Here is a 57,671-nt window from a genome sequence, read left to right as displayed (position 1 = left end):
AAATTTTCTATCCTATCACTTTTGTAGATTTTTAACTGATTTAAGTTATATTTCTTAGTATCAAATTTGACCTCAACATAGCGGTCATTTTCCCAAACCATCCATCTATTACTATCTGAATTTAAGAATACTACACCTACGATAAATAAAATTGCTAATACTCCTCCAATAATAAGAGTTTTAGAGTTTTTATTAGTTGTGTTAGATGTTAATTTAAAATCGCCATTATTGTGACTCCTATAATAGTCATGATAATTATCAAAGCCTAAATACTTACTTAGACCATTCGCTACAAATAGTTTTAAATTTATGCTATCTCCTTCGACTGCTTTGTTGTGTTTATTTCTTAACGATTTTTCTCCATAAACTGTATTAGTATTTTCCTGAATATAATCTGATAAGAATTTTGAAATATTAGTTTTTACAGTTATACCTTCTTTACTCTTGACTTTTTCAAAAGCATCTAATATTAATTGGCTATACATTTTATATGGTTTATTTTTTTGATTATTAGCGAATTATAATTTAGGAAATTAATTTCCAAGACATTTCCATGTCTTTTCCATGCTTTTTCCATAACAAAAAAAAGAATAGTACTTCTTTTGAAATGAAAATAGAATTGATCCCAATTTAAATATTTCGAAATATATCAATTCTCTTATTGTAATACAAAGTAAAGCGATTGTTTCCACGGGAAAAAGCAACACTTTTCTTCTGTATTAATGCTTTCCCGACATCATACGCCTTGGCGTAAAATTTAAAAATCCGAATTCATCGGACAGGAACCTTATTGTCAAATTTTAACACATTAAAATGGAAAAAACATTAAAATCAATCGCTTTATTATCAATGATAATTTTTTTAAATTCTTGTACACCAACAAGTTTAAAAGAAGAGTATAAAGAATTAAACCAAATGGAAAATTGTTGCGGAGAAGATGGAGACATACCACCTCCACCTCCGCCACCACCAACAGAAGATTAAATTCTATAAAAACAGAGATAAATATCTATCTCTGTTTTTTTTAACTGAATCTCAATTTGATTACGGAATACCTTACAACTAATCCATCATATTTAGGTAATTTTAGTTATTAAATAAATCATTCACCATGAGAATTTTTTTTCTAATAATTTCATTTATAAACTTTAGTATTGTAACCAGTTGCGATCAAATTATAAACAGTAATAATTATAGTCCTGGAAGCAAATTAGATAGTTTAAATGGTGTTTATGTCTATTTCAATGGATCAATGAGGAATGTATCTGGTCGTAATACAACTCCAGATGGTTATAATCTTGGTTTAAAATACCAATGTGTAGAATTTGTAAAACGATATTATTATAAACATTACAATCACAAGATGCCAAATACTTGGGGACACGCTAAAGACTTTTACAAACAAGGTGTTGCTGATGGAAAAATAAATATTGATCGTAATTTAATACAATTTTCAAACCCAAGTAAAACCAAACCAAAAGTTGGTGATTTAGTTGTCTTTAAAGGTTCTGCTTTTAATTCTTTTGGTCATGTTTCTATTATCTCATTAGTCAAGAGTAATAAAATAGAAGTCATACAACAAAACGTTGGTACTCGATCTAGAGAAAAATTTAGACTTAAACACAACAATAATAAATGGTATATTGATAATGACAGAATAGTTGGTTGGCTGAGAATGAAAGGCTAAATTTTACTTTACAACTAAAACATTTTATAGTTGTAAAAAAATTACCCAGTCATCCCTTCTAAAAAGACCTGAACAAACTCCTTCATTTTTAAAATAATGCGTTCGCCTATCTCTCTTGCTTTTAAAATGCTTGGTCTGTTATCCAAACATTTAAAAACCTCATCTCGTATAGGTTCTTGACCGCTATATACATAGCTATCTATTAATGCGTTAAATTGTAGTTGATCTAATCCTTCCTCTTCACATAGTTTTGATAATGCTATGACTTTTTCTTGTTGCCAGAACTTTTCAAACTCGTCTGGTATATCATCAGGATTTTCAATATGTGGTAAGTTTTCCTCAATAAACTTCTCTATAAGTTCTCGTTTGCTACGTAACTCTACTTCGCCACCAAGCAAATCGATAATTGCTTTTTTCTGTGCTTTTACTTCTGATGGTTTTGACTCTTTTAACTTAGCCAATAGTTGTAAAATATAGGCGACATTAATTTCATCACGATGTATTAATTCCAACTCAAAATCAATATCATCAAGAATAGACGTTTTATGTTTTTGTCTATCCATTTTCACTTTATCGTACAGATCGAGATATTTGGATTTGTAACTATCAAAAGTTTGCTCGTCAATACCCAAATCATCCCAATCAAAATCTACATATGACTCTAACACGTTTTTAGCACGTAACAAGCGTCTAAATGCTGTAACAAATTCTAGTTCTTGGTTTTCATCACGCAAATCGTCAACACTTTGATAGGTTGGTGTAATTTGGAATAGATTTTTTAAGGCTTCATCAAATTTTGAAGCGATAGACTCATAAGGTGGTAAAATAATCTCTTCTTTGGCTTCTTTATTAGAAAACAACGTGATGGCTTCATCTGTTGCTCCTTTTAAATTCCTAAAGCAAATGATGTTTCCTTGCGATTTTTGTTCACCTAAAATTCGGTTGGTTCTAGAAAAAGCTTGTATTAAACCATGATACTTTAGATTTTTATCGACATAAAGCGTATTGACTTTTTTTGCATCAAAACCAGTCAACATCATATTCACCACAATAACAATATCTAATCGGTCTTTGTCTTTAAAAGTGATTTTCTCTCGTTCCTTTAAACGCTTACTAATATCTTTAAAATAGTTCTCGAACTGTTTACTGTCTTTGGTAGAAAAACTAGTATTGTACATACTGTTATAATCAGCAATATATTCGTCTAACTTTTCTCTAGTATGTTTACCATACACTGCACTTGGTTCTGCAGCTGCATCATATTCATCTTCTGTATCTGGTAAATAATCCTGTGCTGTTTTACTGTCTTCATTCGCACCATAAGAAAATATAGTTGCAATACGCAAGTTATGTTCTCCTGCTTCTTTTTTGCGTTTAAATATGTCGTAGTATTTTATTAAAACATCAATACTACTTACTGCAAACAATGCAGAATAGGCTTTATTAAAGGTTTTAGAACTATGATAGTTAATGATGTAATCGGCTATCTTTTCTAAACGTTTTTCATCTTGAAATACTTCTGCCTTGTCAATATCTTCTACTTCAATATCGATAAACGTATTGCTTTTTTGCTTGTATTTACCAATGTATTCTATACCAAACTTTAATACGTTACCATCTTTAATAGCATCTGTTATCACGTATTTGTGTAAACATTTGCCAAATAAGTCTTTTGTAGTGCGTTTACCTAAATCATTTTTTGCAGCATTATCTGCAAAAATGGGTGTTCCTGTAAACCCAAATAACTGACTGTTTGTAAAATAGTTGGTAATAAGCTCGTGCGTTTTACCAAATTGACTTCGGTGACACTCATCAAAAATGATAACAATACGCTGGTTTTTTAACACAGATAATTGGTTTTCGTAAAGTGTTTTTGATATAGCGTTGTTTAACTTTTGTATAGTGGTTAAAACCAATTTAGAATCGTCTGTAAGTTGTTTTACTAGACTACTGGTATTATTTGTAACATCTACACTATCTTTTTTAAAGCTGTTAAACTCTTTCATGGTTTGGTAGTCTAGATCTTTACGGTCTACTACAAACAACACTTTATCTACCTGTGGTAAATCCATTAAAATCTGACTCGCTTTAAACGAGGTTAAGGTTTTACCACTACCTGTTGTGTGCCATACATAACCGTTATCATTACTTGTTTTGACTTGCTCTACCAATTGTTCTACCGCAAAGAATTGATACGGACGTAACACCATAAGTATTTTATGGGTTTCGTTACGTACTATGTACTTAGCAATCATTTTACCCAAATGATCGGGATTTAAAAACGAAGCAGCAAAATCTGTAAGCTCTGTAATGTTTTTGTTATTTACATCGCTCCAAAAGAAGGTTTGTTTTACCGATTGTAACTCGTTATTGGCTAAATATTTAGTATTTACACCATTACTAATTACAAATAATTGCACGTATTGAAACAACCCATTGTTACTCCAAAACGTGTGTTTTTGGTAGCGATTTATTTGATTAAACGCTTCTTTAATTTCTAAACCACGACGTTTTAACTCTATTTGTACCAGCGGTAGACCGTTTACTAAAAGCGTAACATCATAACGGTTTTTATAAACACCTTCTTGGGTGATTTGATGAGTGACTTGAAATAGATTTTTAGACCAATCTTCGCTATTAAAAAACTGAATATAAGTAGGCTCACCAGCATCGTTAGTAAACTGAAACCTGCCTCGTAAAGTTTTAGCTTTGTCAAACACATTACCTTTTGCTAGATGGTTTAAAACAGTCTCAAACTCTTTATCACTAATTACTAGATTATTAAATCGTTGTAACTGTTGTTTTAAGTTAGCTAACAACGCATTACTATCAGTTATTTTTACAGACTCGTAACCTAATCCAACCAATTGGGTTATTAAGTTTTGTTCTAATATAGCTTCAGATTGTGTGCTCATTTTTTATTTATTCGATATTAAATCAGAAAATATTGTTTTAAAACTAATAGTTTTTTCTGTCATCCAATCAAGAGCTTTTACCCAGTTAGTTTTATCTTGAAGTTCAAATGTTTTATACAAAACTATAATTTTATCACTGTTGCCTGGGTTTGGATCCCATAATATTGATTCTCCTATATAGTTTTCAATTAAACTTTTATTTTCAATAAAGTACGGTAGCCATTCTTCTACTTGACGGCTAGAAATGTATACTCTAACACCAAGCTCTCCTTTACTTACATTAAATATATTTGATAGAGTTATTCCAGATTTCCCTAACGCCACATTAAACCAATACCTAGGTTTTGGTGTTTGCACACTTTGTATACTATTATTTTCTAAGAGTTTATCTTTGAACATTCTCCAAAACTCCAATTGTGTTTTTTTAGTCTCGGATAATCCTTTACTTTTTTCTAAATCTTCTCGTTTTTTCTCTTGTGCATCAATCATAAATTCCTCAGTTTCTGGAAGAGGAATAATTTGTTCTATTTGTAAAAATATTTCTTCATTTTGTGAAAAAGGAGTAGCTCTAAAACATTGGACTTGAATATCATGATCAAGCAGCCACAATACAGTAGATGTTACTTCTTTACGATAATGGTTAGCGACAAAAATAATACGTTGATCTCCCGAATTTAAATAAAGTTCTTCTACCGTCAACTCTAAAAAACTATAAATAAGTTCTTCGGCTGACTCTTCAATATTACTTTTACTTAAATAATCTTGAAAAATATCTAATATTTGCTTGGTTGTTAGTGTAGAGCAATATGAAGCATATTTTAGTGCTTGCCAAGTAACATCTTTACCTGTATCGTCCAATTTATTTTCGATAATAACTAAATTTCCTTCTTTATCTAATGCAAGTAAATCTAACCGCTCATTAGTATCGTTAAATCCAGAAAACTCTTTTTGTATAATCAGGAAATCTTCACCTAAAACATCTGGGTTTTTAGCAATCCATTCTTGTAAATGATCACGTTCTCTAAATCCTAAATCTTTAAATAAGCGTTCATCTAATTTTTCAATATTGTTTTGTTCTCTATTTATTCTGTACATAGAATCTGATTGATTAAATTTTATTTCCCAAACCTTCTAAAAGCGGCAATGAATTGATAATATAAATAGCCAACTGCAATTCTAGAGAAAAAACTTACCGCATATGTATAACTCGTAACTTCTCCTTCTGGCGCTAATGAGGATACTTTATGAGCAGGGTTGGCAATAACAAAAATATATTTGAATGTATCTTTGAATATAGTCCATACTTCATCCCAACTATTTACAGTTAGATAATAAGAATCGAAGGACAAAACATTTAACCAATGAAACAAGCATAAAGAAGCAAAAATTGCCCAAAAAGCATTTCTTACTGATACTCCATGAAAATTAGAAATCTTATTTAGCCATAATATCGAAGTACTATTCCAAAATTCTGATTTCCTCGCATTACCAGATGTTATCTTGTTCAAAAAGTCATGAGCTACTGCCTTCATTTTTTGAGCTTCAAAAACATTACCTCTTTTTTCAAATGCTTGTTTAAGTTCAAGGAATAGCTCATACATATCTCTATTATATGCTTCTTTATCTGATTTTTTGTCTGGATAATGAATATTTTCAACAGATGATAGACTAATCTCGAGTAGTTCTTTAGTTGTTGGAAAAATAGTAGATGAAAATTTAGTGTTTATAAATGAGGCCCTGTAAAAAACAATAAAATACTGGTTTAGTTTAACAGAATTAAACCATGTGTTATCTAAATTTGAATTGTGAACCTCAAATTTTCCTTTTGATAAGCCTCTTGTTTGAATATTATAGAGGGTAAAATCTCCTTTCGGTGAAAAATTTCTCATGTATATATTATCGACCTTACAAGTATCAACAATTATTTCTCCTTCTGGTTTACCTTCAAATTGTATTGAATTAAGAAGCAGTTTAGTGATTTTAGTTTTTTGATGTGCTTTACCAACATTATATTTAAGGCTAATAGTTAAATAAAGTTTTAATTTTTCTTCTTTAGTTAATAGTTTTTTTTGCTTGTATTCCTCTGTTTGAGCAATTTTATCTGTAAATACGTTGTTATCGTCTATTTGAAGTTCGTTCCTTTTTTCTTTATCGAATTCGTTCCCATAAAAATTAACATCAATGACATCTACAATATTAAATCTTGTCTTAATTGATAAAATGTCATCAAAAGAATTGAAACGGGTAGTCGACACAAGTTTTTCCCACTGCAGATAGAAAATATTTTCTTCTGTATATGAAATGTGACACTTTTTGAGATTTTCTAAAGTAAAAGAACCAAAGCAATTATTAAATTGTATGCTTGCTAATGGAACATCTCTAGCGACAAAACTATCTAAAATACTACTACCAAAATATAGACTAACATTTTTAGATTCTAAAGCGAACGGACTGAAGTTATCAATAAAACAATAATGAAAAGAAATTAATATATCATGATCTACGCCTTCATCAACATTGATAGAAACTTCACTATTAAAAACTACATGTTTGAATGCAATTACAGATCGGTTCTTATGTATTTTTCGTAATCTTTTTGCTTCTTCAAATGTTTCTTTTTTTATTATAAGTTTAACAGGATTATTGTAAACTTTTTCCTTAACATCTTCTTCATTATAATTAAAAATATCAATCTCAATCATACTCTAATATTTTAAACAAACATTTGCTGCAACAAGCCTTTTTTAAATTGTTGTGTGGCTTCTATTTGTTGGGTATCGGTGTCTATTTTGGTATCTATAGCGTTTAAATAGCTGGCGATTTTTTGTTGCTCTTCGGTTGATGGGAAATTAATCTTCATCTTTTTGAACATTGGAAGCCTTAAAGACTTGACAGTTGAACCAACTGATTGAGACAACAAGTAATTAGGGTGTTGAGCTAAATGATAATAAATGAATTTTCCTAGACAATTTTCAAATTTCATAATTGCATATGTTCTCTGATGTAGGTCAAACTTTCCGATAAAATATTTTGGAATAAAATTCTGTCCTTCTCCGGGAACAATTACAGCCTCATCATCAAATAAATAAATACTACTTGTTCTAATATCTTCTGACCTGTCAAAGAATGTGTATTCGCCATCCAATGACGAATCAACTCTATTGGAACTTCCTGTGGTAATGTAACTTACATCTCCCAACCTCTTCTCTTCCCAATCCGGGTAATCACTACCATCATCTTGTTTAAAGCGTAGTTGTTGGCTAAACAGTTGTTGCATGACGCCTTTTTTGTACTGTTCTAACAACTCTTTTTTTTGTTTGAGTTGCTGTAGTTTGCTATCTACTGCGGTTAAAAATTGGGCTATTTTTTGTTGTTCTGGTAGGGATGGGATTAAAAATTTCATTTTCTCTAATTCCCTTTGTGACATAGTTGGTATCGCTCCACCAACTACAATGCTCTCTACTTGCTTTTTAATTGTTGTCGAAATGACAATAAAGCTCAAAAACACATTAGACACAGTTATATTTTTAAGAACAACAATTTGAGGATTTATTGTGGCAGGTTCATTTAAATTTTGAACAAAAGCAGTTTTGCCATATGTAGAACCAGTCTTAACAAATAATATATCACCATTGAATATCATAATTTCAGGCGATTCTTTATATTTTTCCCAAGAAATATAAGTTGCTTTTTCAATATTAATTCTGTTATCTATAAAATTGGATGGGCTTAATGTAATTGCTCCATTACCCTTTTCAACAATATCATTTACGGTATAACCTCTATAACCTATTCTTCCCTTGATATTTGAAACTTTGCCTATTGTAGACTCTTCCCATTCCCCTTCAAATTCCTTAAAACGCAATTGTGGCACCAGTCTTTTAGGTACTTTTGAAGTAACGTTTTCGTGACTCGCCATGACCTTGGTTATATTATTATGTATTGCCATTAAAACGGTGTGTTTATTCCTAATTCTTTACAAAAGCCTGATAAAACGTCATCGGTTGTTTCCATCTCTTTTTCTAGCTGTTGTAATTGCTGTGATACGGCTTGTAGGTCTACAGGTTCTTCTTCTTCAAAGGTGTCTACATAGCGTGGTATATTTAGGTTGTAATCGTTCTCTTTTACCTCGTCTAGACTGGCCATATAGCTATATTTGTCTTGTGTGGCTTGAGATCCTGAATCAAGTTCAGGATGACAATAAGTTCTATATGTTGAAACTATTTTATCTATATGTTCTGGTAGTAGTACATTCTGGGTTTTTACTTTTTCAAAATGGTTACTGGCATCTATAAACAGGATGTTGTTACTGCGTGCGCTGGTGTTGCGGTCTTTTTTAAGCACCAAAATACAAGTTGGTATACCAGTACCGTAAAAAATATTAGCTGGTAAACCTATTACGGCATCTAGCTGGTTGGTGTCTGCTATAAGGTACTTGCGTATGTGACCTTCGGCAGCACCACGAAACAAAACGCCGTGTGGTAATACGCACGCCATAGTCCCATTTGTATCTAACTGGTAAATCATGTGCTGTACAAAAGCAAAGTCGGCTTTACTTTTAGGTGCCATTTTTCCGTATGGTGAAAAACGCTCGTCGCTTATAATAGCATCTGGATTCCATTTTGCAGAAAACGGTGGATTTGCCACTATGGCTTCAAACTTAAGTTCGCTGTGTACTGGCGATGGGTTGACTAGCGTATCTTCGTTATAAATATCAAAACGTTTGTAATGCACGTCGTGCATAATCATGTTCATACGTGCCAAGTTGTACGTGGTTGGATTACTTTCTTGCCCGTAAAAGGCGCCAACCTCGTTCACTTCTTTTGCCACACGCAGTAATAAGGAACCAGATCCACAGGTTGGGTCGTACACGCTTTTAAGTCGGTCTTTGTCTGTAGTGACTAACTGCGCTAGTATTTTAGATACTTGTTGCGGTGTATAAAATTCGCCTGCCTTTTTACCTGCGCCACTTGCAAATTGCCCAATAAGATACTCGTAAGCATCACCTAGAATGTCGCTTTCGGCATTTTCTACATCAAAGTTAATGGCTTCTAAACGGTTAAGTATTTTTACGATAAGCTCGTTTTTGGCTTCTTCGGTCTTCCCTAGTTTGCTACTAGTAAGGTCTAAATCTTCAAAAAGGTTACCAAAATCGTCTTCGCTCTCGCTACCCATAGTGCTTTGCTCTATGCTAGTGAGTACTTTTTGTAAATCTTCTAGTATAAATTTATTGACACCACCAGAATTACCTCGTTGTGCCAACTCGCTAAACAGTTCGGTTGGTTTCAAGAAATAGCCTAAAGCGTCTAACGCATCGGTACGCAAGGCATCTATTAGTGCTTCTTCTTGCTCATGACCCATTACTTGGTCGTAAGTTAAGCCATCTGGTGCTAGTGCTTTGTTAGCATGCAACGTCATTTTACGGCTTAAGTATTTGTAAAAAATAAAGCCTAGTATGTAGTCTCTAAAATCGTCTGCATCCATATTACCACGTAGGTCGTTGGCGATGTTCCAGAGTGTTTGGTGTAGTTGTTGTTGGTTTTCGGACATTTATAAATGTGTCTTTTAATGTAATTTGAAATTATTTTTAATTAAGCAAAATCATTGCTTACCAAATGCCTATTATGGGCTTAAACAAATAAAGCGGCTCGTATTTGAGTCGCTATTAATTATGGGATATTAAAGGTAAGAAAATCTGTAAATAATAAAAACATAATTAGAATTATAAAAAAAATTTTCCAGCACCAAATATGAATATTAATATTCCAAATATAATTGGTATTGCCACCAACCACCAAACTAACATTGAGGTATTACTTCTAATTCTTTCAAGCTTATCTAATTGTAGTTGATGAGTATAAAGCAATTCTTTTAAAGTATCATGATCATCAAAATCACTATAAGTTTTAATAAACTTTGCACGTTTGGAAGTAAGTTTTATATGTTCGTTTATTTTCATATTTAAATTGATTAAATGCTTTCTGCAAAATAAGAAGTTGAATTGAATTTTACTTACGGAAAACCGTAGGATGTGTAATACAAATCAGATATTAACTTGTTGTTTTAATTTACAAAGTTTAAGTTTTAAATATATTGCTGTTAAAGGTAAAACTACCAACAAAAAAGGATAAAGCACACAAAAGAAAAAGAAATTTACTTCGTGTCACAATGAAATCAATGAGCTAAATTTAATCTTCCCAACCACATATTTTACGACCTTTATTTTTAGCTTTAGATAAACTAACCTCTGAAATAGTACTCTTACAATTTGAAAGTCCTCTACAAGATTTATTGTAATGATATTTCTTACTATAATTTCCGTTACATATATAAACCGACTTTTCATCAGAAGTATGCTCTAACTGTATAGGATATGCAACTAATGCTAATAATATGACTATTTTGGTTAGGATAAACTTCATTATTTTTTTCTTTTCTTCTTGTTACTTCTCCAATCCCAAGGTGCTATTGCATGTGGATCTAACCAAAGCCCCTTTTTGTTGCTCTTTGCTATTTCTTCTAATTTTTGTAAAGTTTTATCATTAGAATATTTTACATAGTGCCAAGCAAATCCTGCTTTTAATAATTCTTTACTTAAATTTTTATTGTCGTAATATACATAAGCAATAGATCTTCCGTAACGGTCTTTTTTAAACTCTTCTACTTTAACATACTTATCAAATATAGCATCTGAAGTAAATTGTTTTGCCTTCTTAGAGAATGGTTGTTTACGCTCAGGACAATCAATATTAGCAACTCTAACCCTAATTAAAGTAGAATCTTTTGTAAGTAGTTTAAAGGTATCTCCATCTGTAATAGCTACAACTTTGCCTGTAATTGTTGATTGACTATAGACTGAAAATAAAAATAATAAAGTAATTAAATTTAGAAACTCACCTTTACGCATATAACCATATTCATTTATAATTAAAAGTATAAACTAATTATTTGACTAATGAATCTATAGCCTTAATTCTCATTGCTTTTTGATGTTCTATTGTTTTATCATAATCATTTTCTTTATCTCCGTATTTAGACATTAAAACAAATAACTCTATTGCTAAAAAAAACACAAACCACAATCCCCATACTCCTAAAGAAACTGCTGATGAAGTAATAATTTCAAACATAACTTCAATTTCATCTAAAAACCCTTTTTTAGCTAATAAATCTTTACTTAAAGTAGTTCTTATATCAATTAATTGCTGAGATAACTCTAATCTATTATTTCTTAATTTTTCAATTTGATCGTCAATAGTTGGCAAAAATTCAGCCTTAGGGTTTGATATAGAAGAAGTTGTATAAGTACGCTCTACTAATGTTGTATCTTTAAATACAGTAACTGCTTCTCCATCAATAATTTCTATTTTCTTTATTTTAGTAGGTGTTTTCTTTACTGAATTTGTTGGCATTTTAATAGTTGGTCTAAGTGTTATTTCTTCTATAAGCTGTAACCTTTCTTCTTCTTTAGAATTTATAACACTATCCAATTGAATAATCTGCTTATTAATCTCATTTGTTCGCTGTGGAAGAATTAAACTAACCTCTTTATCAACAGTAAAAATTTTATGCTTTTCTAAATCATCTTTAAACAAAATTTGATCTATTATCACAGATCCTAAAACCGCCATTATTAATCCAATCATTACTCTAAATATTGCAGACCACTTATTTTTACTGCCTAAAATAATTTGTCGTTCTACTTGAATTATTACAACAACCATTACAATAGCTGAGATAAATGCACCAACATTATCTAATTTTAAATACTCTCTAGAAAAAAGAAAACCAATTAAAGCCCAAAGAACTATTATTATTAATAAAGCTGCCGTATATTTTTTTACAGACTTCTTACTAGCTTCACTACACGATTTAACTAAAGAATAATTATAACCACATAAAAAACAACCGAATCTTAACCACCAATTTTTAAACATTTCTTTCAAGTATTTCGTCTGACATAGCTGCTAATCCTCTTGAAAAACCACGTTTATAAGACAAACTTATTCTTTCAACCAAACCATTACCTTCCTTAAAATCACTTTCAATTTCAGTAAGTTCTTTTATAGCTTCATTAACTTTTTCTAATTGAGACTCTAATAATTTCACGGTATCAATCAATCCTGCGTTTCTTCTTGAATCTATATGAAATTGTAAGTCTTTTATATAATCTTCATAAGATCGAAAGGCTCTCTTTATTAAAATTTCTAAATCATATTTTAATAATTTAAGGTTATCTACACTATAAGAAATATCTGGATTTATTATAGCATCATCATAACCTTTATTTTCAAAGTCTGTTGCAGCATACAAATAAATTTTGTCTAAATCGATTACAGATTTTTTATCTACTTGTATTTGTTCATCAGTTTCTTCTTCTATAAATAACTCTTTAGAAGGTGTAGTTGGTATTTTATTATCCTTTCTATTAAATAAACTAAATAATCCCATAATTAAATATATTTGATTGGTACTTTAAATTTTTGATGTCCTTTTTTGTGACATGAGCCACAAAAAGTTATCAATAAATGATCCTCATATTCCCATGGTTTTTTAAATTGTCTTAACCTTTTTATAAAGTGATACTGTCTATGATGAACTTCTAATTCAGAATTTACACCACAAGATCTACATAAGTTATTATCTCTTTTAATAATATTTGTACGTTTATCTCTCCAGCGTTTATCAAAAAGCAATTTACCATAAGAACCATGCTGACCTTGCAATAACTCTAAATTCTTTTTTTTTTGAATTTTATATTTCAAAACTCATAATTTTATTAAAAAGTTAATTTAATCCCATCATATATATTTCTCAACTTATTCGCCTTACAAAATTTAAAATTGATAAACTTCAAAAACCAATAAAACATTATTAAATTTTACTTATGATAATTGTGTTTTGAAAGACATATAGATATTAGTATTTTCTCACTACTTAATTAACTAAAAGCGACAAACAAACTTAAAAACTTTAAAAATTTAAACTTTACGGATAACCGTAAGAATTAATTTTTTATAAAAAAGTTTATTTAATTATTTGGATATTATTTTATTAGAATAACCCTATTTAAATAATAATTATCTATTTGACATCATGAGTAGCTAATGAAGAAGAAGTTTTAAAAAAACTAGGATACAACAAGGAATCAATAACGGATCAACAATGGATCAACAATGGATCAACAAAAATCAACAACAAATCAACAACAAATCAACAGAAAAACAACACTAAAACAACACTAAAACAACCTAAAACCAACATAGCAAACAACTATTATCAACAAAGCAAACAACATATACCAACCTTAAATTCCAACATCAAAACAACGTTAGAAGATAAAAAACAACCCAAAAAACATTAAATTCACGTTTCAACCAACGCTGCCAACACAACCAACATTAATTAAGTATTTTTAATGCTAAACTTTTAATTTAAAAACACGCTCTAGTATATAATTCTCAGCTTCTTGGTTTGCTTGCTCTTTAATAGCTTTTAATTTTTCTTTCTTTAATTCCACTTTTGATTTTTTTTCAACTTTAGTTTCAACTGTTTCTTGTTTTAGTTTTTTATCTAAGTTCTCAATATCAAAATCTTTGATTTTAGAATTTGGAAAAGTATCTTTTATATTATTTAATGTGTTTTTATTTAACCAAGAATTGTTATTAAGCGGTGGAAAATTATGTGGCCTAAATTTAGCATCAAATTCTTCCTTATGTTTTATCAGAAAATGATACTGATTTATAAATGATGACTTTATATTACTTTCTGCTTCTGGAATATCTATGAAAATATTTTTAGAAAAATATTCGGCTAAAAAAATAGCACCATTCATTGACTCTACATATTTATCTAATATATAATTAAAGTTATCCTTGTTATGTTCTAGTTTTAAATTATTTAAATAAAAAATGTTTTGATTCAATAGAGATGATTTTCCTAATAAATTAAAAACCTCCCTTACAGTAGGTTTTATATCATATCCATCTTTATCAATTATAAAAGGTTTATTAACTAATTTCAATAATTGTTCATCTTCAGCTTTATCTATAAAGTTTAGAAAACGCTGCGGTAAATAAATAATTGAAACATAGATTAAACCAATATTCAATTTTGTTGTTATTTCACTTAAATTTTGACCCATTGATTTTTAAAAATAATTTGAATAATCTTCTGGTAATTCTACATCTATTTCTCTTAAATAAGCTTGAAGCGCAGCCATAGATTCATGCCCTGTAATTTGCATTAATCTGCTTTTAGTTTCGTAAGGCGAATACTGCTCTGCTAACGAACGGTATACTTTAGTGATAAACGTATGTCTAAAACTATATAAACCATATTCTGAACCTAATTTAAACTTATCTTTTACCACCGTTTTAAAACGTGTTGTGTAATATCCTCTTTTACTATCGTCTCCAAGATCCCAAACGCCGCCAATTTGTTGTTTATTAAACAAGTGATCATCTGCTCTATATTTTGACAAGTCTGGTAAAACATCATACAAAATAGATGGTATAATTCTAGTTTTATAATTTTTATTTTTAGCTCGATAGCTTATCGTTTTTTCTTTAAGATTTATGTCTCCTATCTTAAGCCTACAAACTTCTATTGGTCTTAAAAAGCTATAGCTTAAAAATTTTATAAATAGCAACAGAGTTTGATCTTCCTTTTCTAGATATTCAAAAATTTCGTTTTGTTGTTCTTCGGTATAAGTTTTATGTCTAACCGATTGCGTTTTTAGCTTTTTAATATTCTTTATATTGTTAATTGGTAGAATATCATTATCAACCAACGTTGTATAAAAACTGCTTATACTGGCTTTGTAATTATTTCTATTTCTAGCAGAAGAACTTAATAACACTTCATTTAAATAAATTACCACAACAGCTTTATCTACATCTTCAATATATTTTAGATGTTTTTGTTTTTGATCTAGCCATTTTTTAAAACGTCTTAAATTACTAGAATAACCTCTAAAACTTGTCGCCCTTAAAGATTTTTCTTTTAACGTTAAATCAAGCTCTATTGCGTCTTCAATAGTGGTTTTATTTGTTTTGTTTTGAATTTGTTGCGTTGCTTCGTTTTTCTCTAAAATATTCACTTTACCCTCGGTCTGATTATCTGAGGGTATAATATTTTGCTGTATTTCTTGTTGCTGATTTTCATTTACATTTTGGTGATTATTTGCCTTTAATGTTGGATGATCATTTTCAGCTTTAACTACCGTATTTACAGGTGTTACAACTGCTTTATCCAACGCGTTGTTTTGAACGGTTTTTGAATTTGAATTAGAAACAACCGAACCAACGTTATTTGTATCTAATTGCGTTGGCGTATTAAGTTTTGTATGCAGTTCTGTATTATCCTCATATGGACTATAGCCTTGCTTTAATAACTTAACTAAAACACGTCTATAAATAGACAATACTGCTAAGCGTTCTTCTTTTGTTTTAAATGTATTTGCGTTGCCATATATAGGCGTTTGGCGTTTTAATTTTCCTGTCTTAGGATCTTCATATGAAAAATAGACATACCAGCGCTTTGATAAGTCGTTGTTTCCCATATAAATTTTAGGCTCGGAATAAGTCTTCTTCATAGTTAAATCGTATGCATAATCGTATGCACTTTCGTATTCACTTTGTATTAACTCCTGAAAAGTAAGCATAAAAAAACGGTTTGTGAAGACACAAACCGTTAATTTTAGTAGCTTTAAGCTTAGTAGCGGGAACAGGACTCGAACCTGTGACCTTCGGGTTATGAGCCCGACGAGCTACCTACTGCTCTATCCCGCGATATGTATGTTGAAATGCTTTTCTTAGCTTTTAACTTGTCGGTTCATAATGCCGACCAAAACATTTCGGACTGCAAATATACAACCCTTTTTACATATAACAAGAATATTTTAAAAAAAAATTACTGATCGATACTAATAGCTTCAAAATTAATTAGTTCTGCTTCTTCAAACACTGGTGTTATTTGTATTGGATTACAACATACTTCGCAATCTTCTACATAAGTTTGATTACTAACACTAGTATCTAGTAGCATAGATATTGTTTCCCAACAGTAAGGACATGTAAAAAAGTGTTCTAACATAGTTCTATAATATAAAAAAAGTCAACCAATTGGTTGACTTTAATTTACAAACTTTATTTTAATTCTAATCTTTATCAACAACCGTTTGGTCTTCTAAAAATAAAGATACTTTTTTTGGATTATTATTCACTACAGTAATATAATCATTATTAAGATTGTTATCACTAACCATTACTAATGATAGATTATTTAATTGCGATAACTGAAATGGTAATACTCCTGTTAAATTGTTATTTGATAATACTAATTCTTCTAATTTAGATAGTTCTGCAATTGTTTCAGGTATATCTCCTTCTAATTGGTTATCTAATAAGCTTAATATTTTTAACTGTTTTAAGTTATTGATTGCATAAGGTATTGTGCCTTGTAAATAATTACTACCTAATTCTAAACTTTCTAATTGTGTTAAATTTGTAATAGCTTCAGGAATTTCACCTGTAAACTTGTTGCTGTAAAGAGCAACAACTTCTAAATTCTTTAAATCTCCTATCCAAGATGGAATATTTCCTTCTAATTGATTTAAGAATAACTCTAAATTTTCTAAAGATTTTAAATTTGATATAGTATTTGGTAATGTTCCGTTAATTTTATTGAAACCTAAATTAATTGATTTTAAGTGAATTAAATTTCCAATTTCTGAAGGTAATTGACCTTTTAAATTATTGAAAGAAAGATTTAACCCAACTACTTTAGAATCTTGAATAGTTACACCATGCCAAGTGTTTATTGGCGCTTCTAAATCCCAAGTTGTGTTCCAACTAGCTCCGTTTGTACTGTTATAAAGTGCTACTAAAGCTTCTTTTTCTGAATTTGAAACTTCTGCAAAAGATAACATTGCAGTTAAAAAGAAAACGATAGTTAATTTTAAGTGTTTCATGGTGAATTATAGATTTGGTTTCTAATTTCATATTAAAACTAACTTAAAAGAAGGTGAATGACAAATTCTTTCGATTAAATGCATAAAATTTTAACATTCATTTCGGAAAAAGACGCATTTCATCGGATATTTACTTGAAGCTAAACACTATATTCTACGTTTATCGACTAAAAACACTGTTAAACAGCATTTTGCTAAAATTCAACATTTAGTAATTCGCCACTAATTTGAAGTAATTGTAATTCGGCTAATTTTGCGGCATATTTAGCTTGATTTCTGCTTAATTCTGTATTTAATAAATTAAGTTGTGCTTGTCTAAATTCGATAGAATTAACTTGTCCTATTTTAAATTTTTCTTGTGTACGATCAAAGTTATTTTGGGCAGTGATGATGTTTTTTTCTTGGATATTATATATCTCCAATTTATTCATATAATCGTCCCAAGCATTATCAAAATCTCTTTGGATTGATAGTAAAATATTTTCTTTTTGAAGTTGCTGTGTTTCTAAATTTACTTTTGCATTTCTTACACGCGTTATAGTTGCTCCGCCATCAAATAAATTCCAGCTTAAATTAAGTCCGCCAAACAGTCCTGTATTTGTAGATACAGTCACAAAAGATGCTGCGTTGTTATTGTTTTTATTCCAACCATAACTACCTGTTAATCCTAACGTTGGCAAATATGCAGATTTACCTGATTTAATATCTAACTGACTAATAGCTATATTTTTTTCTGTTTGAAGTAAAGCTACATTACGCTGTTTTGCCTTTTCAAATAGGCTATCTTTTTTAAACTGAAGTAAAAAATCAACTTCTGTTTCTACGTTAAAATCTTCGGTAAACGTTTCGCCTAAAACCAGCTTTAAATCTCGTTTTGCTATTTTTAAATCTTGTTTTGTGTTTATGATATTAATACTATCTGTGTTTATATCTACTTCTGCATTAAGTACTTCTAGTTTAGTATTTTGTCCGTAATCAAATTGATATTCTGCTCTAACTAACCTATCTTTTGTTACTAAAAGTGTTTGATCTAAAGTTTCTAAATTTTCTGAGAGTTGAGCCACGTTGTAATACACAGAAAACAACTGTACAATTGTATTCTCAATAGTTTCTCTTGCCTGCAATTCACTTAATTGATACTGTTCTTTTAGCCGCTTGTAATTATAATGCCTTCCTAAACCATCAAAAATGGTATAATTTAAACTTACACCTGCATTATACCTGTTACTTTCTGCTCCGTTTAAAACGGTTGAATTCCCGTTAGAAAATTCTGCTTCTGTATTATCTAAATTATAAGTTGCTCCAGCAGTACCTGTTACTGTCGGTAAATATCCAGAGTTTAAAACACTTGTGTTATTTTCGGCAACTTGAACATTGTTATTTGCAATTTTTATATCGTAATTATTGTCTAAAGCTAATTTTACAGCTTCCTCTTTAGTCAACATTTGTTGTGCATTCAAATTATTGATGCAAAACATAATAGAAATGCTTATTAAAAATGCAAAATTACTCTTCTTCATCTGTTTCATGTTTTTCTATTATTGCACGTTCTACTTCTTCTTTGGTTACATTATTACCTGTTGCTAACCATTTCCCTTTTTGTTTAATTGTATTGCTAAACGATAAAAATAGAGGCAGTACTAGTAATGTTAATATTGTGGCATAACCAATACCATAAGAAATTGAAATTGCCATAGGCTTTAAAAATTGCGCTTGCCTACTTTTTTCTAAAAGTAAAGGTGCTAAACCAGCAATAGTCGTTAAAGAGGTTAAGAATATGGCTCTAAAACGTGATTTACCAGCTTCAGATAATGCGATTTCAAATGGCATTCCTTCTTTTAAATTACTATTAAATTTACCAATTAAGACCAAACCGTCATTAACCATAATTCCTATTAAAGCGATAATCCCTAAAAGCGATAAAATATTTACAGGAAAACCAGAGATCCAATGTCCCCAAGCTACTGCTGTTAAACTAAAAGGTATTAAAAGCAATAGTAATAATGGTTGAGAATAACTTCTAAAAGTGAAAGCTATTGTAATGTAAATTAGCAGTAATATAGGTATTCCTGCTGCTTTTAAAGATCTTCCTAGTTTACTAAACTCTCTATTTTGACCTTCAAAAGAAGCATTAATTGTTGGATATTTTGACTGTAAATTTGGTATAAAACTATCTTTTATATCATCCAAAATATCATTTGGACTTGTACTTGGGTCTTTTAAATCTGCATAGACTTGTATTTCGCGCTTTCCTTCTAAATGGTTAATTGCCACGTCACCACGAACAATATCATATTCTGCAATGTCTTTTAAGGTTACACGCTCGCCGGTTGGTGTTACAATACGCATAGCGTCTAGATCATTGATTGAGCTTCTGTTGTTTTTATCGTAACGTACCCAAACTCTAATCTCGTCTTGTCCACGTTGAAAACGTTGTGCTTGCGCACCAAAAAACCCAGCTCTTACCTGAGACATTACTGTTCTTAAATCTAAACCAAGTAAATAGGCGTTATCTTTAAGTTGTAGTCTGATTTCTTTAATTCCTGCAGGATCATTATCTCCTATATCTTTAAGTAAAGGATTAGATTCTAAATACTTTTTAAGCTCTTGTTTTGATGCTTTGAGCTCTTCAATATTATTACTCAATAATGATACTGAAACTGGACTACCACCAAAATTCCCTCCAGAACCATAAATTAGTCGTTCTGTTCCTATTACTGGTCCAACTAATTCTTCTAACCTATTGGTTACTAAAAAGGATTGGATTTCGTCAGGACGTTCTTCACCTGGTAATAAATTAATTCTTAAAGTAGCGCTAGAGCTACTACTAATATTAACTATTGTGTTTTCAAACAGTTGCTTTCCTGTACCTTTTAAATATTTTTCTGTAAGCTCTTGATTAACAATAAACGACTTTTCTTCTATCATAGAAATGATAGAATCTGTAATCTTTACGTTAGTTCCTGCTGGCATTACCAACTCGATATTTGCAGAGTCACTTGCTATTCTTGGGAAGAAAGACGTTTTTATAATCCCGCCACCAATAGATCCAAAAGTAATCACTAATAAAGACACAAAAATACCTAATGACAACACCTTATAACTTAATACAAACTTTAAAGCTGGTGTATATACTTTATCCCTTAAGTATGCCATAAAGTTATCTCCTGCTTTATTAATACCGCGCATTACAGCAAAAAAACCTTTAGATTGTTTAGCTTGAAGCTCTTCCTTTTTTATTCTTAATGCTTTAGAATGTGCTAAATGAGCAGGTAGGATTATTAATGCTTCTACTAAAGAAACTACTAGCGTGAGAATAACAATAACGGATACTTCGCTAAAAAATTCGCCAATACGACTTTCTAAAAAGAAGAATAATGAAAACGCTAAAAGTGTTGTTGCAATTGCTGAAACTACTGGCGGAATCACCTCTAAAGTTCCATCTATTGCTGCTTGTATAGGTTTTTTACCTTTTTCGTAATGTTGATAGATGTTTTCGGCAATAACAATACCATCATCTACCAAAATACCAATTACGATAATCATCCCAAATAGTGACAATACATTTATGGTTACATCAAATTGACCTGCAAAAGCAAACATCCCAAAAAACGAAATTGGTAACCCAAAAGCTACCCAAAGTGCTAATCGTGTATTTAAGAAAATAGATAAAAATACTAGCACTAAAATCATACCTACAACTGCATTTTCTACTAGTAATTCTGTACGCTGATTTAATGTAATTGATAAATCTCTAATAACGTTTAAACTAACGTTATCATACTTTTGATTATATTCTTCTATGTAAGCTTTTACTTTATCTGCTGAAGAAATTAAATCTTCATTATTAGTACTTGTAATTGTTACATTAACTGCTAAATCTTGATTAAAATACGTTGCATTTGGAGTTTCAGAAAAACGGTCTCTTATTTTTGCTACATCTTTTAACCTAATAACTTTACCATCTGCAGATGCTCTAACGACTATATTAGACAGCTCTTTACCATAATACTCACGGTTATTAGCTCTAATTAAATATTCTTCGGCTTCTGTTTTTACGTTTCCACCTGTTACTAAAATATTGGCGTTACTAACCGCTTGTGCAACCTCGTTAAAAGTCAAATTATAGGCTAATAAATCAAGTTCGTTTACTGCTATTTCAATTTCTTCTTCAGGAAAACCAGAGATTTCAATTTGTGATATACCTTCTAATGCACGTAGATCGGTTTCTACTTGACGTGCTAATTGTTTTAAAGTAACTAATGGCACATTATTTCCGCTTAAAGCGAAAGAAATAGTTTCTCTTACCGCTTCTTGTTTAGAAACCACCAAAGGTTCCATTCCTGTAGGAAAAGATGGTACTCTATCTACTGCATTTTTAACTTCTAAAAGCATAAAGTCAAGACTTTCGCCTTTTTCGATTTCAACAGTAATTGATCCGCTATTTTCTCTAGATACCGAAGTGACACGATCTACACCTTTTAACCCTTTTAAATTATCTTCAATTTGAAGTACAATACCTTCTTCTATTTCTTGTGGTGATGCACCTGGATAAGTAATGGCTACATTGATAATTTTGGATTCGGTTAAAGGGAAAAACGAGGATTTTAACGATAAAATACCAAGTATACCAAATACAATAAAGGCAATAATAAAAATGTTTACTGCAACGTGATACCTTATAAAATATTCAATTATCTTTTTCATTATTTAATTGAATCTTTAGTTGTTGTAGTACTACTCGATGATTTTACACGCATACCTGCATAAGCTCCTGGTACTGGTTTACGTAATATGATTGTACCATTTGGCACGTCTTTTAAAATTACTTTTGTATCAGAAAAATGAATTGGCTTTGCAGGTATTACATCCAATAAACTATCTTTAACCACATAAATTTCTTGACTATCTAAAAGCAAGTTTCTGTCTATTTCTATAGCGTTGTCTACTTTTTCTGCATCTAAATTTGCTTCTAGATACATACCTTCTTTTAAATCTGGATGTTTTACTTCTATAAACACAGTTATGGTTTGCGTCGTCGCATCAATATTACCATTTACACGAGATACTGTTCCTGTATAGTTTTCAGTTTTTTCTAAGTTAGAAAGACTAACATTTTCACCTTCTTTTAAAACACTTGCAAAAGATTTACTCACTGCAACTTCCATTTCGTAAACTGAAGGATTTATAAACTCTCCTAATTTTTGTCCATTACGTACCAAGGTACCTTCGGTTACTAAAGCTTCGGTTAAAATTCCTGAAAACGGTGCAGTAATGCGATATTTTGCTAACCGTTGCTCTAAGTTTTTAACGTTGTAATAGGCACTAACAATACCTCTTCCGGTGATGAAATAATTTTCTTTTTCATTTGAAATTTCTGGAAGTTTTGGTGTTGTCTTGTTTAAATCAAAACCATTTAAATAAGATTGCCACTTTGGGAAAACATCTGGAAAATCTAAACGTAAATCTGGCATAATCGCAGCAATGCTATTATATAAATTACTTTTTGCAGATTGAACACTAGCATAATATTCTGAGGCATCAATACGAATTAAAGTTTCTCCTTGATTATACTTTTGTCCTGGTTTAAATAACTTATTCCCAGTTTTAAAAATACCTTGTACTTCTGAGTATAACTCGACTCTTTGCTTAGCTGTTAAGTTACCGTTGGCTTGAATAACAATAGGAACAGTAGTATTTTTAACGGTATCTGTTAATACAGTTTTTACCACTTTAGGCACTACTGGTTTTGGCTTGTTCTTATTATTTACTAGTGTTTTTGCTCCAAAATAAGCTACTGCAATTAAAGCTAAACCAAGTATGCTAAGTATAATTTTACGCATGGTTAGAAAGTTATAAATCTTAAAACTACAAAACTAGCTTTTAGATAGATGTAACTTTCTTAAAACTTTCTTAAAAAGAAATTAGCTAAGAGACTCTAATTCAATGGTAATAGCTTCCCAAGTTTCCATAAGTTCTGATAATTGGTCTTTTTTTGCTTGGTAGTTATCAAAGAAGTTTGGCTGCGCAATAACTTCATCATAATTTGTTGCTAACTCTACATCAATTTCTTTAATTTCTTTTTCTAATTGATTGATTTTAGCTTCTGTATTACTCAGCTTATTATTTAAAGATTTTAGCTTCTTTTGGTCTTCGTAAGACTGCTTATTACTTGCTTTTGGCGATTCTTTTTCTACGGTACGTTTTTCGACTTCACGTAAATTTTCAACATTACGTTGTTCTAAATAAAAATCAATATCACCTAAATATTCTTTGATGTGTTGATCTTTAAATTCGAAAACTGTATTGGTCAATCCTTGCAGAAAATCTCTATCATGAGACACCAATATTAAAGTACCTTCAAAACGTTGTAAGGCATCTTTTAGTACGTTTTTAGATTTGATGTCTAAGTGATTTGTGGGCTCATCCATCACTAATACGTTAAAAGGCTGAAGCATTAGTTTTGCTAAAGCTAGACGGTTACGTTCTCCTCCAGAAAGTACGCGCACATATTTATCTACTTCTTCGCCTCTAAATAAAAACGACCCTAAAATATCACGTACTTTACTACGGTTAGATTCGTTAGCGGCATCAATCATGGTATCTAAAACAGTTTTACTTCCGTCAAGATACTCTGCTTGATTTTGGGCAAAGTAGCCTATTTGTACGTTATGACCTAGTTTTAGGTTTCCATCGTGTTCAAGGTCACCTACAATTATTTTAGCTAAAGTAGATTTACCTTGTCCGTTTTGTCCAACAAAAGCGGTTTTAGCATCTCTTTCGATTAACAAGTCTACTTCACTTAAAACTTGCTTTTTCCCGTAGCTTTTAGATACGCTGTTAGCCTCTACAACAACTTTACCTGGCGTTACCGATACGGGGAAATTTAAGGTCATGACACTATTATCATCTTCATCAACCTCAATAATATCCATGCGGTCTAGCTTTTTGATTAAAGACTGTGCCATAGTTGCTTTACTAGCTTTAGCACGGAATTTTTCAATTAGCTTTTCGGTTTGCTCTATTTGCTTTTGCTGATTTTTTTGAGCTGCTAATTGTTGTGTTTTAATCTCATCTCGCAAGACTAAATATTTACTGTATGGTTTTGGGTAATCGTAAATTCTACCTAAAGAAATTTCGATAGTACGATTGGTCACGTTATCTAAAAACATTTTATCGTGAGACACTATAACTACTGCACCAGAATAGTTGTTTAAAAACCCTTCTAACCAAATAATAGACTCGATATCTAAGTGATTTGTTGGCTCATCCAATAACAAAATATCGTTGTTTTGGAGTAACAATTTTGCAAGCTCTATACGCATACGCCAACCACCAGAAAATGTATCGGTTAGCTTATTAAAATCTTCACGTTTAAATCCTAATCCTTGTAATATTTTTTCGGTATCTCCTTGATAGTTGTAACCTCCAATAATTTCGTATTGGTGTTGAACTTCGTTTAGCTCGACCATTAAATCATGATAGCTTTCACTTTCATAATCGGTACGTTCAGCTAGTTGTGTGTTTATGGTTTCCATCTTAGCTTCTAAAGTTTTTATTTCTTCAAAAGCTTGATAAGATTCTTCTAATACTGTTCTACCAAAAACAAAGTCAATATCTTGTTTTAAAAAGCCAATTTTTATATCCTTATCTGTTGCTATTTGACCAGAGTCAGGCTCCATTTCTTTGGATAAAATTTTAAGCATTGTAGATTTTCCTGCTCCGTTTTTACCTATAAGTCCTACCCTATCGCCACCATTAAGTTTGAAGGTTATGTCTTCAAAAAGATATTCACCTTGAAAAGAAATAGATAAATTATGAATATTGAGCATATATTTGTGACTTTTGTTACTTATAATTTTACCAAGAAACTTTAAATTTGTGTTTCTTAAAACCAATTGCAAAAGTACACAATTATTATGTTTAAAAAAGGCTCTAAAATATACTCTATTATAACTGGCGCATGCCCAAAATGCCATGAAGAATCAATGTATGAAGATCCTAATCCATACAATGTTTCAAAACTATTTAGCATGCACGAGCGTTGTAGCAATTGCAATACAAAATATAAAATAGAACCATCGTTCTTTTACGGTGCAATGTATGTTAGCTATGCAGTTGGAATTGCTTTTGGTGTTGCTGCTTTTGTTATTAGCTACCTTTTTATTGGGTCGTCTTTAAAGACTGCTTTTATAGCTATTGTTGGCGCTTTAATTGTGTTTTATCCTGTAATAGTAAGACTTTCTAGAAATATTTGGATTAATATTTTTATGAGCTACGATAAAAAATTAGCCAAAAAAAATTAATTTTTGGGCGTTACCTTTATCCTAAAAGTATTTAGAATAAAGGTCGCGTTATCCACTATATCTTTTTTTTTATGGATCACCTAGCGTAGTCGCAATTGATCCATAAAAAAAAAGGATGCCGTTACTACCGCTAACGCAACTATCTACTATGTATTGGCAAATCTGCTAATATTAATCTCATCATCTAAAGGCATATCATTTTCGATGTGATTAAAAAGCTGTTTTGCAATGTAAGGTCCAATCATGACGCCTCTTGTTCCTAAACCATTAAGCACAAACATATTTTTATGTTCTGGATGAGCACCAACTAATGGTCTTCTATCTTTAACCGTTGGTCTTATTCCTGCCACTTGATTTACAACTTCAAAATCGCATTTTAAAAAGGTTTTAAGCTTATTTAAAAGCTCTTCTTTCGCTTTTTGGGTAATATTATTAGTTTTATCAGTCCACTCATAAGTAGCTCCTACAATGTATTGATCCTTTTCTTTTAAAGGAATTAGAAACGCACTAGACTTAAGTACATAATCTAATTTTAATTTTGGAGCTTTTATAATTAGAAGTTCTCCTTTAGTACCGTTAAGTGGTAGAAAATTGAAATACGGATTTTGTTTTAAGCCAAAACCTTCGGCAAACACAATTTGCTTTGTTTTTATAGTTTTGTAATGTATACCAGTTGATTTTACTTCTAATTGATTATGGTTAAAAGTTTCGTTACAATAACTATTTAAACCTTGTAACCAGATTTTATAGTTATCAATTAAAGTAATGGTATCTATTTTTCCGGTTTCTGAAACTTCACCTAATTTAAAATCAGCATCAATTGCATCATTTTCATTGGCAATTAAATTAGTGTTTAAAAAAGGTTTTAATCCTTCTTTATCTGAAGCTTCAAACCAATTGTTTTGCTCTTCTAATGAAGTGAAACGTCTTCTTACAGGTATTTTATAATCTAATTTCACATCAAGTCTATCTTCAATATTTTGATAGGCTGGGATAGCTAAATCTAATTGCTCTTTACTTTTCCAAACTTTTGAGAATCGTTTTAAAACAACTGGATTATACAATCCGCCAGCAACTAATGATGATTGCTGACTTTGATCATCAAAAACAACAAATGACTTTTGGTTTGAATATAGTTGTTCACAGAAAGCTATTCCCGCTAAACCACAACCAACAATTATGTAATCTACTTCCATAGTGCAAAGGTAATAAAGGGTATAAAAAAACGCTCACTAAAATAGTGAGCGTTTTTAAATATTATTTAGTTACTTATTAGTAAGACCACATGTCTAACTCAAAGTTTCTAATTTTTTCTTTAATTCTTTCAGATTCTAAAAGTTGCATTAAAGCATTTTCTGCAATGTATTCTTTTACTTCTCTATCTCCATAAACGTTTTCTTCTTTGTAGATAATACCATTAAAACGTCTTGAGTTTAAGATATGATCAAAAGTAAAAGGCATAGCACTGTTTTTTGTGTTGAATGCTTTTGCTTCGTGTAAAACATCTCTTGCATCTGGATAGAAAATCCAGAATAATGGAATTGGCTCGTTGTTAGCAGGATCGTCAGAGTCGATAAAGTTAACATCTGGAGCAGCTGGTGCAATTGCAAGAATACGATATTTTAATTCGCCTTGACGCTTGTCAAAATACCATAAACCTTTGATTAAGTAAGCAGATACATTGTAAGCAGAAATTGTTCTCTTAATAATGTATTCTGGATCTACATAACCATCTGCATTTAACTGATCGTAACCAATATCCATTGTATCAATAGATGTTCTGATTTGAGCAATCTCTTTTTTAGTCTTCTTTGAAGTAAAATAAGAGTCTGTGTAAACGTCTTCAATTTTATTTTCGTCTACAGCTTTCATTAATGCATCAAATAAAGAACGTCTATCACTACCAATATTATTTGTATCTACTGGATAGTATAATGGAAAGTTTACACGCTCATCTAAAACCACTTTTTCCCAAGTCATTTTAGCAAACATAATATCTCTATCATCAACATAACCGTATTCTAAAGGTTTGTCGTTATCTAAAGCTTTTTGTTCTTCTGTTCTAAACCCAATTTGATCTGGATCTTTTGCATTAAGAATGTTAGCTTGTGCATTTACTTGAGCAGTAAAAACTACTCCGAATACGATTGCTAATAAAGATTTATAATTCATCTGAAAAATTTTAAAATGTTAATCAATTATGATTAGTTTGCTAACTCAATTACGATAGCTGTTGCCGGCTTAATTTTTACGCTTGAATTAGCTTTTGACGAAATGTCAAATATTTGGATTGCCTCACCACGCTTAGCTTTTCTTAACGCTGCTTTAGCTTGTCCGTTTAATTTATTACCAGATACTCTTACTGTAGCTTCACCTGGAACTTTAAATTTGAAACCAGTTACTGTTAACGGTAAATCAAAATCAAAGTCTTCTAATTCTGCTTTAATAGTACCTATTTCTACGTTGTTTCTTGGTAAAGAACCAGAAGACATACCTGCGATCTTACCAGTTGGCTTAGGAATATCTTTAATTCTAAATGTTTTACTATCTCTAGCTGAAGAACCATCGTCTAAGGTAGCTGTAACATTAATAGTTACTTCTTTACCTCCACCTGGACTCATAACATATTTACCAACACCTGAAGTTTTAGAAAGACCATTACCTGAAGCTTTTACTTTGTTATCTGGCACACCAGCAAATGAAATTGTCATTGGGTTAGGTACACCACGATAAACAACATTCATTTTGTCTGCAGATATAGTAGCAGAGTTAGGTCTTGGTACAACAACATAGTTACCTTTGATGTCAATTTCTAATGGCTTACCATCTTCTAAGAAAGTAAATTTACCATCAATTTCGTGCTCACCAACATTACCTACGTTAAAATCTAATCTAGCAGCTCCTGTAGAATCGATAGCATTAGATAAATCTATTTCTTGACCAGAAACTGTCATTTTTGTTGGTACAACGTTAGCATACTTTCCTAAAACTACACGTCCTTGGAATTTTTCACCTGCAAAAAACGCTGATTTATCTGCTAATACAATTGCTTGATAATTTTTTAATGATGTAGCATCACTAACTAAGTTTCCTAAAAACCCATTATAAATGTTAGTTTCTGTAGCTTTTACATCATTTTGCATAGCTGTTAACTTAGTGTAAGATGCGATAGCTGGAAAACCTTGGAAGTGATAGTTTAACCAATCAACTTTTTTTCCGTCTTTATTTTCAACTTTGTTTGTGCTAAAACGCTCTTCAAAGCTAGTAATAACAGGTTGCCACTTTCCTTCGTTAGGGATAACAGCTTTAATATCTGATTTGTACTTTTCTATTCTGTCAACAATCTCTTGACCTCTTTTAGTTAGTCTGTCTCCAGTAAACCAATGCTCGTCAAGTTTGTCACCTTTGTCCATTTCTTCGTAAGGTAACTCTCCTGCTTCCATTTCGTAACCTCCTAATTTTACAATGTCTTTAGCCTTTACATCATCTAAAAACTTATAAAATTCGTCAGAAATTATACTTATTTGTTTTGCTTTTTCATTTGCTGCAGCAAATTCTTCAGGTTTTTCATCAGCTTGTGTTTCTAACTGCTTTAAAATACCATCATTTGAATTTGCAGCTAATTCGTTAGCTCTATCAAATTTTTGATCCATTAACCCAAATGCAGATAGTACTTCTTTTGACATTGTCATTGCAATCATTGCAATAAATACTAAATACATCAAGTTAATCATTTTCTGCCTTGCAGATAATTTTCCTCCTGCCATTTCTAATTAGTTTTTTTAATTAATAAATAAATTTGAACTAATTACTAATTAGTTTTTTGACATTGCAGATAACATTCCACCATATACTCCATTTAATGAAGATAAGTTAGATGCTAATGATTGCATTTGCTCTTTTAGTTTTGCAGCGTTTTCTACAGTTTCTTCGTTAATTGAAGCTTGGCGAGTTGCAGCTTCCATTTGTACTTTATAAAGACTATTTAAAGACTCCATTTGTGCAGCAGCTAAAGTCATTTCTTCACCATACTTTTTTGTTGCAGCAACTGAATCTACTGTAGGTGCAATTCCTTTTGCAGCACCTTCGAAATTTTTAATACTTTCTCCTAAGCTTGCCATTAACTCTCCGTCAATTTTAGCTTCTTTTAATAAGTTATCTAATTTTTTAGATAATAATCCTTCTGCTTCTTTTGGATCTTCTTTTACAGCTTTTTTACCTGTAGATTTTCCTCCTGCTAATTCTGGATATACTAGTGACCAATCTAATTCTGCTTGAGATTTTTCAAATGCAGAAATAGTAAATACTATTGCTTCTACAATCATACCAATTGTTAAGATTAAAGAACCGTAAGGCCAGTGTTGAATCTTGAATAAAGCTCCAATAATTACGATTGCAGCTCCTAGTCCATAGACCATATTCATTGTTGAAAGTTTTCCTTTTTGTGCCATAATTTCTAAGTTTTAGTTTTTTGTCTACTAGTGTAGGTTATTATAATTTAGTTAAGTTGTTTAGTTTATTATTTTCTTGCATTGGCTGTTACATCTGTACCCATGTAATCTTGAACAGTTCTAAAACCAATGTAACTTCTGGCAGAGTCTGCGTATTCGTAATCTCTAGAACTTACTTGTAAAAAGTAAGCTACATCTTTCCAAGATCCACCTCTAACTACTTTTCGTTTATTGTTAGGATCGTTTACACTTGGATTGATAGTTGATGCGTATTCATAAGAACCTGGATCATATGATGAATCTACCCATTCTGACACATTACCAGCCATATTATATAAGTTGAAGTCATTAGGCTCATAGGCATCTGCTTCAACAGTATATAATGCTTGATCAGCCGCATAGTCTCCTCTTAAAGGTTTGAAGTTTGCCATAAAACAACCTCTGTCGTTTTTAGCGTAAGGTCCTCCCCAAGGGTAAGTAGCAGCTTGTAAACCACCTCTTGCAGCATATTCCCACTGAGCTTCTGATGGTAATCTATATCTAGCCACAAAATGTTTACCTCTTCTTTTTCTTTCTGCATTGTGGTATAGTGTTCTCCACTCACAAAAAGCTTTAGCTTGTTGCCAAGAAACACCAACTACAGGATAATCGCTATATGCGTCATGCCAAAAATAGTCGTTGTGCATTGGCTCGTTATAAGAGTATGCAAAATCTCTAATCCAAACAGTTGTATCAGGATAAATTTCTACCTCTTCTTTTACTATAACGTCTTTACGTCTTAATTTTTTATTTTTTGCAGCTTTTGCAATATCCATATAAGAATACTGAAATTTGAACTTAGTAACATCCCAAGTTCTTTGTCCGTTGTAAGATTCTTCTAAAGGAAGATACATTGTATCCATTACTTCTACGTAGTATTCATCAGGATATTCTGCTGTATCAAAAATTAAATCTACATCATGATTTAATTTTCTACCTTCATAACCAGTTTCTCCTAAACCACTGTAGTTATCGTACATATATTGCTCGTACGGAGTCATATTTTCTGGATCAGCGTCTTTGAAAGCAAATTCTCCTATTCCTCCACTACCAGGAGTTTCTCCTACCTCATCAGCTAAGATTGCTAATTTGGTACGAATTGTTGAGTCACGTACCCATTCTACGAATTGACGATACTCACTATTAGTGATTTCTGTCTCATCCATATAGTAAGATGCTACAGTAACTGTTTTAGCAGGTGCATCTTGGATACCAGCCAAATCATCGTCGGCTTTACCCATAATAAAGGCTCCACCAGGTATTAAGGTCATACCGTAAGGCTTTTCTGGATGCCATTTTTTTCCTTTAACACCAACTAGCTGTCCTTTGTCTTTAGACCCACAACTTGCCAATAGTGCGAAAACCGCTGTTAGTAATACAAACTTCTTCATATTCATAGAAAACTCGAGGTTAATTTTATACTCTTAAAATTTTAAGAGCGTAAACATATTTATATATTTTTTAAAAAACAACTTTTTAATGTAAAAATATCACGTTTTATCGTCAAAATTTAACATTTGAACGGTATAAATTTACACTTAATCTGATTTTTCACTCACTTAAACGCTATTCTTGTAATAAGCTTTGAACCAACGATCTGGTATTTTGTCATTACAGGCATCTAAATAATCTTGATGCGTGCATGGTAATAACGTATGCTTTTTTAATTTATTATTAACATTTGATAAAAATGGAATTTCTATCCACCATCGCCCAGTTTTAACGCTTTTATAAAAGATTAACTCATGAGAGTCAGCTAAGGTAATAAATTTTTGATGACTTTTATCATCTGCAAAGTTATCATCTTGGACTCTGCAATTTACACCTTCTATAAAATACCAAACCATCTGAGAGATAAGCATTGATGTTATTTCATCATCTGTAGATGGTTTGTATTCATAAATTCCAAAACTACTCACCTTATTGCTTATACCTGCATATCTTGATACTGCACAGATCTCTTTTCCATCTAATCCATTGGGAGACACTTTTTGCCTTAAACTTACTTCTGCTGCTTTTAAAACTCCTAAATCAATAGATACAATATTAGCATCTCTCATTACAGGTTCTACCAAAGTAATATCATTTGATACTTCTCCTAACCTGTAAGACTCAAAATGAAGTCGCTCCATTAAGTCAATTTCTTCTTGACTATTAAAATAGGTTTGGTAACCTACAGTTGCGTAGTTAAATAAATTGTAAGGTTGATCTATAATAATTTTACCTACAAAGCTATTATTCTTTATTGGCTTGGAAGAGTCCCCTAAGTCAAAAGCACGATCTACATTTACCACGTTTACCATTGGCATTAAACTATCGTATGCACGATAATTAGCGTAGGTTAAATCTTGGCTTCCTCCTATTATTATAGGTATGATTCTTTTTGGAATTAATATTGAAAGTGTTTCTTTTAAAGCAAAGTAAGTATCTTCTATGCTTTCACCTTTTTGGATATCTCCTAAATCTGCTATGTTGGTTGACCAACTTCCTGGAAAGAGCGAGTATAACGATTTTCTAATTTCATTTAAATTGAAATCTTCACCTATATAATTTACATCATTTCTATTTTCTAATACTCCAAGTATTACAATATTAATGTTTTCTAAATCAGGAATCCCGTCTTGTTCAGTATGAATTTTAATTTTTCTTCCTAGACTAAGTGGCGCTAGTAATTGGTTATGCGCTAAAACTGTATCTGGTACTGGTGAAAGAAAGTTAAAATTCATTATATATTATTTCTTTTTTGCTGTTGTTTTTTTCTTGGTCGTTTTCTTTTTTGATGCTTTTTTCTTAGGCGCATTCTTTTCTATCAGATCTTTTACCTCTTCTAAAGTTAGCGCAGCTGCATCTACTGTTTTTGCTAACTCTATTTTAGTTTTACCCTTAATTATATTGTGTCTGCCCCAACGTGCTTTTTCTACACGTATACCTTCATCTTCCCAATTATGTACTACTTTATCTATTTCTTTTTGAATTTTCTCATCAATAAGCGTTTCAATATCTTCTGTAGTTAAATTGTCCCAATCGTATTTTTTATTTACGTTAATAAACATACCGTCCCATTTAATAAATGGTCCAAAACGTCCTTTACCTTTTGTTACGTCTTTACCTTTATAATTATAGATTGGAGCATCTGCTTTTTCTCTTTCTTTAATTAACTCTATTGCTTCATCTAACTCGACATTTAAAGGATCTTGTCCTGCTAGAAGAGAAATATATTTTTTACCAAACTTAACATATGGTCCAAAACGACCATTATTTACTTCTACTTCTTCCTCTTTATATTTCCCTAAAGATTTTGGAAGCTTGAACAAATCCATTGCTTCTTCAAAAGTAATTGTATTTAATTGTTGATCTGGTCCAAGACTTGCAAAAGTTGGTTTTTCTTCATCATCTACTGTACCCATTTGTACCATTGGTCCAAATTTACCTAAACGTACACTAACTTGCTTTCCTGTTTTAGGGTCTTCTCCTAAAATACGCTCTCCTGATTCTCTATCTGCATTTTCTTTAACATCTTCTACTACTGGATGAAACTTATCGTAAAAAGTTTTCATCATCTTTTTCCAATCTTCTTTTCCTTCTGCTATATCATCAAACTGGTCTTCTACTTTTGCTGTAAAGTTATAATCTAAAATACTCTCAAAGTGATTAACCAAAAAGTCGGTAACTATCATACCTATATCTGTTGGTACTAATTTCCCTTTATCAGATCCAACTTTTTCGGTTAGTTTTTTATCTTCAACTTTTCCTTCTGTTAAGGTTAATTGCGTGTATTCTCTTTCTACACCTTCAACCGTTCCCTTTTCAATATAATTTCTATTTTGAATAGTAGAAATTGTTGGCGCATATGTAGATGGTCTACCAATACCTAACTCTTCTAACTTTTTAACTAACGAAGCTTCTGTGTAACGGTAAGGCGGACGTGTATAACGTTGAGTTGCGGTAATATATTTATTTAATAAGGTTTCGTTTACCTTCATTGCTGGCAACATTCCGTCTTGCTCTGTATCTTCATCATCTGTCCCTTCTAAGTACACCTTAAGAAAACCATCAAATTTAATTACCTCTCCATTTGCTGTAAACGTTTGGTCATGTGTATCTGCCTCAATTTTAACGTTTGTACGTTCTAGCTGTGCTTCACTCATTTGTGATGCAATTGCACGCTTCCAAATCAATTCGTATAAACGTGCTTGATCACGATCAATATTAACGCTATGTCTTGAAAAATCTGTAGGTCGTATCGCTTCGTGAGCCTCTTGAGCACCTTTAGTTTTCCCTGTAAAATTTCTTTCTTTACTATATTCTTTACCGTAGGCATCTACAATTTCTTTCTCTGCTCCTTTTCTTGCTTCGTCAGATAAATTTACACTATCTGTTCTCATATAAGTAATTAAACCGGCTTCGTATAAACGTTGTGCCATAGTCATAGTTTTACTTACTGAGAAGTATAATTTACGTGACGCTTCCTGTTGTAACGTAGATGTTGTAAATGGAGCTGCTGGAGATTTTTTTGCAGGTTTTTTTGTTAAATCTGCAACTTTAAAATTAGCAGTCGCATTTTTTTCTAAAAAGGCTAAAGCTTCTTCTTTTGTTGAAAAAGTTTTAGGCAATTTTGCTTTAAAAGACTGTCCTTCTTCGTTAGAAAACTCAGCATCAATTCTGTAAGATGCTTCTGGTTGAAATTCTTGAATTTCGCGCTCACGCTCTACAATTAAACGCACAGAAACAGATTGTACACGACCAGCAGATAAACCACCTTTAACTTTTCGCCATAATACTGGAGATAATTCGTACCCTACAATTCTATCTAAAACACGTCTTGCTTGTTGTGCATCTACTAAATCGTAATCTATTTTACGCGGATTTTCAACCGCTTTCATAATGGCAGATTTAGTAATTTCATGAAACACAATACGCTTGGTTTTTTCTTTATCCAAACCTAATGTTTCGGCAAGATGCCAAGCAATAGCTTCTCCTTCGCGGTCCTCATCACTTGCTAGCCAAACCGTTTCGGCTTTTTTAGCTAAGTCTTTTAATTTTTTTACTACCGCTTTTTTATCGGAAGACACTTGATATTTTGGCTCAAAATCGCCATCAACATCAACACCAAGTTCCTTTGAAGGTAAGTCTGCAATATGTCCAAAACTAGATTCTACTTTAAAATCTTTTCCTAAAAATTTCTCTATAGTTTTTGCTTTTGCAGGTGACTCTACTATTACTAAATTCTTCGCCATTCTTTGATTTTTGTGAGTGCAAAGGTAAATTAAAAAAAATTTATCTACCTAATTTTATAATTTTTACCATAATTTAACTAGCTGTCAGATTGTCATATTTTTAAATTAATCGTACCTTTGCATGCTTATTGAGTAGCAGTATTTCAATATTATATATGGAAAAAACAATAGACGAAAAAAAACAAGGCGAAACGTTAGTTATCCCTTCTAAAGCAGAAAACAACAAAAAGCTTTTTATAGAAAGCTATGGTTGCTCTATGAATTTTAGCGACAGTGAGATTGTTGCTTCAATACTTCAAAACGAAGGTTTTAATACAACACCGCATTTAGAGGAAGCCGATTTAGTGTTGGTTAACACATGCTCTATACGCGATAAAGCAGAACAAACTGTTAGAAAACGCCTTGAAAAATATAATGCAGTAAAAAAGATAAACCCAAAAATGAAGGTTGGTGTTTTAGGCTGCATGGCAGAACGTTTAAAAAGTAAATTTTTAGAAGAAGAAAAAATAGTAGACCTTGTTGTTGGTCCAGATGCTTATAAAGATTTACCTAATCTAATTAGTGAAGTAGAAGAAGGTCGTGATGCTATAAACGTAATACTATCCAAAGAAGAAACATACGGAGATATTTCACCAGTGCGTTTAAACACCAATGGTGTAACAGCTTTTGTAAGTATTACACGTGGTTGTGATAATATGTGTACATTTTGTGTAGTTCCATTTACACGTGGTAGAGAACGTAGTCGTGATCCTCAAAGTATTATTGAGGAAGTTAATGACTTATGGGCAAAAGGCTATAAAGAAATCACTTTACTAGGTCAAAACGTAGACAGCTACCTTTGGTATGGCGGCGGACTAAAAAAAGATTTTGATAAAGCTAGTGATATACAAAAAGCAACAGCTACAGACTTTGCAAAGTTATTACAACTTTGTGCAGAAGCGCAACCAAAAATGCGAATTCGTTTTAGTACATCTAACCCGCAAGACATGCATATTGATGTCATTAAAACTATGGCTAAGTATGATAATATTTGTAATCATATACATTTACCAGTACAAAGCGGAAGCGATCGTATTTTAAAAGCGATGAATAGATTACACACTCGACAAGAATATTTCACTTTAATAGATAATATAAGAGATATTATTCCTGGCTGCGCAATTAGTCAAGATATGATTGCTGGTTTCCCTACAGAAACAGAAGAAGACCATAAAGATACCTTAAGCCTAATGGAGTATGTAAAGTATAATTTTGGTTACATGTTTACTTATTCTGAAAGACCAGGTACATTGGCTGAACGTAAATTAGAAGATGATGTCCCTGAAGATGTAAAAAGTAGACGCCTTGCTGAAATTATTGAATTACAATTAAAACACAGCGAATATAGAACCAAGCAATTTTTAAATACTACTGTAGAAGTTTTAATAGAAAAAGAATCTAAAAAATCTAACCAACATTGGTCAGGTCGTACACCTCATAATATTGTATGTGTATTTCCTAAAGGTCAATTTAAAGTTGGAGACTTTGTAAACGTAAACGTAACAGACTGTACAAAAGCGACATTAATAGGTGAAGCTATTGGGTTATCTAAAAACAACTAATAAAAACTAAATATGAAAAAACTACTTTTAATCCTTATATCTTTAAGCCTATTTACTGCTTGCGAAAACGAACCCTTAGATAATGGGTTTACAGATTTTAACAACAACCAAAACAACGGTAATAATAATGGCAACAACGGTAATAATGGTAACAATAGCAATAGTGATGATTTAACACTATCTGTTTACGAGCTAGATATTGATTTATCCCTTTCATTTTTTGGATTTCCTATAAACACAATTACTAATAGTGATATTAATATTTCTAACGATATTATAATTTCTAGTTCTATAGAATTATCTGCAAATAACAGTTCATTTGTAACCGAAAACCAAACTATTACAAGAAACGCTAACGGACAAGTAATTAGTGATATTAGCGTAAATGAATCTGGTCAAAATACAAACGAATATTTTGTTACTTACAGCGGTAATAACATTTCTCAAATAGAATACAATTATTATGATTACGAAGACCCAAGCTACAACGAAAACCATGTTTATAATTACTCTTACAACGGTAACGTTATTACAAGAACAGAAGTTGGCTCTTCAATAACTGTAGAGTTTACATTAAACAATAATGACCAATTAATAAGAAAAGAAGCTTTTGAAAACGGAGCTTCAATACTAGCAGAAGATATAACTTATAACAGCGAAGGTAATATTATAAGTAGCGTAAGCTCTGGAGAAAGCAACAATAGCGCTACTTACGCTTATGATAATTTTGAAAATCCTTTAAAAGTAGTTTATGACGAAAGTTATCTACTAAACTTTTTAGCAGACGATTATTCTGATGAAATTGGAGGACTAATTGCTCAATTTCACTCTACAAAAAACTGGAATAGTGTTACTGTAGACGGAACAACATTTAATTTCGATTTACAATACAACTCTGCAAACAGAATTCAATCTAGAGAAATTTCTTATAACTACGGACCTGAATTTTCAATTTCAATAAACGAAAATTTCAATTATTTAAATTAAACCAATCCTTAAATTCCTCTTCATATGGAATCCATTCAATCAATAAAACAACGTTTCGGGATTATAGGTAATAGCGCAGGCTTAAACCGTGCTATAGAAAAAGCTATACAAGTAGCACCAACAGATATTTCTGTACTAGTCACCGGAGAAAGTGGTGTTGGTAAAGAAAGTATTCCTAAAATAATACATCAATTATCACATCGTAAACACGGTAAATACATTGCTGTAAACTGCGGTGCAATACCAGAAGGCACAATAGATAGTGAGCTTTTTGGACACGAAAAAGGAGCCTTTACCGGTGCAACACAAACACGTAGTGGTTATTTTGAAGTTGCAGATGGTGGTACCATTTTTTTAGATGAAGTTGGAGAATTACCACTTACTACACAAGTACGCCTATTACGTGTTTTAGAAAATGGCGAGTTTATTAAAGTAGGTTCTAGTAAGGTGCAAAAAACCAATGTACGTATCGTTGCTGCAACCAACGTTAATATGTTTGAAGCCATAAAAAAAGAAAAGTTTAGAGAAGACCTATATTATCGTTTAAGTACTGTAGATATTCACCTACCTCCGTTAAGAGATAGACAAGAAGACATTCATATTTTATTCAGAAAATTTGCTAGCGACTTTGCATTAAAATATAAAATGCCAACTGTTAAGCTTACAGATGATGCTGTAAATATGCTACTTAGATATCGCTGGAGCGGAAACATTAGACAGCTACGCAACGTAGCAGAACAAATCTCGGTCTTAGAACAAAATCGAACTATTAATGCGCAAACGTTACAAACTTATTTACCATCTGGAGCTAGCAATCTACCAGCTGTAGTCAATGCTTCTAAATCTGAAAGTGATTTTAGTAGCGAAAGAGAAATATTATATAAAGTTCTTTTTGACATGAAAGCCGATTTAAATGACTTAAAGAAGCTTACCATGGAGTTAATGAAAAACGGTAACGCAAAAGAAGTACAAAAAGATAACGAAGGACTTATTCAAAAAATCTATGGTGAAAATGAAAGCGATGCCGAGTTTGAAGAACAAGTACATGATTTAGAAATTTTATCAATTCCTGAGTCATCAGAAAGCAAAATATCAAGTGCAGAAGACAAATATCATTTTGCTGAAGAAATTGAAGAAGAAGAAACACTATCACTTCAAGATAAAGAATTAGAGTTAATCAAAAAATCTTTAGAGCGTCACAACGGTAAACGTAAACTTGCTGCAGAAGAGCTAGGCATAAGCGAACGCACATTATATAGAAAGATTAAACAATACGATTTATAAAAAAAGCGTTACTTTCAAAAAAAATTAAGATGAAATTACACAAAAATATATTAGTTGCCATCCTACCACTACTCTTTTTTGGTTGTGGCATCTACTCGTTTACGGGTATCGAAACTAACGCAAAAACCTTTCAAGTTAATTACTTTCAGAATAATGCCAATCTTATAGAACCAGGTTTAGATAGAGATTTTACAATAGCGCTGCAAGATCAAATCCTAAATTTAAGTAGCCTTAGTTTAGTAAACTCTAACGGAGATTTAGTTTACGAAGGAGAAATCACACAGTATCGTATATCTCCAACAACAGCAACTGCAAACAGTACAGCTGCACAAAACCGATTAACTATAGGTGTTAATGTTAGATTTTTTAACAAATTGAACGAAGAAGAAAATTTTGAAAAAAGCTTTTCTTTCTTCTACGATTATACAGGTAGCGAATTATTAAGTGGATCAACAAAAGATACAGCGTTTGAAGAAATTTTTCAACGATTAACACAAGATATCATCAACGCCTCATTAGCCAATTGGTAAAAACACAACTATGACCACTAAAGACTTTATACAAATCTTACAACAACCGCAAACCGTTAGCCAAGAGCAAACCAATGCATTAAGTGGCATTATAGAAGAGTTTCCGTATTTTCAATCAGCAAGAGCAGTATATTTAAAAGGATTAAAAAATAAAGAAAGTTTTAAGTACAACCAAGCTTTAAAACAAACAGCAGCTTACACAACAGACAGAAGTATTTTGTTTGATTTTATAACTTCAGAAAGTTTTAATCAAAACGAAATTTCAGACTACATCAAACAAAATACAGCTTACATTAACAATTTAGATGTAACTGCAGAAGACATTTCGGTTAATAAAAGCGTGACTTTTGATGACGATTTAGACACTCATATAAAAGCTACAAAAGAAATTATTAATCCAGAATTATTTCAACCTAAAATCGAAATTAAAGAAATAGCAGAGTTTAATAAAGACGAAGTTGAAACAGAAGACCAAAAAGAAAAAACACCAGAAAAGGTTTTAAATATTGGTAAACCGTTAGAATTTGATAAAACTGAAACACATAGTTTTAACGAATGGCTTAAACTAACCAGTTTTAATCCTATTGAAAGAAATGAAGACACTTCTATAGAAGAAGAAACTAATAATACTTCAGAATCTTCATCTGAACAAGAATCAGACAGAGACAAAAAATTTGAGTTAATAGATAAGTTTATAGCAAGCAACCCAAAGTTAGAACCTGCTAAAACTAGTGGCAAAAAACAAAACCTTGCAAAAGATCGGATGATACAACCAGAAGCGTTAATGACCGAAACTTTGGCAAGAATTTATGTAGAACAAAAAAATTACAAGAAGGCAATTCAGTCTTATAAAATTTTAAGTTTGAAATATCCAGAAAAAAGTGGTTTCTTTGCAGACCAAATTAAAGCAATAGAACAATTACAAGAATAAAATTATAATATAATGAATACATTTTTAATCTTCTTAATACTAATCATAGCAGTAGCTTTCTTTTTAGTAGTTGTAATTATGGTACAAAATCCAAAAGGTGGCGGATTATCTTCTTCTTTTGGTGGTGGCGGCACACAACAATTAGGTGGTGTTAAGAAAACAACAGACTTTTTAGACAAAAGTACTTGGACATTAGCAATTGCATTATTAGTGTTAATATTAACATCTAGTTTAGCAATACCTAGACAAGGTGTTACTTCAGATTCTAAAATTTTAGAAAATGATAACATCGAGTTACCTGCACCAGCAGAAACACCTGCAACAGACAACACGTCTACTCCAGTAGATACAACTACAATAGGACAATAGTTATTACTATAAAATATATCAAAAATGCCAACTTTTACAGTTGGCATTTTTTGTTTCTGAAAGTTTGTCAGTCCTATGTCATTGGCACATTTTTGGCTAATTGATGATAGTAAAATTTAATAATCTAAAAATATATACAATGAGTAAACTAAACATTAAACCACTTGCAGATCGTGTTCTTGTAGAACCGCTTCCTGCCGAAACACAAACAGCGTCTGGTTTATACATTCCAGATACAGCACAAGAAAAGCAACACAAAGGAACTATAGTTGCAGTTGGTAACGGTAAAAAAGATGAGCCTTTAACTGTTAAAGTTGGTGATACTGTACTTTACGGTAAATACTCTGGTTCTGAAATCAAATTAGATGGTAAGGACTACTTAATGATGCGCGAAGAAGACATCATGGCAATTATTTAAGATTATTCTAAACCTAAATTAAGATTTAGAACATTCATTATTAACAATTCCAAAAACATTAAATTAAATAAAAATGGCAAAAGATATAAAATTTGATATTGAAGCTCGCGACGGATTAAAACGTGGTGTAGATGCTTTAGCAAATGCAGTAAAAGTAACATTAGGACCAAAAGGTAGAAACGTAACTATTAGTCGTTCTTTTGGTGCACCAGTAGTAACAAAAGATGGTGTAAGTGTTGCTAAAGAAGTAGAATTAGAAGACGCTCTAGAAAATATGGGCGCACAAATGGTAAAAGAAGTTGCTTCTAAAACCAATGACCTTGCTGGTGATGGTACAACTACTGCTACCGTTTTAGCTCAAGCAATAGTAAAAGAAGGATTAAAAAACGTAGCTGCTGGTGCCAACCCAATGGACTTAAAACGTGGTATCGACAAAGCTGTAGAAGCTATCGTAACCGATTTAGGTAAACAAGCTAAAGAAGTTGGAGACTCTTCAGAAAAAATTAAGCAAGTAGCTTCAATATCTGCAAATAACGATGATGTTATTGGAGATTTAATAGCTAAAGCATTTAGCAAAGTAGGTAAAGAAGGTGTAATTACTGTAGAAGAAGCAAAAGGAACAGATACTTATGTAGACGTTGTAGAAGGTATGCAGTTTGACAGAGGTTATTTATCTCCTTACTTCGTTACTGATAGCGAAAAAATGGTTACAGATTTAGAAAATCCTTACATTTTATTATACGATAAAAAAGTGTCTACAATGAAGGATTTATTACCTGTTTTAGAGCCTGTTGCTCAATCTGGTAAACCTTTATTAATCATCGCAGAAGATGTAGATGGAGAGGCTTTAGCCACTTTAGTAGTAAATAAATTACGTGGTTCTTTAAAAATTGCTGCTGTAAAAGCACCAGGATTTGGAGATCGTCGTAAAGCTATGTTAGAAGATATTGCAATCTTAACTGGCGGTACTGTTGTAAGTGAAGAAAGAGGTTACACTCTAGAAAACACAACTCTTGATATGTTAGGTACTGCAGAACGCGTAACTATTGATAAAGACAATACTACTGTTGTTAATGGTGCTGGTGATAAAGACATGATTACAAATAGAGTTAATCAAATTAAAGCACAAATTGAAACAACAACTAGCGACTACGATAAAGAAAAACTACAAGAGCGTTTAGCTAAGTTAGCAGGCGGTGTAGCTGTACTTTATGTTGGTGCTGCTAGTGAAGTAGAAATGAAAGAAAAGAAAGACCGTGTAGATGATGCACTTCATGCAACTCGTGCAGCTGTAGAAGAAGGTATTGTTGCTGGTGGTGGTGTTGCTTTAGTTAGAGCAAAATCTGTTTTAGAAAAATTAACTACAGATAATTTAGACGAAACTACAGGTATTCAAATTGTAGCTAGAGCTATCGAAGCGCCTTTAAGAACTATTGTTGAAAACGCTGGCGGAGAAGGTAGTGTTGTAGTAGCAAAAGTAATTGAAGGTAAAAAAGACTTTGGTTACGATGCAAAATCTGAAGCATACGTAGATATGCTTAAAGCTGGTATTATAGACCCTAAAAAAGTAACTCGTGTAGCATTAGAAAATGCAGCTTCTGTTTCTGGAATGATCTTAACTACCGAATGTGCTTTAGTAGACATTAAAGAAGACAATCCATCTGGAGGAATGCCTGCAGGAATGGGCGGAGGTATGCCAGGAATGATGTAATATTATCAAATAAATAATACTAAAAAACCACTTCAAAATTGAAGTGGTTTTTTTAAGTCTTTAACCGTTGATAATAATAAGCTGGCAAAAGCAATAACAATATTAAAGGCTGAATTAAAAAGCGCCTAATATTAAAAAACACGTAGTAATCTTCTTGTTTTGGATTTAAAACAAAGTACAAGAAAAGTGTAATTAAAATGAAATAAGAAATCGAATAAACTATTACCGAAAACTTCACAACACTTTTATCTTTAAAAAACAGATATAAAATACCTAAAGAAATAATGGTGTTAATCCCATATCGCAATGTTGTAAAAGCTACCAATTTTGCAACTTCGCGTCTTGGCGAGTCCAAATACAAATAGTCATTTTGAAAAAACACCAAGTACGGATCATAAAACAATTCGTTTTCAAAAAAACGCACTAAAGCTAATAAGCAAAACAGCAAACCTATCCATATATATTTAGCATATTTACCCATTAGTTTTCTTGATTTTAGAAAAACGATTCACCCAAAACATCCATAATAAAAATACCATTCCGTAAATTATTCCTGGAAAAATCACAGAGTGTAAAATTTCTTTTCGCCAAGGATAATGATACAATCCAATTGCTAAAATTACTATTCTAAAAAGATTAACTGTATAAATTAAAACACTACCTGACAAAATATAAAAAAAGGTGGTTTTTGGTTTACCTGCAAAAGCTACAACAAAAGCAATAAATAAAATTATAACACTTGTACCGTTACAACCTTCTATTACTCTTGCAACATATTTTTCATTAACTAAAAGTTTCATTGAAGGCTCGTCAGGATGTGGCAAAACTTGACTATCGTACCCAAAACTATCTAATAAAATTTCAGATTGGTTAGCAACCAAATTTGTCACGTAATCAGGATAATAAATCGTTCCTTTAGACAGCTCTAGATATTGACTATAAACAAAACTTAGCACACCATAAACCAATAAAAAAGTGATTATAAATTTAATAACAGACTTGTATTGTATTAATAAAGATTTCAAATGCGTAAATAGAAAAAAAATAGTTTTATAAATGTGGAAATTACACCTTTTTAAATACTTTTACCAAAAATTTTATGAAAATGAGTTTTGATACACTAAAACCTCAAGTTGAAGCTATAATTGCTAATTCTTCTTTATCTAAAGACGAAAAACTTTTAAACATCTGTAAACTTCTAGAAACCAATATAGAATATTATAATTGGGTTGGATTTTACTTTAAAAACGGTGATAAAAACGAACTTAAATTAGGTCCTTATGTTGGCGAACCAACAGATCATACAATTATCCCATTTGGTAAAGGTATTTGTGGTCAAGTTGCAGTAAGTAACAAAAATTTTGTCGTTCCAGATGTTTCTGCACAAGACAACTATATCGCATGTAGCATTACTGTAAAAGCCGAAATTGTAATTCCTATTTTTGTTAACGGAGAAAACATTGGTCAAATAGATATAGATTCTAACACTCCAGATCCGTTTACAGAAGCAGACGAACGTTTTTTAGAATTTGTTTGCCAAAAAGTAGCATCAATATTATAAATCGTAACAAATCAACAACTTACAAAAAGCAACTATTTCTTATAGTTGCTTTTTTTTATGTTAACAACTTATATTTTTTAGTTAAAAAAACTATAACAAACAAAGTTGAAAAAAACTTGAAATTCATTACATTTGATGGCTTATTAACACAACTATAATGAGCAACAAAACAATTAAATCTGCATTAATTTCAGTATTTAGCAAAGATGGTTTAGAGCCAATTGTTAAAGAACTTGACAAACAAGGTGTATCCATCTACTCTACTGGTGGTACAGAAAAATTCATTAAAGATTTAGGTATTAACGTCATTCCTGTAGAAGATGTAACATCTTACCCTTCTATTTTAGGTGGTCGCGTTAAAACATTACACCCAAAAGTATTTGGTGGTATTTTAAATCGTCAAAATCATGATGGCGATGTTAAAGAAATGAAAGACTTTGACATACCACAAATAGACGTTGTAATCGTAGATCTTTATCCGTTTGAAAAAACGGTAGCTTCTGGCGCATCAAACCAAGATATCATAGAAAAAATTGATATTGGCGGAATTTCTTTAATACGTGCTGCTGCAAAAAATTATGCAGATGTTATTTGTGTGTCTTCTGTAGATGATTATGCTGAATTTTTAGAGCTAATCACAGACAAAAAAGGAAATTTAAGCGAAGACGATCGTAAGCGTTTTGCTGCAAAAGCATTTAATGTATCATCGCATTACGATTCGGCAATCTTCAACTATTTCAATACCACTGAAAATATTCCTGCTTACAAATTAAGCGAAACTAAAGGTCAAGTTTTAAGATATGGCGAAAATCCTCATCAAGACGGTTTCTTCTTTGGTGATTTTGACGCTATGTTTACAAAATTACACGGTAAAGAATTAAGCTACAACAACCTTTTAGATGTCGATGCTGCTGTAAATTTAATAAACGAATTTAAAGGCGAAGCACCAACTTTTGCAATATTAAAACATAATAATGCTTGTGGTTTTGCACAACGTAGTACAATAAAACAAGCTTATGCAGATGCATTAGCAGGAGATCCTGTTTCTGCTTTTGGAGGTATATTAATTTCTAATGTTGAAATTGATGCTGACACTGCTGCAGATATTCATAATTTATTCTGTGAAGTTGTAATTGCACCTTCATTTTCTGATGAAGCTTTAGAGATTTTAAAAGGAAAGAAAAACCGTATTCTTTTAATCTTAAAAGACACACCGCTTTCTGCTAAAACTGTAAGAACATGTTTAAACGGTGTTTTAGTACAAGATAAAGATAATAAGACTGATGTTGTAGAAGATTTTACTTATGCAACAAACACAAAACCAACAGATGCCGAAATTGAAGATTTAATCTTTGCTTCAAAGATTTGTAAGCACACAAAATCTAATACAATTGTTTTAGTAAAAGACAAACAACTTTGTGCTAGTGGAACAGGTCAAACTAGTCGTGTAGATGCTTTAAATCAAGCTATACATAAAGCAACATCTTTCAATTTTGATTTAAAAGGAAGCGTAATGGCAAGTGATGCGTTTTTCCCATTTCCAGATTGTGTCGAAATTGCAGGAAACGCTGGTATAACAAGCGTTATTCAACCTGGCGGATCTATAAAAGACCAATTAAGTGTTGATTATTGTAATGATAATAATATTTCAATGGTCATGACTGGGACACGTCATTTTAAACACTAATTTCTATTTAAAATATATTTAAAAGCTTCAGTTAAACACTGAAGCTTTTTTTATGCAAATAATTTCAACTTCAATAAAATAAAACTTAAAAAAATCTGTTACTTGAAAAGGAATTTATATCTTAATAAAATTAAGTAGCAAGTAAATTATTAAATTCACAATAATTTCAGCATTTTTCTTACTTTTACACCATCATATACTAATAGCAAATAATTACACGTAGCGCATGGGTTTTTTTGACTTTTTAACTGAAGAAATCGCAATAGATTTAGGAACAGCAAACACACTTATTATTCATAACGATAAGGTTGTGGTTGATGCGCCTTCCATAGTTGCCAGAGATAGAGTTTCTGGAAAAATCATTGCAGTTGGTCAAGAAGCTAACATGATGCAAGGTAAAACGCATGAAAATATCAAAACTATTAGACCTCTAAAAGACGGTGTAATTGCAGATTTTGATGCGTCAGAGCAAATGATTAGTATGTTTATTAAAAACATACCTGCGTTAAAGAAAAAGCTATTTACACCTGCCTTAACAATGGTTATTTGTATTCCTTCAGGAATTACAGAAGTTGAAATGCGCGCCGTAAAAGAAAGTGCAGAACGTGTTAACGGTAAAGAAGTATACCTAATCCACGAGCCTATGGCTGCAGCAATTGGTATTGGTGTAGATATTATGCAACCTAAAGGAAACATGATTGTTGACATAGGTGGAGGAACTACAGAAATTGCAGTTATTGCTCTTGGTGGTATTGTTTGTGATAAATCTGTGAAGATTGCAGGAGACGTTTTTACAAACGATATTATATACTACATGCGTACACAACACAACCTTTATGTTGGAGAGCGTACTGCTGAAAAAATTAAAATCCAAATTGGCGCTGCTACCGAAGATTTAGATTTACCACCAGAGGACATGAGTGTTCAAGGTAGAGATTTGTTAACAGGTAAACCAAAACAGGTACAAATATCGTATAGAGAAATAGCTAAGGCATTAGACAAGTCTATTTTGCGTATTGAAGATGCGGTAATGGAAACATTATCTCAAACACCTCCAGAATTAGCTGCAGATATTTACAATACAGGTATTTACTTAGCTGGTGGAGGATCTATGTTACGTGGTTTAGACAAGCGTCTTTCTCAAAAAACAGATTTACCTGTTTACATTGCAGAAGACCCATTACGTGCTGTAGTTAGAGGAACAGGTATTACGCTAAAAAACATAGGTAGATTTAAAGGCGTATTGATCAAGTAGGATAAAAACACTATGCAACAAATTGTAAATTTCATTTTAAGAAACAAATCGTTTTTGTTTTTCTTGTTGCTACTGTCTATCTCGGTTTCACTTACAATTCAATCACATTCTTATCACAGAAGTAAGTTTATAAATTCTGCTAATTTTTTTACTGGAGGACTTTATAATACTAGCAACTCAATTTCTAGTTATTTTAACTTAGAAGAAGAAAACCAAAAACTTAATAAAGAAAACGCTAGACTTAACACATTAATTGGTAATACTAAAAAGGAAAGTATTAGCTATATAGACACTACAACTTTTGAAAACACTTTTAAGTTTACACCTGCTAGAATAATTAAAAACAGCTACTCTAAGCAACAAAATGTTTTATTAATTAATAAAGGCAAAAAAGATAGTATAAAAGACGACTTAGCTGTTATTGACAATAATAAGATTATAGGTATTACAGCCAATTACAACTCAAAATACGCTACTGTTATTTCAATATTAAATACAACAAGTCGTATTAGTGCACAACTTAAAAAAACTAATCATTTTGGGACTTTAAGTTGGAACGGAAAGTCTCCAAAAATTGTACAATTAACAGATATTCAAAAAAACGCTCCAGTTAAAATTGGAGATACTATTATAACTTCTGGTAGATCGTCAATTTTTCCAAAAGGAATACTTATTGGCTCTATCAAAGATTTTAAACTAGATATTACAGAGAATTATTACGAAATAAACGTTTCATTGTTTAATGACATGACCAATTTAGAGCATGTTATGGTTATAGAAAACAAAGACAAATCATTAATTGAAGATTTATTAAACAATGAATAATTTATTATCTATACATACATTAAGGTTTTTACTGCTAATAGTTTTTCAAGTATTACTTTTTAATCATATTGACTTTTTAGGCTACGTAAACCCATACATTTACATACTTTTTATTGCATTATACCCTGTAAAAAACAATCGTATGTTGTTTTTATTTTTAAGTTTTTTACTAGGGTTAATTATAGATTTTTTCATGGATTCTGGCGGTATAAATGCAACAGCTTCTTTAATTATAGCCTTTATTAGACCTGCTGTATTAAAGTTTAGCTTTGGTGCAGTATACGAACACAATGTGTTAAAATTTAACAACACTAATTTTATTCAAAAACTGGCTTACTTTAGCATCTTGATAGTTATTCATCATTTCTTTTACTTTTTGATGGAATTTTTTAACATTTCTAAAATAATTTTAATCTTAAAAAACACGTTATTATCCAGCATTTTTACTATACTACTTAGTATTTTAATAACTACTATTTTTAGCAAAAAATCTAAATGAGAAAATATATACTTTTCTTTTTTGTAATTATTGTTGGCATCATATTTATAGGCAGATTGTTATACTTGCAAGTATTTAACAGTCATGCCCAAAGTATTTATGATGACAATGCAATTAGAACAGTTTTTAATTATCCTAAACGAGGTTTTGTATACGACAGAAATGGTAAACTTTTAGTATCAAACCAACCATCTTATGATGTCATGGTTATTCCTAGGGATGTCAAACCTTTAGATACTTTAGAGTTTTGTTCACTTTTAAAAATCAACAAAGAACAGTTTTTAAATAAATATAATAAAGCTAGGCATTACTCACCAAGACTACCTTCTGTTTTTGTTTCTCATTTAGCAAAAGAAGATTACGCTATCCTTCAAGAAAAAATGAGAAAATATAAAGGATTTTATATTCAAAAAAGATCCTTAAGAAAATACGAAACCAATATTGGCGCAAATGTTTTAGGAGACATAGGAGAAGTCAATAGCAGAGATATAGCAAAAGACAATTACTACCATAGTGGAGATTTAATAGGTAAGCAAGGTGTAGAAGCTTCTTATGAAAACATATTACGCGGACAAAAAGGGATTAAGTTTATCCAAAAAGATATCCATAATCAAGATATAGGACCTTATAAAAACGGTAAATATGACACGCTACCAAGAGCTGGTAAAGACATAAAAATTACAATTGATGCAGATTTACAAGCTTATGGAGAGTTACTAATGACCAATAAACGTGGTGGAGTAATAGCTATAGAACCAAAAACAGGAGAAATCTTAGCAATGGTTTCTGCTCCTACTTACAACCCAAATAGTTTAGTTGGAAGAAATAGAAGCAAAAACTTTACAAAACTATTTAACGACTCTATTGCAAAACCCTTATTTAACAGAAGCTTGCAAGGTGTTTACGAGCCAGGTTCACCGTTTAAATTAATGAATGCTCTTATTGCTTTAGAAGAAAACGTTATGTCCCCTAATGAAAAAGTAACATGTTATCACGGTATTAAATATGGTAACCGTTTTATGGGATGTCACTGTCCTTCTGGTAAAAGAAATGATATGATTGAAGGTATTGAAGAGTCTTGTAATGCTTATTTTTTAACAGCTTATAGACGCATATTAGATAAATATGAAAACGCATCTGTAGGTATTGACAAATGGAGTAAGCATGTAAAAAGCTTTGGCTTAGGTAACTACTTAAATAACGATCTTTTTGTTGGTCAAAAAGGACGAATTCCCGATAGAGAGTACTATAGCTACCAATATCCAAAAACCTTCTACTCTACTTATACTGTGTCTAATGCAATTGGACAAGGTGAAGTTGCTACAACACCTATACAATTGGCAAATATGACTGCCGCAATAGCTAACAGAGGTTATTACTTTACGCCACACATTATTAAGTCTATAGAAGGAGATACTATTCCTGAAAGTTTTAAAACACCAAAATATACTTCTATAAGCAAAGAAAATTTTGAACCAGTAATTGAAGGTATGCACCAAGTTTACAAAACTGGTACTGCAAGTAGCCTTAAAATAAAAGATATTGAAATCTGCGGAAAAACTGGTACAGTAGAAAATTTTACCAGAATTGATAGTGTAAGAACACAGCTTACTGACCATTCTATTTTTGTGGCATTTGCACCAAAAGACGACCCAAAAATTGCAATTGCTGTTTTTGTTGAAAATGGATATTGGGGAAGCAGATTTGCAGGAAAAGTTGCTAGTTTAATGATTGAAAAACATTTAAAAGGCGAAATCACAAGAACAGATTTAGAAGACTGGCTACTTTCACACAGTCTTGAAAACGAATACGCAAAACCTTATTCTGGTAAACCATTTAAAATTAATGGTCAAACTGAGTTACAAGTCATTCCGCCAGAAGAATTTAATAAACTAAAACAAAAGTTAAACCAGCTTAACTAAATGCTAAGAGAAACAGACAGACATTTTAAATTTGATTGGCTAACCATAATACTATTTTTTTTATTAGTAGGATTTGGATGGGTTAATATACTATCTGCATCACATTCAGGTGATGCTATAGAACTTTTTAATTTTAGTCATTCTTACAGTAAACAATTAATATTTATTGGTTTATCTGTAGTTTTAATTATCTTTATTTTGTCTCTAGAAGCTAAATTTTACGAACGGTTTTCTAGTATTTTTTACCTCATCTCAATAGTTTCTTTAGTTGGTTTATTCATCTTTGGTAAGAATATTAACGGAGCCACTTCTTGGTACGCAATAGGATCTATGACACTTCAACCAAGTGAGTTTGCAAAAACAGCTACTGCGCTTGCTGTTGCAAAATACTTAAGCGATTTAAACACAGATATTAAAAGTTTTTCGGATCAATTAAAACTTTTTGGTATTATTGTGTTACCTGCTCTATTAATTTTACTTCAAAAAGATGCAGGTAGTACCTTGGTGTATAGTGCTTTCTTCTTTGTTTTATATAGAGAAGGTTTACCTCAAATCTATTTAGTTATTGCGGTTTTAATAGTTTTACTTTCTATTTCTGCATTAAAATTTGGACTAATAATTACTTTATTAGTTACTGCTTTTATAGTGCTAACTCATCATTTTACCAGGAAAAAGAGACCATCATTTTTTCAACCTTTAATGGTCATTTTAATATCCGGAGCTTTAGCATTTACTGTAAGGTTTATTTATCAAAACTTTTTACCAGTCCATCAAAAAGACCGTATTACAATTTGGTTAAGCTTAGAAAAAGACCCTGTTAAATTGAAGCAAATGAAACAAACCATAGCTTACAATTTAAATGAATCTGAAAAAGCTATAAGTAATGGTGGTTTTGCAGGAAAAGGTTTTTTACAAGGTACACGAACTACAGGAAATTTTGTACCAGAACAACATACAGATTACATTTTTACAACAGTTGGTGAAGAATGGGGATTTATTGGTAGCACACTTACTGTTATTGTATTTGTATTGCTAATTGTAAGGGTAATTATTTTAGCAGAACGTCAAAAAAATCAATTTAGCCGCATGTATGGTTATGCGGTTGCTAGTATTTTATTTATACACTTTAATATTAATATTGGCATGGTCATGGGATTAATCCCAACCATTGGCATACCGCTTCCGTTTTTTAGTTATGGTGGCTCTGGTCTTTGGGGATTTACTATTTTACTATTCATTTTTATTAAATTAGATTCTAATAGAATTAATGAGTGGTAATAAAAAAAGCGCCTTTTAAAAAGCGCTTTTTTATCGGACTAAAATTCAATACTATAAATTATATATAACTCTTAGTGTTAAAAATCTTGGTTGTATGTAGTACTGACTTGTACTTACAGAAAATGTTCCGTTGCTTGTTTGGTTTCTTGTAGCTGTATCTAACAAGTTTGTTGCTTTAAGCTCATATTCCCATTTACTATCATTTGTTTTACGATACGCTAAAGAGGCATTCCATAAATCAAAAGAGTTTATAGTTTCATCTTCATTTCTTAAATTACTGTATGTATAGTCTGTCTTAAAAGTTAACTTTTTGAAGATTAACGCATCAAATTCAATAGTTGGTGCATTGGTATAAAACTTAGTTCTTGTATTACCTTGATCGCTATCTTGAATGCTGTAACGGTAGCTTACTTCAAAATTAGGTGCTTCTAAAAAGTTAGAACGGATACTTGCTGTATAAGTTTGATTATAATTTTCGTTAACCGAAACAATATCGTTAATTAACTGGTTAAATTTTGTGTAGGCAAAACTACCTCTTACACTACCTTGTAGCTTACCAAATCGTCTTTGAAAACGTCCGCTTGCTGTAAAAGATTCGTCTTCAAAACCTGAGTTAAAAGGTGTACTACTTCTAATTACAGAACCGTCTTGAAACACCGATCTTGTCCTAATATTATCAATACTTTTTGTGTAATTTAAAAAGGCAAACACGTTAGTATAATTAAACATATTAAAGCTGAAATAACTTAAATTTAAGTTATGTGACAATGCACTTTCTAGATCTGGATTACCAATAAAAGTCGAATTGTAATTATTTAAAACTAATCCTCTAGCAAACTGATTAACATCTGTAAATTGGGTTTGCATTCTATAATTAAAACTTAAATTTTCTGATTGTTTAAGCTGAACACGAACATTTAAATCTGGTAATAATCTGAAAAAGTTATCTTTAGTTTCTTCTCCAAACTGTGTATTAACCGCGCTATAAGCATGAGCCGAAACACCAGGACTAATAGTAAACTTACCTGTTTTCCAACGGTAATGCATACCTAAATATACATCGCTAAAGGTGTAATCTGTATCATTTATATCTGTTACACCTGCAATTGGTGTTGTATCTAACTCATTTCCGTTATCTAACACTTGAAAAATATTAGAGTTAAACTGTTGTTTGCTGTAAATTGTCCCGATAGTAAAATTAATATCGCTCTTCTTATTAAGAATGTTCCAGTAATCTAATTTAGCGTCTAATTGATTAGATTTTACACGCTTCTCTTGATTAACATCGTATAAATTTTGATCTGTATTTAAGCCTAAAGCAAATGCAGTATTATCAAAAGCATCATTATCTACATCTGCATTGTTTGTAGGATCATTTTCTAAAACCGCTTTATAAAAAGGATCTTCATCTTGTATTAAATGTTGTGCAGATAATGCAAAAATATTATTCTCGTCATGCGTGTAGTAGTAGTTTAAATTCTGATTGATACTGTATGGATTTGAATTTTGATTTTCGTCAATGCCACCAACTACAGAAGATAATACTACTTGATCTTGAGACTCTTTAGATGTACGTCCAACAATATCATAATCTAGTTGATTATTAGTGTTAGGCTTGTATTTAGCACTTAATTTAATCATTCCTAAATCACTTTTTTGATGTGTGTTAGTCTCTGTTTGTTCATTAGGAATATTTAAACTTTGGTCTGTATAAATTACATTTTGGTTTTCTTGTAAGTCTATACGACTACTAGAAAAAATACCAAAACCACTTAAGTCTAATGTCTTTTTTGGTGAAAAACTGAAGTTAGCTGCACCAAACTTTGTATTAATATCTTTAGCTTGGTTATTTTGTAGTTGAAGGAAACTTAGGTTATTATTTCCTAGACTGATGTTGGTTCCACTTTGCTGACTTGGCATTTGGAAACCACCAGAAAAGTTAAAAATGTCACGACGTGTTAAAGCCAACTCACCAACATTATTTAAATCACCAATAAAGTTGATGCTTTTTTCTGGACTGTAATAAAACAATTTAGGTTGTGCTAGGTATAAAGTTTTGTCTGGAGAGTCACCAATACCACCTGTAATTGTACCAAACCAAAAGTTTTTCTTTCCTTCTTTTAACTTAATATTTATAGCAATATTATCTTGATTATTAGTTACACCGCTAAGTTGACCAACTTCTGAATAGTTTTTTAAAACCTGCACTTTATCTACTGCATTTGCAGGAATATTTTTAGTTGCTAATTTAGAATCGCCATCAAAAAAGTCTTTACCATCTACCATGACTTTTCCAACAGCTTTACCTTCTACTTCAATTTCACCTTCATCATTTACTTCTACACCTGGAAGTTTTTCCAGGACATCACCAAGTTTTCTTTCGGTTCCGTTTTTAAAAGAATCTGCGTTATAAACTATGGTATCGCCACTAATAGTTACAGGCATTTCATAGGTTAATTCAACTTCATCTAAGCTATCATCAAAAGACATTGTAAAGTCTTTTTCTACATTTGCTTCTTTAGTCTCTACAGTCTCTGATAAAGATTGCATACCGATATAGCTCACGGTAATTGTATAGGTAGAATTTTCTTCTAAATTTAACTTGAAACGACCTTTATCGTTGGTGATCCCGTAAGAATCTAAATTTTTTGTTGCTTGGTTTATAGCTACTACGTTGGCTAACTCTAAACCAACACCTGTACTATCTTTTACTACACCTTGAAATGTAACCTGTGCAAAAGATGTACTTGCTAGTAAAAATACTAGTAGTTTTATTATATTTTTCATATCGTAAGTTGGTAAGTACTTGGTTAGTTTCTTCTACCGCCACGTCTTGCTCTAAACATGGCACGCATTTCTTCCATTTTCTTTTTTACTATGTCTTGATACTCTTCTCTACCAACTTCTTTACCTTTAGTTGGTTTTTTGATTTCCTTTTTATTTTCAGGATTTAAAGTTATTTTAGTACAAAGAATAGTTGTTCTTCCTGAGTTTATTTCTAAAATCAATCCTGGTAATCCCCAATATTCTCCAGGTCCAGCGCTTACTGGTATTTGCATAGTATACCATGCTGTAATCTCTATTTCTTCAGGGATTTCTATCTCATCAAATGGATCTTTAAATTCTTCTTTTTTTGTGCTATCTTTTTGTACTTCTGCATCTTCTTTCTCGTCATCTTTTTTCTTGTCTTCATCTCTATCTCTACGACGCATATTTGTCCAATCTGCAGCATCTACCTTTTTTACAGCTGTTGCTTTAAAACACATGTATTGACCAATTTGTTTGGTTTCGCCTGTCATTTTCCATTCGTATTTTGGTAAACTATCATTAATTAAAAACTGCTTACCAAAAAACTCTTGATCTTGTAAGTACTCGTTTGTTTTTACATTTTTATAAACTGGACCATTGCTTCCCATTCCGCCCATCATACGCATTCCTCCTTGTGCTGGCGACTCTAAAGCTTCGTCTTCTTTATACATCGATTCTGTTTTGTTAAACGTAAGTATAAAGGTTTTTTCTAGCATAGATTTCATACGCTCCATAATCATTTTCTTACGTTCTGGACTAAGCTCTCTGCCTCCAAAGTTATCTAAATCTACTGTCGTTTTTGACATGTAAACTGCTTCTCCTTGAAAATCGTTTTGGGCATGTAAACCAAAAGCAATCAACATAATAAATATTGATGCATAGGTTTTTAAGGTAGTTCTTAAATTCATTTTAAAAATTTTAAGTATTAAATTTTAATCTTTTATTAGACTTTGAAATTAACCAATAGTTTAATTGTTAAATGTTAATTATTTACTAATAAAAAATTAGTAGTAAAATTGCTGATTTTGTTACAAATATGGTTTGAAATTTGTACATTGTATCTTAATGAAACAGCTTTTAATTTTACTTGCTTTTGTTAGCTCTTCTTGTTTTGCTCAAGAAGAAATCACTACTACTCTTATTGAAAAAAAATCTCTAAAAGCAGATTGGCTAGTTGGCATAGATAATTTTGAAGCAACTTACTTTATAAAAAACAACACCTTTAAAAAAGCGACTAGCAAAGACACTTTAAACTATAGTAACTTTCAGTTAGGTCAAATTACTAGTGCTAACGCTTTTAACTCTTTAAAGATTAATTTGTTTTATTCGGACTTTAATACGGTTATTATTCTTGACAACCGTCTAGCTGAAGTAGCAAAAATTGATTTTAATTCTACTGAAAATTATAAAAACATCACCCATATCACTACTGGTTTTGATAATACTATTTGGATTTACAATCAAGACTTTCAGTATTTAGAATTATTTGATTTTCAAACTAAAAAAACACGTTATAAAACTATACCTGTAAGCTCTAAAGTTTTAGACCTAACTAGTAATTATAACTACTGTTGGTTACTAACAGATAATTTTTTATACTGCTATAACTACTTTGGTAGCTTAGTTTATAAAATACCAAACACTGGTTTTACAAAACTTCAAGCCACTAAAGAAAACTTAATCATAAAAACCAATGATGGGTTAATCTATTACAACTCAAAAGACCAAACACAAAAAGAAATCAAAACTTCAAATATGTTAATAAATCAGTTTTTTGTAACCAATCAAATCCTGTATATTTACACCCTTAATTTTTTATCTAAATTTCAACTTAAAACCGACTAATTATGCACGTTGCTGTAGCAGGAAATATAGGCGCAGGTAAAACTACGCTAACCAAATTATTAGCTAAACACTTTAACTGGGAAGCTCAATTAGAAGATGTTGTAGACAACCCATATTTAGACGATTTTTATAACCAAATGGAACGTTGGAGTTTTAACCTACAAGTTTATTTTTTAAATAGTCGTTTTAGACAAGTCACCCAAATAAACGAAAGTGGTAAAGACATTATACAAGACCGTACCATTTACGAAGATGCACATATTTTTGCACCTAACCTTCATGCTATGGGACTAATGACAAATCGTGATTATGAAAATTACAAATCACTTTTTGATCTTATGCAATCTTTTGTGCCAGGTCCAGACTTATTGATATATTTACGTAGTTCTATTCAAAATTTAGTAGCTCAAATCCACAAAAGAGGTCGTGATTATGAAAACTCTATAAGCATCGATTATTTAAGCCGACTTAATGAGCGTTACGAAGCTTGGATACATAATTATGACAAAGGAAACTTATTAATAATTGACGTAGATAATTTAGATTTTGTTG

At 31.4% G+C, this 57,671-nt stretch carries 51 protein-coding genes and 1 tRNA gene (2 of these 52 cut by a window edge); 20 read left to right on the top strand and 32 right to left on the bottom strand.

Annotation, left to right across the window (positions count from 1 at the left end):
• On the bottom strand, nt 1-485 hold the 5' portion of the coding sequence (locus FHS04_RS10220) for a hypothetical protein (RefSeq protein WP_106676591.1). 187 nt of this gene lie to the left of the window's left edge; only the first 485 of its 672 coding nucleotides appear in the window; its start codon is at nt 483-485; its stop codon lies off the left edge, out of view.
• Nucleotides 486-813: 328 nt separating this feature from the next.
• On the opposite strand from FHS04_RS10220, the gene FHS04_RS10215 reads away from it, so the two are divergent.
• On the top strand, nt 814-984 hold the full coding sequence (locus tag FHS04_RS10215; protein WP_181256099.1) for a hypothetical protein: 171 nt from the start codon (nt 814-816) through the stop codon (nt 982-984).
• Between the two features lie 127 nt (nt 985-1,111).
• Nucleotides 1,112-1,687, top strand: a complete 576-nt coding sequence (locus tag FHS04_RS10210; RefSeq protein ID WP_106676589.1) for a CHAP domain-containing protein — start codon at nt 1,112-1,114, stop codon at nt 1,685-1,687.
• A 41-nt stretch (nt 1,688-1,728) separates the two neighbouring features.
• Here FHS04_RS10210 and FHS04_RS10205 read toward each other — a convergent pair whose 3' ends face one another.
• The 20 genes from FHS04_RS10205 to FHS04_RS10110 form a co-directional block, all read right to left on the bottom strand.
• Nucleotides 1,729-4,602 (bottom strand): type I restriction endonuclease subunit R, encoded by a 2,874-nt coding sequence (locus tag FHS04_RS10205; protein ID WP_106676587.1) that lies wholly within the window; start codon nt 4,600-4,602, stop codon nt 1,729-1,731.
• Between the two features lie 3 nt (nt 4,603-4,605).
• Nucleotides 4,606-5,697 (bottom strand): DUF4268 domain-containing protein, encoded by a 1,092-nt coding sequence (locus FHS04_RS10200; protein WP_106676585.1) that lies wholly within the window; start codon nt 5,695-5,697, stop codon nt 4,606-4,608.
• Nucleotides 5,698-5,717: 20 nt separating this feature from the next.
• Entirely contained in the window at nt 5,718-7,304 is a 1,587-nt protein-coding gene (locus tag FHS04_RS10195) for a hypothetical protein (RefSeq protein WP_106676583.1), read from the bottom strand.
• Nucleotides 7,305-7,315: 11 nt separating this feature from the next.
• Nucleotides 7,316-8,551, bottom strand: a complete 1,236-nt coding sequence (locus FHS04_RS10190; protein ID WP_106676581.1) for a restriction endonuclease subunit S — start codon at nt 8,549-8,551, stop codon at nt 7,316-7,318.
• Nucleotides 8,551-10,152, bottom strand: coding sequence for a type I restriction-modification system subunit M (locus FHS04_RS10185; protein ID WP_106676579.1), 1,602 nt, complete (start codon nt 10,150-10,152; stop codon nt 8,551-8,553). Before FHS04_RS10185 ends, FHS04_RS10190 begins: the two co-directional genes overlap by 1 nt.
• A gap of 172 nt (nt 10,153-10,324) precedes the next feature.
• Nucleotides 10,325-10,561 carry a hypothetical protein gene (locus tag FHS04_RS10180; protein ID WP_106676577.1) on the bottom strand — a complete coding sequence of 79 codons (237 nt, stop codon included), beginning with the start codon at nt 10,559-10,561 and terminating at the stop codon, nt 10,325-10,327.
• A 229-nt stretch (nt 10,562-10,790) separates the two neighbouring features.
• Nucleotides 10,791-11,024 carry a hypothetical protein gene (locus tag FHS04_RS10175; RefSeq protein ID WP_106676575.1) on the bottom strand — a complete coding sequence of 78 codons (234 nt, stop codon included), beginning with the start codon at nt 11,022-11,024 and terminating at the stop codon, nt 10,791-10,793.
• Complete coding sequence (locus tag FHS04_RS10170) at nt 11,024-11,509, bottom strand: thermonuclease family protein (protein ID WP_106676573.1); 486 nt, start codon at nt 11,507-11,509, stop codon at nt 11,024-11,026. The genes FHS04_RS10175 and FHS04_RS10170 overlap by 1 nt, the downstream gene beginning before the upstream one ends.
• Before the next feature lie 37 nt (nt 11,510-11,546).
• On the bottom strand, nt 11,547-12,539 hold the full coding sequence (locus FHS04_RS10165; protein ID WP_106676571.1) for a DUF4407 domain-containing protein: 993 nt from the start codon (nt 12,537-12,539) through the stop codon (nt 11,547-11,549).
• Nucleotides 12,532-13,053, bottom strand: a complete 522-nt coding sequence (locus FHS04_RS10160; RefSeq protein WP_106676569.1) for a hypothetical protein — start codon at nt 13,051-13,053, stop codon at nt 12,532-12,534. The genes FHS04_RS10165 and FHS04_RS10160 overlap by 8 nt, the downstream gene beginning before the upstream one ends.
• A 2-nt stretch (nt 13,054-13,055) precedes the next feature.
• A complete protein-coding gene (locus tag FHS04_RS10155; RefSeq protein WP_219885235.1) occupies nt 13,056-13,367 on the bottom strand; it encodes an HNH endonuclease in 312 nt (103 codons plus the stop codon).
• Between the two features lie 656 nt (nt 13,368-14,023).
• Nucleotides 14,024-14,746, bottom strand: coding sequence for a hypothetical protein (locus FHS04_RS10150; RefSeq protein WP_106676567.1), 723 nt, complete (start codon nt 14,744-14,746; stop codon nt 14,024-14,026).
• A gap of 6 nt (nt 14,747-14,752) precedes the next feature.
• Complete coding sequence (locus tag FHS04_RS10145) at nt 14,753-16,267, bottom strand: tyrosine-type recombinase/integrase (RefSeq protein ID WP_106676564.1); 1,515 nt, start codon at nt 16,265-16,267, stop codon at nt 14,753-14,755.
• Nucleotides 16,268-16,321: 54 nt separating this feature from the next.
• Nucleotides 16,322-16,394: transfer RNA gene (locus FHS04_RS10140), tRNA-Met, on the bottom strand.
• Between the two features lie 121 nt (nt 16,395-16,515).
• A complete protein-coding gene (locus tag FHS04_RS10135) occupies nt 16,516-16,698 on the bottom strand; it encodes a CPXCG motif-containing cysteine-rich protein (RefSeq protein ID WP_027880549.1) in 183 nt (60 codons plus the stop codon).
• A 64-nt stretch (nt 16,699-16,762) separates the two neighbouring features.
• Nucleotides 16,763-17,575: a leucine-rich repeat domain-containing protein gene (locus FHS04_RS10130; protein ID WP_106676561.1), complete on the bottom strand. Its 813-nt coding sequence runs from the start codon at nt 17,573-17,575 to the stop codon at nt 16,763-16,765.
• A 194-nt stretch (nt 17,576-17,769) separates the two neighbouring features.
• Entirely contained in the window at nt 17,770-19,095 is a 1,326-nt protein-coding gene (locus FHS04_RS10125) for a TolC family protein (RefSeq protein ID WP_106676558.1), read from the bottom strand.
• The gene (locus tag FHS04_RS10120) at nt 19,082-22,282 is read right to left on the bottom strand and encodes an efflux RND transporter permease subunit (protein WP_106676555.1); all 3,201 of its coding nucleotides are present in this window, start codon (nt 22,280-22,282) and stop codon (nt 19,082-19,084) included. The genes FHS04_RS10125 and FHS04_RS10120 overlap by 14 nt, the downstream gene beginning before the upstream one ends.
• A complete protein-coding gene (locus tag FHS04_RS10115) occupies nt 22,282-23,418 on the bottom strand; it encodes an efflux RND transporter periplasmic adaptor subunit (protein ID WP_106676552.1) in 1,137 nt (378 codons plus the stop codon). Before FHS04_RS10115 ends, FHS04_RS10120 begins: the two co-directional genes overlap by 1 nt.
• A gap of 81 nt (nt 23,419-23,499) precedes the next feature.
• Nucleotides 23,500-25,407, bottom strand: a complete 1,908-nt coding sequence (locus tag FHS04_RS10110) for an ABC-F family ATP-binding cassette domain-containing protein (protein WP_106676816.1) — start codon at nt 25,405-25,407, stop codon at nt 23,500-23,502.
• Nucleotides 25,408-25,494: 87 nt separating this feature from the next.
• Between FHS04_RS10110 and FHS04_RS10105 the strand changes: the two genes are divergently transcribed.
• Nucleotides 25,495-25,881: a DUF983 domain-containing protein gene (locus FHS04_RS10105; RefSeq protein WP_106676814.1), complete on the top strand. Its 387-nt coding sequence runs from the start codon at nt 25,495-25,497 to the stop codon at nt 25,879-25,881.
• Between the two features lie 146 nt (nt 25,882-26,027).
• Here FHS04_RS10105 and FHS04_RS10100 read toward each other — a convergent pair whose 3' ends face one another.
• From FHS04_RS10100 to topA, 7 genes are all read right to left on the bottom strand, one after another.
• Nucleotides 26,028-27,077 (bottom strand): NAD(P)/FAD-dependent oxidoreductase, encoded by a 1,050-nt coding sequence (locus tag FHS04_RS10100; protein ID WP_106676549.1) that lies wholly within the window; start codon nt 27,075-27,077, stop codon nt 26,028-26,030.
• Nucleotides 27,078-27,153: 76 nt separating this feature from the next.
• A complete protein-coding gene (gene porN, locus FHS04_RS10095; protein ID WP_027880541.1) occupies nt 27,154-28,053 on the bottom strand; it encodes a type IX secretion system ring subunit PorN/GldN in 900 nt (299 codons plus the stop codon).
• A 32-nt stretch (nt 28,054-28,085) separates the two neighbouring features.
• On the bottom strand, nt 28,086-29,648 hold the full coding sequence (gene porM / locus FHS04_RS10090) for a type IX secretion system motor protein PorM/GldM (protein WP_027880540.1): 1,563 nt from the start codon (nt 29,646-29,648) through the stop codon (nt 28,086-28,088).
• A gap of 48 nt (nt 29,649-29,696) precedes the next feature.
• A complete protein-coding gene (porL, locus tag FHS04_RS10085) occupies nt 29,697-30,332 on the bottom strand; it encodes a type IX secretion system motor protein PorL/GldL (protein WP_027880539.1) in 636 nt (211 codons plus the stop codon).
• Between the two features lie 68 nt (nt 30,333-30,400).
• On the bottom strand, nt 30,401-31,762 hold the full coding sequence (gene porK, locus FHS04_RS10080; RefSeq protein ID WP_244906262.1) for a T9SS ring complex lipoprotein PorK/GldK: 1,362 nt from the start codon (nt 31,760-31,762) through the stop codon (nt 30,401-30,403).
• A 168-nt stretch (nt 31,763-31,930) separates the two neighbouring features.
• Nucleotides 31,931-33,097: a formimidoylglutamase gene (locus FHS04_RS10075; RefSeq protein WP_027880537.1), complete on the bottom strand. Its 1,167-nt coding sequence runs from the start codon at nt 33,095-33,097 to the stop codon at nt 31,931-31,933.
• A 6-nt stretch (nt 33,098-33,103) separates the two neighbouring features.
• Entirely contained in the window at nt 33,104-35,608 is a 2,505-nt protein-coding gene (topA, locus tag FHS04_RS10070) for a type I DNA topoisomerase (RefSeq protein ID WP_106676544.1), read from the bottom strand.
• Nucleotides 35,609-35,763: 155 nt separating this feature from the next.
• On the opposite strand from topA, the gene miaB reads away from it, so the two are divergent.
• The 8 genes from miaB to groL all read left to right on the top strand — a co-directional run bounded on the left by miaB (nt 35,764) and on the right by groL (nt 43,439).
• Nucleotides 35,764-37,209, top strand: coding sequence for a tRNA (N6-isopentenyl adenosine(37)-C2)-methylthiotransferase MiaB (gene miaB / locus FHS04_RS10065; protein ID WP_106676542.1), 1,446 nt, complete (start codon nt 35,764-35,766; stop codon nt 37,207-37,209).
• Nucleotides 37,210-37,221: 12 nt separating this feature from the next.
• A complete protein-coding gene (locus tag FHS04_RS10060) occupies nt 37,222-38,196 on the top strand; it encodes a hypothetical protein (protein WP_106676540.1) in 975 nt (324 codons plus the stop codon).
• Nucleotides 38,197-38,220: 24 nt separating this feature from the next.
• Nucleotides 38,221-39,480, top strand: coding sequence for a sigma-54 interaction domain-containing protein (locus tag FHS04_RS10055; RefSeq protein WP_027880533.1), 1,260 nt, complete (start codon nt 38,221-38,223; stop codon nt 39,478-39,480).
• Between the two features lie 29 nt (nt 39,481-39,509).
• The gene (locus FHS04_RS10050; RefSeq protein WP_027880532.1) at nt 39,510-40,010 is read left to right on the top strand and encodes an LptE family protein; all 501 of its coding nucleotides are present in this window, start codon (nt 39,510-39,512) and stop codon (nt 40,008-40,010) included.
• A 10-nt stretch (nt 40,011-40,020) separates the two neighbouring features.
• A complete protein-coding gene (locus tag FHS04_RS10045) occupies nt 40,021-40,941 on the top strand; it encodes a hypothetical protein (protein WP_106676538.1) in 921 nt (306 codons plus the stop codon).
• A 12-nt stretch (nt 40,942-40,953) separates the two neighbouring features.
• Entirely contained in the window at nt 40,954-41,310 is a 357-nt protein-coding gene (gene secG, locus FHS04_RS10040) for a preprotein translocase subunit SecG (protein ID WP_106676535.1), read from the top strand.
• A gap of 139 nt (nt 41,311-41,449) precedes the next feature.
• Nucleotides 41,450-41,728 (top strand): co-chaperone GroES, encoded by a 279-nt coding sequence (locus FHS04_RS10035; RefSeq protein WP_027880529.1) that lies wholly within the window; start codon nt 41,450-41,452, stop codon nt 41,726-41,728.
• Between the two features lie 73 nt (nt 41,729-41,801).
• Entirely contained in the window at nt 41,802-43,439 is a 1,638-nt protein-coding gene (gene groL / locus FHS04_RS10030; protein WP_027880528.1) for a chaperonin GroEL, read from the top strand.
• A 52-nt stretch (nt 43,440-43,491) separates the two neighbouring features.
• Here the strand turns inward: groL and FHS04_RS10025 are convergent, their stop codons facing one another.
• Together FHS04_RS10025 and xrtF are read right to left on the bottom strand one after the other, a co-directional pair.
• Nucleotides 43,492-43,920 (bottom strand): exosortase F system-associated membrane protein, encoded by a 429-nt coding sequence (locus FHS04_RS10025; protein ID WP_106676533.1) that lies wholly within the window; start codon nt 43,918-43,920, stop codon nt 43,492-43,494.
• Nucleotides 43,913-44,464: an exosortase family protein XrtF gene (xrtF, locus tag FHS04_RS10020; RefSeq protein WP_106676531.1), complete on the bottom strand. Its 552-nt coding sequence runs from the start codon at nt 44,462-44,464 to the stop codon at nt 43,913-43,915. Before xrtF ends, FHS04_RS10025 begins: the two co-directional genes overlap by 8 nt.
• A gap of 80 nt (nt 44,465-44,544) precedes the next feature.
• Here xrtF and FHS04_RS10015 point away from each other — a divergent pair, with 80 nt between their 5' ends.
• The 7 genes from FHS04_RS10015 to rodA all read left to right on the top strand — a co-directional run bounded on the left by FHS04_RS10015 (nt 44,545) and on the right by rodA (nt 52,466).
• Nucleotides 44,545-45,000 (top strand): GAF domain-containing protein, encoded by a 456-nt coding sequence (locus tag FHS04_RS10015; protein ID WP_106676528.1) that lies wholly within the window; start codon nt 44,545-44,547, stop codon nt 44,998-45,000.
• Between the two features lie 157 nt (nt 45,001-45,157).
• A complete protein-coding gene (gene purH / locus FHS04_RS10010) occupies nt 45,158-46,687 on the top strand; it encodes a bifunctional phosphoribosylaminoimidazolecarboxamide formyltransferase/IMP cyclohydrolase (RefSeq protein WP_106676524.1) in 1,530 nt (509 codons plus the stop codon).
• A 226-nt stretch (nt 46,688-46,913) separates the two neighbouring features.
• Nucleotides 46,914-47,942 (top strand): rod shape-determining protein, encoded by a 1,029-nt coding sequence (locus tag FHS04_RS10005; RefSeq protein ID WP_027880522.1) that lies wholly within the window; start codon nt 46,914-46,916, stop codon nt 47,940-47,942.
• Nucleotides 47,943-47,954: 12 nt separating this feature from the next.
• Nucleotides 47,955-48,767, top strand: coding sequence for a rod shape-determining protein MreC (gene mreC / locus FHS04_RS10000; protein WP_106676521.1), 813 nt, complete (start codon nt 47,955-47,957; stop codon nt 48,765-48,767).
• Complete coding sequence (locus FHS04_RS09995) at nt 48,760-49,266, top strand: rod shape-determining protein MreD (RefSeq protein WP_106676518.1); 507 nt, start codon at nt 48,760-48,762, stop codon at nt 49,264-49,266. Before mreC ends, FHS04_RS09995 begins: the two co-directional genes overlap by 8 nt.
• Nucleotides 49,263-51,188 carry a penicillin-binding protein 2 gene (gene mrdA / locus FHS04_RS09990; protein WP_106676515.1) on the top strand — a complete coding sequence of 642 codons (1,926 nt, stop codon included), beginning with the start codon at nt 49,263-49,265 and terminating at the stop codon, nt 51,186-51,188. The genes FHS04_RS09995 and mrdA overlap by 4 nt, the downstream gene beginning before the upstream one ends.
• On the top strand, nt 51,189-52,466 hold the full coding sequence (gene rodA, locus FHS04_RS09985; protein ID WP_106676512.1) for a rod shape-determining protein RodA: 1,278 nt from the start codon (nt 51,189-51,191) through the stop codon (nt 52,464-52,466).
• A 51-nt stretch (nt 52,467-52,517) separates the two neighbouring features.
• Here rodA and FHS04_RS09980 read toward each other — a convergent pair whose 3' ends face one another.
• Together FHS04_RS09980 and FHS04_RS09975 are read right to left on the bottom strand one after the other, a co-directional pair.
• A complete protein-coding gene (locus FHS04_RS09980; protein ID WP_106676510.1) occupies nt 52,518-55,253 on the bottom strand; it encodes a TonB-dependent receptor in 2,736 nt (911 codons plus the stop codon).
• Nucleotides 55,254-55,276: 23 nt separating this feature from the next.
• Nucleotides 55,277-56,182 (bottom strand): GLPGLI family protein, encoded by a 906-nt coding sequence (locus FHS04_RS09975; RefSeq protein ID WP_106676506.1) that lies wholly within the window; start codon nt 56,180-56,182, stop codon nt 55,277-55,279.
• Between the two features lie 157 nt (nt 56,183-56,339).
• Between FHS04_RS09975 and FHS04_RS09970 the strand changes: the two genes are divergently transcribed.
• Nucleotides 56,340-57,119 carry a hypothetical protein gene (locus FHS04_RS09970; RefSeq protein WP_106676504.1) on the top strand — a complete coding sequence of 260 codons (780 nt, stop codon included), beginning with the start codon at nt 56,340-56,342 and terminating at the stop codon, nt 57,117-57,119.
• 2 nt (nt 57,120-57,121) lie between these two features.
• A protein-coding gene (locus FHS04_RS09965) for a deoxynucleoside kinase (protein ID WP_027880514.1) crosses the window boundary here: on the top strand, nt 57,122-57,671 show its 5' portion. The gene runs 65 nt beyond the window's last position; the window shows 550 of its 615 coding nt (coding positions 1-550); its start codon is at nt 57,122-57,124; its stop codon lies off the right edge, out of view.

Source organism: Mesoflavibacter zeaxanthinifaciens subsp. sabulilitoris (assembly GCF_014191595.1).
Taxonomy (GTDB): domain Bacteria; phylum Bacteroidota; class Bacteroidia; order Flavobacteriales; family Flavobacteriaceae; genus Mesoflavibacter; species Mesoflavibacter zeaxanthinifaciens.
This window is presented reverse-complemented; position numbering and strand designations above follow the sequence as displayed.

What these genes read in the sequence shown, in the direction of transcription:
- FHS04_RS10215 (WP_181256099.1), top strand. Translation starts at nt 814, where the DNA reads ATGGAAAAAACATTAAAATCAATCGCTTTATTATCAATGATAATTTTT.
- FHS04_RS10210 (WP_106676589.1), top strand. Translation starts at nt 1,112, where the DNA reads ATGAGAATTTTTTTTCTAATAATTTCATTTATAAACTTTAGTATTGTA.
- FHS04_RS10205 (WP_106676587.1), bottom strand. Translation starts at nt 4,602, where the DNA reads ATGAGCACACAATCTGAAGCTATATTAGAACAAAACTTAATAACCCAA.
- FHS04_RS10200 (WP_106676585.1), bottom strand. Translation starts at nt 5,697, where the DNA reads ATGTACAGAATAAATAGAGAACAAAACAATATTGAAAAATTAGATGAA.
- FHS04_RS10195 (WP_106676583.1), bottom strand. Translation starts at nt 7,304, where the DNA reads ATGATTGAGATTGATATTTTTAATTATAATGAAGAAGATGTTAAGGAA.
- FHS04_RS10190 (WP_106676581.1), bottom strand. Translation starts at nt 8,551, where the DNA reads ATGGCAATACATAATAATATAACCAAGGTCATGGCGAGTCACGAAAAC.
- FHS04_RS10185 (WP_106676579.1), bottom strand. Translation starts at nt 10,152, where the DNA reads ATGTCCGAAAACCAACAACAACTACACCAAACACTCTGGAACATCGCC.
- FHS04_RS10180 (WP_106676577.1), bottom strand. Translation starts at nt 10,561, where the DNA reads ATGAAAATAAACGAACATATAAAACTTACTTCCAAACGTGCAAAGTTT.
- FHS04_RS10175 (WP_106676575.1), bottom strand. Translation starts at nt 11,024, where the DNA reads ATGAAGTTTATCCTAACCAAAATAGTCATATTATTAGCATTAGTTGCA.
- FHS04_RS10170 (WP_106676573.1), bottom strand. Translation starts at nt 11,509, where the DNA reads ATGCGTAAAGGTGAGTTTCTAAATTTAATTACTTTATTATTTTTATTT.
- FHS04_RS10165 (WP_106676571.1), bottom strand. Translation starts at nt 12,539, where the DNA reads ATGTTTAAAAATTGGTGGTTAAGATTCGGTTGTTTTTTATGTGGTTAT.
- FHS04_RS10160 (WP_106676569.1), bottom strand. Translation starts at nt 13,053, where the DNA reads ATGGGATTATTTAGTTTATTTAATAGAAAGGATAATAAAATACCAACT.
- FHS04_RS10150 (WP_106676567.1), bottom strand. Translation starts at nt 14,746, where the DNA reads ATGGGTCAAAATTTAAGTGAAATAACAACAAAATTGAATATTGGTTTA.
- FHS04_RS10145 (WP_106676564.1), bottom strand. Translation starts at nt 16,267, where the DNA reads ATGCTTACTTTTCAGGAGTTAATACAAAGTGAATACGAAAGTGCATAC.
- FHS04_RS10135 (WP_027880549.1), bottom strand. Translation starts at nt 16,698, where the DNA reads ATGTTAGAACACTTTTTTACATGTCCTTACTGTTGGGAAACAATATCT.
- FHS04_RS10130 (WP_106676561.1), bottom strand. Translation starts at nt 17,575, where the DNA reads ATGAAACACTTAAAATTAACTATCGTTTTCTTTTTAACTGCAATGTTA.
- FHS04_RS10125 (WP_106676558.1), bottom strand. Translation starts at nt 19,095, where the DNA reads ATGAAGAAGAGTAATTTTGCATTTTTAATAAGCATTTCTATTATGTTT.
- FHS04_RS10120 (WP_106676555.1), bottom strand. Translation starts at nt 22,282, where the DNA reads ATGAAAAAGATAATTGAATATTTTATAAGGTATCACGTTGCAGTAAAC.
- FHS04_RS10115 (WP_106676552.1), bottom strand. Translation starts at nt 23,418, where the DNA reads ATGCGTAAAATTATACTTAGCATACTTGGTTTAGCTTTAATTGCAGTA.
- FHS04_RS10110 (WP_106676816.1), bottom strand. Translation starts at nt 25,407, where the DNA reads ATGCTCAATATTCATAATTTATCTATTTCTTTTCAAGGTGAATATCTT.
- FHS04_RS10105 (WP_106676814.1), top strand. Translation starts at nt 25,495, where the DNA reads ATGTTTAAAAAAGGCTCTAAAATATACTCTATTATAACTGGCGCATGC.
- FHS04_RS10100 (WP_106676549.1), bottom strand. Translation starts at nt 27,077, where the DNA reads ATGGAAGTAGATTACATAATTGTTGGTTGTGGTTTAGCGGGAATAGCT.
- porN (WP_027880541.1), bottom strand. Translation starts at nt 28,053, where the DNA reads ATGAATTATAAATCTTTATTAGCAATCGTATTCGGAGTAGTTTTTACT.
- porM (WP_027880540.1), bottom strand. Translation starts at nt 29,648, where the DNA reads ATGGCAGGAGGAAAATTATCTGCAAGGCAGAAAATGATTAACTTGATG.
- porL (WP_027880539.1), bottom strand. Translation starts at nt 30,332, where the DNA reads ATGGCACAAAAAGGAAAACTTTCAACAATGAATATGGTCTATGGACTA.
- porK (WP_244906262.1), bottom strand. Translation starts at nt 31,762, where the DNA reads ATGAAGAAGTTTGTATTACTAACAGCGGTTTTCGCACTATTGGCAAGT.
- FHS04_RS10075 (WP_027880537.1), bottom strand. Translation starts at nt 33,097, where the DNA reads ATGAATTTTAACTTTCTTTCACCAGTACCAGATACAGTTTTAGCGCAT.
- topA (WP_106676544.1), bottom strand. Translation starts at nt 35,608, where the DNA reads ATGGCGAAGAATTTAGTAATAGTAGAGTCACCTGCAAAAGCAAAAACT.
- miaB (WP_106676542.1), top strand. Translation starts at nt 35,764, where the DNA reads ATGGAAAAAACAATAGACGAAAAAAAACAAGGCGAAACGTTAGTTATC.
- FHS04_RS10060 (WP_106676540.1), top strand. Translation starts at nt 37,222, where the DNA reads ATGAAAAAACTACTTTTAATCCTTATATCTTTAAGCCTATTTACTGCT.
- FHS04_RS10055 (WP_027880533.1), top strand. Translation starts at nt 38,221, where the DNA reads ATGGAATCCATTCAATCAATAAAACAACGTTTCGGGATTATAGGTAAT.
- FHS04_RS10050 (WP_027880532.1), top strand. Translation starts at nt 39,510, where the DNA reads ATGAAATTACACAAAAATATATTAGTTGCCATCCTACCACTACTCTTT.
- FHS04_RS10045 (WP_106676538.1), top strand. Translation starts at nt 40,021, where the DNA reads ATGACCACTAAAGACTTTATACAAATCTTACAACAACCGCAAACCGTT.
- secG (WP_106676535.1), top strand. Translation starts at nt 40,954, where the DNA reads ATGAATACATTTTTAATCTTCTTAATACTAATCATAGCAGTAGCTTTC.
- FHS04_RS10035 (WP_027880529.1), top strand. Translation starts at nt 41,450, where the DNA reads ATGAGTAAACTAAACATTAAACCACTTGCAGATCGTGTTCTTGTAGAA.
- groL (WP_027880528.1), top strand. Translation starts at nt 41,802, where the DNA reads ATGGCAAAAGATATAAAATTTGATATTGAAGCTCGCGACGGATTAAAA.
- FHS04_RS10025 (WP_106676533.1), bottom strand. Translation starts at nt 43,920, where the DNA reads ATGGGTAAATATGCTAAATATATATGGATAGGTTTGCTGTTTTGCTTA.
- FHS04_RS10015 (WP_106676528.1), top strand. Translation starts at nt 44,545, where the DNA reads ATGAGTTTTGATACACTAAAACCTCAAGTTGAAGCTATAATTGCTAAT.
- purH (WP_106676524.1), top strand. Translation starts at nt 45,158, where the DNA reads ATGAGCAACAAAACAATTAAATCTGCATTAATTTCAGTATTTAGCAAA.
- FHS04_RS10005 (WP_027880522.1), top strand. Translation starts at nt 46,914, where the DNA reads ATGGGTTTTTTTGACTTTTTAACTGAAGAAATCGCAATAGATTTAGGA.
- mreC (WP_106676521.1), top strand. Translation starts at nt 47,955, where the DNA reads ATGCAACAAATTGTAAATTTCATTTTAAGAAACAAATCGTTTTTGTTT.
- FHS04_RS09995 (WP_106676518.1), top strand. Translation starts at nt 48,760, where the DNA reads ATGAATAATTTATTATCTATACATACATTAAGGTTTTTACTGCTAATA.
- mrdA (WP_106676515.1), top strand. Translation starts at nt 49,263, where the DNA reads ATGAGAAAATATATACTTTTCTTTTTTGTAATTATTGTTGGCATCATA.
- rodA (WP_106676512.1), top strand. Translation starts at nt 51,189, where the DNA reads ATGCTAAGAGAAACAGACAGACATTTTAAATTTGATTGGCTAACCATA.
- FHS04_RS09980 (WP_106676510.1), bottom strand. Translation starts at nt 55,253, where the DNA reads ATGAAAAATATAATAAAACTACTAGTATTTTTACTAGCAAGTACATCT.
- FHS04_RS09975 (WP_106676506.1), bottom strand. Translation starts at nt 56,182, where the DNA reads ATGAATTTAAGAACTACCTTAAAAACCTATGCATCAATATTTATTATG.
- FHS04_RS09970 (WP_106676504.1), top strand. Translation starts at nt 56,340, where the DNA reads ATGAAACAGCTTTTAATTTTACTTGCTTTTGTTAGCTCTTCTTGTTTT.